This is a genomic window from Mesorhizobium sp. M1C.F.Ca.ET.210.01.1.1, assembly GCF_004791585.1.
GTDB lineage: Bacteria > Pseudomonadota > Alphaproteobacteria > Rhizobiales > Rhizobiaceae > Mesorhizobium.
In genome coordinates, this window is record NZ_SRUU01000039.1 from 1 (window position 1) to 45202 (window position 45202).

41 protein-coding genes and 1 pseudogene are annotated in these 45202 nt (G+C 64.9%); 29 read left to right on the forward strand and 13 right to left on the reverse strand.

Annotated features, from left to right (window positions below; translation table 11 throughout):
• Positions 1–118: pseudogene (locus EN853_RS29160) on the forward strand (IS630 family transposase); the annotation flags it as partial.
• A 75-nt stretch (positions 119–193) separates the two neighbouring features.
• Here the strand turns inward: EN853_RS29160 and EN853_RS29165 are convergent.
• Positions 194–859, reverse strand: a complete 666-nt coding sequence (locus EN853_RS29165) for an HAD-IA family hydrolase (RefSeq protein ID WP_127862540.1) — start codon at positions 857–859, stop codon at positions 194–196.
• Between the two features lie 169 nt (positions 860–1028).
• Between EN853_RS29165 and EN853_RS29170 the strand changes: the two genes are divergently transcribed.
• Both EN853_RS29170 and EN853_RS29175 read left to right on the forward strand, forming a co-directional pair.
• Complete coding sequence (locus EN853_RS29170; protein ID WP_127862539.1) at positions 1029–1898, forward strand: transglutaminase family protein; 870 nt, start codon at positions 1029–1031, stop codon at positions 1896–1898.
• 305 nt (positions 1899–2203) lie between these two features.
• Positions 2204–3622 (forward strand): pilus assembly protein, encoded by a 1419-nt coding sequence (locus EN853_RS29175; protein WP_127862538.1) that lies wholly within the window; start codon positions 2204–2206, stop codon positions 3620–3622.
• Between the two features lie 404 nt (positions 3623–4026).
• On the opposite strand, the gene EN853_RS29180 is transcribed toward EN853_RS29175, so the two are convergent.
• On the reverse strand, positions 4027–4497 hold the full coding sequence (locus EN853_RS29180; protein ID WP_127862537.1) for a MarR family winged helix-turn-helix transcriptional regulator: 471 nt from the start codon (positions 4495–4497) through the stop codon (positions 4027–4029).
• A 98-nt stretch (positions 4498–4595) separates the two neighbouring features.
• On the opposite strand from EN853_RS29180, the gene EN853_RS29185 reads away from it, so the two are divergent.
• Together EN853_RS29185 and EN853_RS29190 are read left to right on the forward strand one after the other, a co-directional pair.
• A complete protein-coding gene (locus tag EN853_RS29185; RefSeq protein WP_127862536.1) occupies positions 4596–4964 on the forward strand; it encodes an antibiotic biosynthesis monooxygenase family protein in 369 nt (122 codons plus the stop codon).
• Positions 4965–5115: 151 nt separating this feature from the next.
• Positions 5116–6384 (forward strand): cyclopropane-fatty-acyl-phospholipid synthase family protein, encoded by a 1269-nt coding sequence (locus EN853_RS29190; RefSeq protein WP_127862535.1) that lies wholly within the window; start codon positions 5116–5118, stop codon positions 6382–6384.
• Between the two features lie 18 nt (positions 6385–6402).
• On the opposite strand, the gene EN853_RS29195 is transcribed toward EN853_RS29190, so the two are convergent.
• Complete coding sequence (locus EN853_RS29195) at positions 6403–7152, reverse strand: MOSC domain-containing protein (protein WP_127862534.1); 750 nt, start codon at positions 7150–7152, stop codon at positions 6403–6405.
• Entirely contained in the window at positions 7149–9107 is a 1959-nt protein-coding gene (acs, locus tag EN853_RS29200; protein ID WP_127862533.1) for an acetate--CoA ligase, read from the reverse strand. Before acs ends, EN853_RS29195 begins: the two co-directional genes overlap by 4 nt.
• A gap of 303 nt (positions 9108–9410) precedes the next feature.
• On the opposite strand from acs, the gene EN853_RS29205 reads away from it, so the two are divergent.
• Complete coding sequence (locus EN853_RS29205) at positions 9411–9683, forward strand: usg protein (RefSeq protein ID WP_127862532.1); 273 nt, start codon at positions 9411–9413, stop codon at positions 9681–9683.
• Positions 9684–9719: 36 nt separating this feature from the next.
• Here EN853_RS29205 and EN853_RS29210 read toward each other — a convergent pair whose 3' ends face one another.
• Both EN853_RS29210 and EN853_RS29215 read right to left on the reverse strand, forming a co-directional pair.
• Entirely contained in the window at positions 9720–10754 is a 1035-nt protein-coding gene (locus tag EN853_RS29210) for an aldo/keto reductase (protein ID WP_127862531.1), read from the reverse strand.
• A 39-nt stretch (positions 10755–10793) separates the two neighbouring features.
• The gene (locus tag EN853_RS29215; protein ID WP_127862530.1) at positions 10794–11981 is read right to left on the reverse strand and encodes an MFS transporter; all 1188 of its coding nucleotides are present in this window, start codon (positions 11979–11981) and stop codon (positions 10794–10796) included.
• Positions 11982–12103: 122 nt separating this feature from the next.
• Here EN853_RS29215 and EN853_RS29220 point away from each other — a divergent pair, with 122 nt between their 5' ends.
• Positions 12104–13009, forward strand: coding sequence for a LysR family transcriptional regulator (locus EN853_RS29220; protein ID WP_127862529.1), 906 nt, complete (start codon positions 12104–12106; stop codon positions 13007–13009).
• A gap of 56 nt (positions 13010–13065) precedes the next feature.
• Here the strand turns inward: EN853_RS29220 and EN853_RS29225 are convergent, their stop codons facing one another.
• Positions 13066–14115, reverse strand: coding sequence for an aldo/keto reductase (locus tag EN853_RS29225; RefSeq protein WP_127862528.1), 1050 nt, complete (start codon positions 14113–14115; stop codon positions 13066–13068).
• A 239-nt stretch (positions 14116–14354) separates the two neighbouring features.
• On the reverse strand, positions 14355–15020 hold the full coding sequence (locus EN853_RS29235) for a YggS family pyridoxal phosphate-dependent enzyme (protein ID WP_127862526.1): 666 nt from the start codon (positions 15018–15020) through the stop codon (positions 14355–14357).
• A 145-nt stretch (positions 15021–15165) separates the two neighbouring features.
• Between EN853_RS29235 and leuS the strand changes: the two genes are divergently transcribed.
• The gene (gene leuS / locus EN853_RS29240) at positions 15166–17793 is read left to right on the forward strand and encodes a leucine--tRNA ligase (RefSeq protein ID WP_127862525.1); all 2628 of its coding nucleotides are present in this window, start codon (positions 15166–15168) and stop codon (positions 17791–17793) included.
• Positions 17780–18358 carry an LPS assembly lipoprotein LptE gene (lptE, locus tag EN853_RS29245; RefSeq protein WP_127862524.1) on the forward strand — a complete coding sequence of 193 codons (579 nt, stop codon included), beginning with the start codon at positions 17780–17782 and terminating at the stop codon, positions 18356–18358. Before leuS ends, lptE begins: the two co-directional genes overlap by 14 nt.
• Before the next feature lie 73 nt (positions 18359–18431).
• Here lptE and fsa read toward each other — a convergent pair whose 3' ends face one another.
• Positions 18432–19088 carry a fructose-6-phosphate aldolase gene (gene fsa / locus EN853_RS29250; RefSeq protein ID WP_127862523.1) on the reverse strand — a complete coding sequence of 219 codons (657 nt, stop codon included), beginning with the start codon at positions 19086–19088 and terminating at the stop codon, positions 18432–18434.
• Positions 19089–19178: 90 nt separating this feature from the next.
• Here fsa and EN853_RS29255 point away from each other — a divergent pair, with 90 nt between their 5' ends.
• The 8 genes from EN853_RS29255 (at position 19179) to EN853_RS29290 (ending at position 28100) form a co-directional block, all read left to right on the forward strand.
• Positions 19179–21362: a primosomal protein N' gene (locus EN853_RS29255; protein ID WP_127862522.1), complete on the forward strand. Its 2184-nt coding sequence runs from the start codon at positions 19179–19181 to the stop codon at positions 21360–21362.
• Positions 21363–21392: 30 nt separating this feature from the next.
• A complete protein-coding gene (locus EN853_RS29260; RefSeq protein WP_127862521.1) occupies positions 21393–22088 on the forward strand; it encodes an aspartate/glutamate racemase family protein in 696 nt (231 codons plus the stop codon).
• Positions 22089–22198: 110 nt separating this feature from the next.
• Positions 22199–22594, forward strand: a complete 396-nt coding sequence (locus EN853_RS29265) for a DUF4345 family protein (RefSeq protein ID WP_127862520.1) — start codon at positions 22199–22201, stop codon at positions 22592–22594.
• Positions 22595–22939: 345 nt separating this feature from the next.
• Complete coding sequence (locus EN853_RS29270; protein WP_127862519.1) at positions 22940–23500, forward strand: F0F1 ATP synthase subunit delta; 561 nt, start codon at positions 22940–22942, stop codon at positions 23498–23500.
• Entirely contained in the window at positions 23500–25029 is a 1530-nt protein-coding gene (gene atpA, locus EN853_RS29275; RefSeq protein ID WP_127862518.1) for a F0F1 ATP synthase subunit alpha, read from the forward strand. Before EN853_RS29270 ends, atpA begins: the two co-directional genes overlap by 1 nt.
• A gap of 29 nt (positions 25030–25058) precedes the next feature.
• The gene (locus tag EN853_RS29280) at positions 25059–25943 is read left to right on the forward strand and encodes a F0F1 ATP synthase subunit gamma (protein WP_127862517.1); all 885 of its coding nucleotides are present in this window, start codon (positions 25059–25061) and stop codon (positions 25941–25943) included.
• A 72-nt stretch (positions 25944–26015) separates the two neighbouring features.
• Entirely contained in the window at positions 26016–27596 is a 1581-nt protein-coding gene (atpD, locus tag EN853_RS29285) for a F0F1 ATP synthase subunit beta (RefSeq protein WP_167524646.1), read from the forward strand.
• 96 nt (positions 27597–27692) lie between these two features.
• Positions 27693–28100, forward strand: a complete 408-nt coding sequence (locus tag EN853_RS29290; RefSeq protein ID WP_127862516.1) for a F0F1 ATP synthase subunit epsilon — start codon at positions 27693–27695, stop codon at positions 28098–28100.
• 273 nt (positions 28101–28373) lie between these two features.
• On the opposite strand, the gene EN853_RS29295 is transcribed toward EN853_RS29290, so the two are convergent.
• Complete coding sequence (locus tag EN853_RS29295; RefSeq protein WP_127862515.1) at positions 28374–29897, reverse strand: mannitol dehydrogenase family protein; 1524 nt, start codon at positions 29895–29897, stop codon at positions 28374–28376.
• Between the two features lie 185 nt (positions 29898–30082).
• On the opposite strand from EN853_RS29295, the gene uxaC reads away from it, so the two are divergent.
• The 10 genes from uxaC (at position 30083) to EN853_RS29345 (ending at position 39185) form a co-directional block, all read left to right on the forward strand.
• Positions 30083–31486, forward strand: coding sequence for a glucuronate isomerase (gene uxaC, locus EN853_RS29300; RefSeq protein WP_127862514.1), 1404 nt, complete (start codon positions 30083–30085; stop codon positions 31484–31486).
• Between the two features lie 33 nt (positions 31487–31519).
• Entirely contained in the window at positions 31520–32497 is a 978-nt protein-coding gene (locus tag EN853_RS29305; protein ID WP_127862513.1) for a TRAP transporter substrate-binding protein, read from the forward strand.
• 70 nt (positions 32498–32567) lie between these two features.
• Positions 32568–33131, forward strand: coding sequence for a TRAP transporter small permease (locus EN853_RS29310; RefSeq protein WP_127862512.1), 564 nt, complete (start codon positions 32568–32570; stop codon positions 33129–33131).
• On the forward strand, positions 33132–34412 hold the full coding sequence (locus EN853_RS29315; protein ID WP_127862511.1) for a TRAP transporter large permease: 1281 nt from the start codon (positions 33132–33134) through the stop codon (positions 34410–34412). It begins immediately after the preceding gene.
• A 25-nt stretch (positions 34413–34437) separates the two neighbouring features.
• Positions 34438–35211 (forward strand): FadR/GntR family transcriptional regulator, encoded by a 774-nt coding sequence (locus tag EN853_RS29320; protein ID WP_127862510.1) that lies wholly within the window; start codon positions 34438–34440, stop codon positions 35209–35211.
• Positions 35212–35230: 19 nt separating this feature from the next.
• Positions 35231–36082 (forward strand): 5-dehydro-4-deoxy-D-glucuronate isomerase, encoded by an 852-nt coding sequence (gene kduI / locus EN853_RS29325; RefSeq protein WP_127862509.1) that lies wholly within the window; start codon positions 35231–35233, stop codon positions 36080–36082.
• Entirely contained in the window at positions 36079–36846 is a 768-nt protein-coding gene (gene kduD / locus EN853_RS29330) for a 2-dehydro-3-deoxy-D-gluconate 5-dehydrogenase KduD (RefSeq protein ID WP_127862508.1), read from the forward strand. Before kduI ends, kduD begins: the two co-directional genes overlap by 4 nt.
• Before the next feature lie 29 nt (positions 36847–36875).
• Positions 36876–37208 (forward strand): cupin domain-containing protein, encoded by a 333-nt coding sequence (locus EN853_RS29335; RefSeq protein ID WP_127862507.1) that lies wholly within the window; start codon positions 36876–36878, stop codon positions 37206–37208.
• Between the two features lie 286 nt (positions 37209–37494).
• Positions 37495–38211, forward strand: coding sequence for a sulfotransferase (locus EN853_RS29340; protein WP_245517225.1), 717 nt, complete (start codon positions 37495–37497; stop codon positions 38209–38211).
• Between the two features lie 38 nt (positions 38212–38249).
• Positions 38250–39185, forward strand: a complete 936-nt coding sequence (locus tag EN853_RS29345; protein ID WP_127862506.1) for a hypothetical protein — start codon at positions 38250–38252, stop codon at positions 39183–39185.
• Between the two features lie 9 nt (positions 39186–39194).
• Here EN853_RS29345 and EN853_RS29350 read toward each other — a convergent pair whose 3' ends face one another.
• Positions 39195–39821: a LysE family translocator gene (locus tag EN853_RS29350; RefSeq protein ID WP_127862505.1), complete on the reverse strand. Its 627-nt coding sequence runs from the start codon at positions 39819–39821 to the stop codon at positions 39195–39197.
• Positions 39822–40001: 180 nt separating this feature from the next.
• Here EN853_RS29350 and recQ point away from each other — a divergent pair, with 180 nt between their 5' ends.
• The gene (gene recQ, locus EN853_RS29355; RefSeq protein ID WP_245517226.1) at positions 40002–41855 is read left to right on the forward strand and encodes a DNA helicase RecQ; all 1854 of its coding nucleotides are present in this window, start codon (positions 40002–40004) and stop codon (positions 41853–41855) included.
• Between the two features lie 123 nt (positions 41856–41978).
• Here recQ and EN853_RS29360 read toward each other — a convergent pair whose 3' ends face one another.
• Together EN853_RS29360 and EN853_RS29365 are read right to left on the reverse strand one after the other, a co-directional pair.
• Positions 41979–42431, reverse strand: coding sequence for a cupin domain-containing protein (locus EN853_RS29360; protein WP_127862504.1), 453 nt, complete (start codon positions 42429–42431; stop codon positions 41979–41981).
• Entirely contained in the window at positions 42428–43057 is a 630-nt protein-coding gene (locus EN853_RS29365) for a TetR/AcrR family transcriptional regulator (protein ID WP_127862503.1), read from the reverse strand. The genes EN853_RS29360 and EN853_RS29365 overlap by 4 nt, the downstream gene beginning before the upstream one ends.
• A gap of 403 nt (positions 43058–43460) precedes the next feature.
• Here EN853_RS29365 and hutH point away from each other — a divergent pair, with 403 nt between their 5' ends.
• On the forward strand, positions 43461–44948 hold the full coding sequence (gene hutH, locus EN853_RS29370; RefSeq protein WP_127862502.1) for a histidine ammonia-lyase: 1488 nt from the start codon (positions 43461–43463) through the stop codon (positions 44946–44948).
• The last annotated feature ends 254 nt before the right edge of the window (positions 44949–45202 follow it).

Here is a 45202-nt window from a genome sequence, read left to right on the forward strand (position 1 = left end):
CCAGAAGCGAACCATCGACGACACCTGGCGACACATCGGACACCTCGTCGCCACCATAGAACCCGACGAATGCTCAAACTACTTCAACAACGCCGGATACGCTTCCGTCAAAACCTGAAGCGCTCTAAGTCCGCTCCGTTCCGGTTCTCGGAATTCACCATCCTCGTCGACCTGACCTGAATCTCAGCATATCCTAGGCCGCGTCGCGCTGCGGCTCGATGACCATCCAGCCGTTGTCGTCGGTGGCGACGCCGAGCGCGTCGTAGGTGGCGATGCTGGCGTGTGGCGTCACGACCGGATGGACATGCGTGGCGCTGATCACCATCACCGAGGCGCCGGAAGCTTCGCCCGCCGCGATGCCGGCCGGGGCATCCTCGAAGACGAGGCAATCGCGCGCCTCGACGCCGAGGCGCTTGGCCGCCAGCAGGAAGCAGTCGGGTGCCGGCTTGCCGCGGGTGACGTCCTCGGCCGAGACCATCATGGCGGGAACCGGAATGCCGGCCGCCGCGATGCGCAGCAGGGCGAGCTCGCGCGGCGCCGAGGTGACGATCGCCCAGCGGTGCGGCGGCAACGACTTCAGAAACGCCACGGCGCCCGGGATCGGCACGATGCCGTCGAGGTCCGCCGCTTCCGCCTTGAGCAGCGCGTCGGCTTCGACCACCGCGTCCAGGCCCGGCAAATTCAATGCGGCGATCGTCTCGATCGCGCGCTTGCCGTGGATCGTCGGTAGGAAGCTTGCGACGTCGAGGCCGTGGCGATTGGCCCATGTCGTCCACACCCTCTCGGCCGCTGCGATCGAATTGAGGACCGTGCCATCCATGTCGAAAAGGAAGGCGGCGAACTTTCTGCCTAAGAACATCGGATATCCTGGGAGTGTTTTTGGGGAGGGGCAAAGCCTGGAAATATGATAGACTGGCCGGCACCGCTTGGGAAGGCGCGAGGCAGGCTTTCGACCTGACGCAGGAACAACAGACCCGTTACAGCGTTGATTGGAAAGTCTTTCCAAGAAATGACGAAGGGGGAACGGGATGCTGATCCGGCTCGGCTACGAAATCGCTATCGAATGCGTCGCGGCGACGCCGATCATCTCGCTCCTCGATATCCACCCCGACCGCCATGCCGATATCAAGCGGCAGACGCGCGTGCTCACCTCGCCTTCCGTGCCGACCCGGACCTATCGCGACCGCCACAACAATATCTGCCGCCGTTTCACGGCGCCGGCCGGCGGTTTCCGCATTCTTTACGATGCGGTGATCGAGGACGGCGGCCAGACCGACGAGGTCAACAGGCTGGCGCGCGAAACACCTGTCGCGGATCTGCCGGATGAGGTGCTGGTGTATCTGCTTGGCAGCCGCTATTGCGAGACGGATCACCTCGGCGGCCGCGCCTGGCAGCTGTTTGGTCATCTGCCGTCGGGCTGGGCCCGCGTGCAGGCGATCGTCGACTATGTCCACAGCAGGCTTTCCTTCGGCTACGGTTATGCTCGCGCCACCCGCACGGCGGCGCAGGCGCATGAGGAGCGCGTCGGCGTCTGCCGCGACTTCGCGCATCTGGCGATCACGCTCTGCCGCTCGATGAACATTCCGGCGCGCTATGTGAACGGCTATCTCGGCGATATCGGCGTGCCGGCCGATCCCGCGCCAATGGACTTCTCGGCCTGGATGGAGGTGTTCCTCGACGGCAAGTGGTACACGTTCGACCCGCGCCACAATTGCCCGCGGATCGGCCGCGTCGTGATCGCGCGCGGCCGCGACGCCACCGACGTGCCGCTGCTGCACAGCTTCGGCCAGCACAAGCTCGCCCTGTTCAAGGTCTGGACCTACGAACAGGAAGGCAACCGCTTCAACCCGCCACATCATGGCGTCAACCGCACGGCAAGCGCGCAGATGCTGGCATAAGCCAGCCGGCTGTCCCACCACGCTTCAGCACCGCTGCTGACCCGCTTCGGCACAGGCCAGGCTGTGCCGAAGCGGGAAGCGCCGCGACCGCTCAGCAGAACATGGTAAGCGCTTCCTGAACGGCATTTCACCAGTCGTCCTTTCGTTTACCCGCCATTCACCTTCCTGTCTGCCGAGGGCAAGCAAAAACAATAAGTTAACCGGTCACTATGCGTCTTTGCACCGCCCGGCGGCCGCGTCCGGCCGAAATCCTGCAATGCCAACCGTCGAGCGGCCTCGATGCCGCAGGCAGCGGAGGCGCAAGGATGCGGCAGTTCAAAGGTCTCGTTCGTGGGATGGACCGGTTTGCCCGGGATCGCGGAGGCAATTTCGCGGTTCTGTTCGGGGCTGCCGCAACGGTCCTGGCGCTGGGGGCTGGATTCGCGGTCAATGTCTCGCAGCTCTACAATGCGAGATCGAGCTTGCAGGGCGTCGTCGACGCCGCGGTGACCTCGACGGCACGCGATCTCACCCTCGGCATCATCAAGGAAGCCGATGCCAATCGATCGGTGCAGGCATTCCTCGACGCCAACAGCACCGCCGGCATCCTTCAAACCGATCAGATCGTGCTCGACAAGCTCACGATCAACAGGACAGCGAAAACCGTGCAGGCGGATGTGCATGCCGATATCGATCTTTATTTCCCGTTTTTCAGCATGGGCGACATGCGGCGTGTGACCTCGTCGACCACCGCTCTCTATTCGGACAAGAAGATCGAGGTGGCGATGATGCTCGACATCACCGGCTCGATGGCCGCCAACAGGCGCGCCAAGACCAACAAGATCGGCGACCTGCAGGCGGCCGCTTCGCAAACGGTCAAGGATCTGCTGGGGCAGAACCGGGACCCCAACGATCCGAGGGTGCGCGTGGCAATCATCCCTTACGCCGAGGCGGTCAATACCGGCGGCCTCGCCGGCACTGTATTCGTCGAAACGCAGGATGGACCAAAGTTACCGCCGCCGATCGACGCGCCGGTAGCGGTTTCCACCACGACGGCACCCGACAAGTGCGCTACCGAACGCAAGGACAAGGAAGGCTACGCCGACTATTCGTCCGATGGCCCCGACACACTTCGCCGGAACAACAAGGGCAAGACCTATCAGGCCAAAGTCAACCGCGACTACCGCATGCGGACATGCCCCGCCGCGGCTCTCGTTCCGCTGACCGCCGATCAGGACAAGCTGCTCACGGCAATCGATCATTTCCAAGCCGCGGGTGTGACTGCCGGCGGCATTGCCGCGCAATGGGGCTATTACATGCTCTCCCCGTCGTGGCGCGCGACGATTGCCGATGCCCGCCTGGGCACCGGCCCTGCCAATTTCGATCCGAAAAAGGTGGCCAAGATCGCCATCCTGATGACGGATGGCCAATTCAACACCGCCTTCGCCCGCGGGCGCGGCGCGGCCGCGTGGCAGGACGAGGGCGAGACTTCGCGCGCCAATGCCGAAGCGATTTGCGACAACATGAAGCGCGACGGCATCGAGGTCTTCACCATCGGCTTCGATCTCAATGATCCATCGATGACCACGACCGAGCGGGATCAGGCCAAGTCCGTGTTGAAGGACTGCTCGAGCGCAGACACCTCCTCGTTGAAGCACTATTACGAGGCCGCCACGGGCGCCGAACTGTCAGATGCTTTCGGCGAGATCACCCGCAACATCGAAAAGCTCACCATCGACCGCTGACCGCGCTTGGGCAGACCGCGAGAAAGGAAAAGGCCGCCGCTTCGTGACGAAGCAGGCGGCCTTCCGTGTTTCCGTCCATGACGCGGCTCATGGCGGCGACGCCTTCGCGTCACCTGCCGCGCGTCTCGCGCCTTAACGGGAAGACTGCTTCCCGGAAGTGCAATCCGCTGAGCTCACGTTATAGGAAACGAAATCACTCGACATCGGATCACCTCCTTTCGGTTTGTTGAACACAACCAGATGATGGGGTGCGCCGCGGCAAAAGACAAGGTGACGTCACGGAATGACCAAACCTCAGGCGGATAATCCCCCACCCGCGATGTTTTTGCGCAACAGGTCGGGATTGCGGTCGAGGGAGCAATGCCTCCCGCCCGGTGTCATGACCTTCAACCTAGCGCGCCACGTCACGCCTGCTCTTCTGCTTCTCCTTCCAGCTTCCGGCGAAGCGCCTTCACGACAGAGTGCGTGGTCTCCAGTTCGCCGACCTCGATCCCCTCCGAGAGCCAGTTCACCCAAGGCGCCTGCAGGCGCATGGCGGCGTCGAATGCCTGTTTCCCGGTGTCGGTCAGCACCACGAGCTGCGCCCGCCGGTGATGTGGGTTGGGCTTGAACGCGACAAGCCCGTCCTCTGCCATATCGTTGGCGATGCGCTGGACGTTCTGGCGGTTGGCGCCCATGTCACGCGCTAGCCACGCGACCGGCTGCGGCCGGTCTGCCGCGACGATGGTGCCGAGCACCTGCCAGCGGGCGCTCGTCAGGCCCAGACCGGCGACGAGCCTGTCGCCCGCGGCAATGATGCGATTGTTGAGCCTGAAAAGGTCAAGGAACAGGTCGGTCAAGGCAACGGCGGCTTTCGTTCGTTCTGGGGCAGGCATTCTGTCACCATGGAATGATATTGACATTATGATGTCAAATTACTAGATATGCATGGAACCAAGTTGACATCATGAAACCATATTGAAAGGAGCTTGTCATGCCACACATGCGCCCGCTGGACCCTGCCTTCCCGATCGAACGCCAGATCGCCATCGACGCGTCCCCTGTCGTGCTCGTCAACGTCTTCACCCTCGACAAGGCCGACGAACAGACCTTCCTGCAGGCCTGGGAGGTTGACGCGCATTTCATGAAGCGCCAGCCGGGTTTCATCTCGACCCAGCTTCACAGGGCCATTGGCGACAGCCCGACCTATCTCAACTACGCCGTCTGGGAATCGACGGCCGATTTCAGGGCCGCGTTCATGCATCCGGAGTTCAGGGCGAAGATCTCGGCCTATCCGTCCTCGGCCGCAGCTTCCCCACACCTGTTTCAGAAGGTTGCGGTGTCCGGCATCTGCGTTGCGTAGCATTGCCGGAATGCCTTGTGCCAAGGAGCTTCCGCCGGCGGCGATCCGGCGGTCAACTCTCTCTCGTTCCCTCGACCTTTGAATTTCGTTGAGCTCCCGACATAATCCGGATGCGGCGTCGTGACAGTTTGCGCCGCACCGGGAGGTGGGAATGGACGCCGCTGACAGAGCTGCGCGGATCGTGCGAACGGTCGTCGAAACGCTGAAGCCGGGCTTTGCGGTCAGGCTGTGGACCGGCGAGCGGATCGGTCCCGCCGGCGGTCCGGCACTCGCCATCAACGATCAGGACATCGTCTGGCAACTGGTTCGCCGGCCGACCTTCTCGACGCTGGTCGAGATGTGGATTTCCAAGACCCTCGATATCGAAGAGGGCACGCTGTTCGATTTCTATGCCCTGCCGTCGCAAGGCAAGCTCAAGACGAGGCTCAGATCCCTGCCCAAGCTGGCGATCCTGCGCGACCTACCGGCGGTGCTTTTCTCGCGGAAACAGATGACGGCGCGCAGCGATCTTTCCGGCCGCAAGCCTTTCGTCAGCGGGTCGAACAAGGAGGCGATCCAGCACCATTACGACATCTCGAACGCCTTCTATCGGCTCTTCCTCGACGAGCGCATGGTCTACAGCTGCGGCTACTTCAAGGACTTCGCCAATGGCATCGACCAGGCGCAGGTCGACAAACTCGACCACATCTGCCGCAAGCTCAGGCTGAAGCAGGGCGAAACGTTGCTCGACATCGGCTGCGGCTGGGGCGCGATGCTCATCCATGCGGCGAAGAACTACGGCGTCGTCGGTCACGGCGTCTCGTTGTCGGAGGCCCAGACGGAGCTTGCCCGCGAGCGCATTCGCGCCGAGGGGCTGCAGGACCGCATCACCATCGAGATAAAGTCCTATGCCGAGCTCTCCGGCACCTTCGACAAGATCTCGTCGATCGGCATGTTCGAGCATCTGGGGCTTGCCAACCACGCTGCCTACTTCTCGGCCGTCAATCGCTTGCTGAAGCCCGGCGGCATCTATCTGCACCATGCCATCACCAGGCGCAGCAAGGGCGACATCAGGAAGACCCTGCGCAAGGGGCCGGAATACAAGGCGCTGATCAAATACATCTTCCCCGGCGGCGAGCTCGATACGATCGGCATGACGCTCGGCAACCTCGAAGCGCATGGCTTCCTCGTCCATGACGTGGAGAACCTGCGCGAGCACTACGCGCGTACCTGCCGCCTGTGGGCGGAGCGTCTCGACGCGCGCTTCGATGAGGCGATCGCCGAGGTAGGCGAGGCGAAGGCGCGGCTCTGGCTGCTCTATCTCACCGGCTGCTCGATCACCTTCGAGCGCGCCTCGGCGCAGATCTTTCAGACCGTCGCCACGAAGCGCGCACGTGGTCCCAGCGGATTGCCGCCGACACGGGTCGATCTCTATCGGTAGAAGCGGGGGGGCGACTGGTCAGACGAAACGCATCGGCGCGCCGATCTCGACACGTGCCGGCCGGTCGACGGTGCAGTAGACGCCGAGATTGTGGGCGTTGTAGCGGACCAGGTTGCGCAGGATGCCGGGATCGTTGTCGAAGCCTTCCTGCGCGATGATGGTGAAGCCGCAGCGGCGGCAAGGCTCCGAGACGGTGAGCAGGAGGTCGCCGACCGCGAGCTTGCGGCCGACCCATTCCGTCTCCGGGAAGGAGCCTTCGACCGGCTCCATGTCGACGACGATGTTGGGGCGGAAGCGGCGCGGATCGGGCGCGCCTTCCGGATGCAGCGCCTTCAGCCGCGCCAGCGAGGCGATGGTCAGCAGGTGGATCGGCGCCTTGCGATAACGGGCGGCCGTCAGCGGGCCGGCATAACCGGGCGCGGCGTTTTCGCGATCGAACGGCCGGATCGAGGCGGTGAAGCCGAGAAAGGCAGACACGGCACGGTCGCATTCGGCGCCGGGGGCGCGCAGCCAGTGGCCGCCGGGGACGGCTACCTCCAGCTCGCGGTCGTTGGTCAGCCGAGTGCGGATACGCGGCACGTTGTGCCATTTGGCGTCGCGGTCGGGTCGCGCAATCTCGTTGTCCGAGGCGTCGACGAGGCCGAACATACGGTCGCCGTCGATGGTTTCGCGGCCGACCGAAAGCGCGTCCTGGCGTTCGCCGGCGAGCGAGCTCGCCGGATAGCGCCAGAGCTGGCTGACGGTGCCAAGTGCCGCCTGCTCCGTCATAAAGCTTTCTTGTTCTGGCGGTTGGCGACAAGGTCGTCGACCACGGCCGGATCCGCGAGCGTCGAGGTGTCGCCCAGCGTGCCGAAATCGTCCTCGGCGATCTTGCGCAGGATGCGCCGCATGATCTTGCCCGAGCGGGTTTTGGGCAGGCCCGGCGCGAACTGGATCTTGTCGGGCGTGGCGATCGCGCCGATCTCCTTGCGGACATGGGCGACGAGCTCCTTGCGCAGGTCTTCGCCCGACGCCGTGCCGGCCATCAGCGTGACGTAGCAGTAGATGCCCTGGCCCTTGATGTCGTGCGGATAGCCGACGACGGCGGCTTCCGAGACCTTGTCGTGGCTGACCAGCGCCGACTCCACTTCGGCCGTGCCCATGCGGTGGCCGGAGACGTTGATGACGTCGTCGACGCGGCCGGTGATCCAGTAGTAGCCGTCCGCGTCGCGACGGCAGCCGTCGCCGGTGAAGTACTTGCCCTTGTAGGTCGAGAAATAGGTCTGCACGAAACGGTCGTGGTCGCCATAGACCGTGCGCATCATGCCGGGCCATGCGTCGATGATGCAGAGATTGCCGTCGGCAGCTCCTTCGAGCACCTTGCCCTCGCTGTCGACCAGCTGCGGCTGGACGCCGAAGAAAGGCCGTGTCGCCGAACCCGCCTTGAGGTCGGTGGCGCCGGGCAGCGGCGTGATCAGGATGCCGCCGGTCTCGGTCTGCCACCAGGTGTCGACGATCGGCAGCTTGCTCTTGCCGACGACGTTGAAATACCACTCCCAGGCCTCCGGATTGATCGGCTCGCCGACCGTGCCCAGCACGCGCAGCGACTTGCGCGAGGTCTTGGTCACGTGGGCGTCGCCGGCGCCCATCAGCGCGCGCAGCGCCGTCGGCGCGGTGTAGAAGATGTTGACCTTGTGCTTGTCGACAACGTCCCAGAAGCGCGACTGAGACGGATAGTTCGGCACGCCCTCGAACATCAGCGTGGTGGCGCCGTTGGCCAAAGGCCCGTAGACGATGTAGCTGTGGCCGGTGACCCAGCCGACATCGGCGGTGCACCAGTAGATGTCGCCGTCATGGTAATCGAAGACGTACTGGTGCGTCATCGAGGCATAGACGAGATAGCCGGCGGTGGTGTGCAGCACGCCTTTCGGCTTGCCGGTCGAGCCGGAGGTGTAGAGGATGAACAGCGGGTCCTCCGCCTTCATCTTCTCCGGCTTGCATTCCGCCTTCACGGAAGCGATTTCGTCGTGGTACCAGACGTCGCGGCCCGGAGCCCAGCCGACCTTGCCCCCGGTGCGGCGAACGACGACGACCTTGTTGACCATCACGAAGTTCTTGGCGGCGATGTCGATCGCCTTGTCCGTGTTTTCCTTCAGCGGAATGGTCTTGCCGCCGCGCAGGCCTTCATCGGCGGTGATGACGAAGGTCGATTCGCAGTCGACGATGCGGCCGGCGAGCGCGTCGGGCGAAAAACCGCCGAAGACGACCGAATGGATGGCGCCGATACGCGTGCAGGCGAGCATCGCGTAGGCCGTCTCCGGGATCATCGGCATGTAGATGGTGACGCGGTCGCCCTTCTTGATGCCGTGCTTCTTCATCACATTGGCGAAGCGGCAGACGTGCTCGTAAAGCTCGTTGTAGGTGATCTTCCTGTCGTCGTAGGGGTTGTCGCCTTCCCAGATGATGGCGGTCTGGTTGCCGCGCTTCTTCAGGTGGCGGTCGACGCAGTTGTAGGAGACGTTGGTCAGCCCGTCCTCGAACCAACGGATCGAGACCTTGCCGTCGAAGGAGGTGTTCTTGACCTTGGTGAAGGGCTTGAACCAGTCGATCCGCTTGCCGTGCTTGCCCCAGAACCTGTCCGGATTTTTCACGCTGTCAGCGTACCATTTGAGATAGGTCTCGTTGTCGATCAGCGCGTTCTTCTTCCACACCGGCTGGACGCGATGGACATGATCCTCGGACATTTCTTCATTTCCTCCCAAACCATTCCGCCGGCTTGGATTGCCCGCGGCATCGCGGCATGGGCCGCGAATTCGCGCGCATTATTAACAGTTCCGCCGTGACGGCAATATTAGACGTTGGATTCGCGCGGCGGGATGACGCAGGGGCATGGCGGAATGCCTGTCAGCACTCGCCGCCTGTCGCTGCTAACTGACTGTTTTGCCGATGGAAAACTAGCCTCGGAGCTGCTAAAATCAATAGACAGTTAAACAACGAGGCGCACAGTTCGCGCTGGGAGGAAAGGAGATCGACCCAAGGGGGCTGCGATGCGCAACCATTCCGAAATGGACCTGATGCTGAGGGGCTATGGGCTGACCACGGCCAAGATTCTCTATCACTTCCCCGACCACCCGCATCTGCTGCAGAGCTATATCTGGCAGGACTACGATATCGCTCCCAAATTTCCGGTGCTGATCCGCTTCATCGAATTCTGGAAGACCAGGCTCGATGGGCCGCTGCATTCGGTCACCTACACGCACCAGACGCTGATCGCGCCGAATGAATGGCGGAAGGTGGACGGCGAGTTCGTCCTGCACTGAACGGCAGCAAGGCTGCCGTTCAGCCGATCGCATCCCTCACACCGCCGGCGGATTGAGCCGGGCAAAGCCTTCCTGTCGCCGATAGGGGAAGTAAGGATAGGGCGCGGTCACCGCGCTTGCTTCGTCGAGTGCCTTCATCTGCTGCGGCGTCAATGCCCAGCCCACGGCGCCGAGGTTCTGGCGCAACTGCTCCTCGTTGCGTGCGCCGATGATCACCGACGACACGGTCGGCCGCTGCAGGAGCCAGTTGATGGCGACCTGCGGCACGGTCTTGCCGGTCTCGGCGGCGACCGCCTCGAGCGCGTCGACGACCTTGTGGAGATGCTCGTCCTCGACCGGCGGGCCGAAATCAGCGGTATCGTGCAGCCGGCTCCTTTCAGGCAGCGGCTGGCCGCGGCGGACCTTGCCGGTCAGCCGGCCCCAGCCGAGCGGGCTCCACACCAGCGCGCCGACGCCCTGGTCGAGGCCAAGCGGCATCAGCTCCCATTCATAGTCGCGTCCGACCAGCGAGTAATAGACCTGGTGCGCGATATAACGCGGGTAGCCATGCTGGTCCGCAAGGCCGAGCGACTTCATCACCTGCCAGCCGGAGAAATTGGAGACGCCGACATAGCGCAGCTTGCCGGAGCGCACGAGGTCATCAAGCGTCGACAGCACCTCCTCGATCGGCGTCGCGGCGTCGAAAGCATGAAGCTGCAACAGGTCGATATAGTCGGTGCCGAGACGCTGCAGCGCCGCGTCGACGGACCTCATCAGCCGCGAGCGCGACGAGCCGTAGTCGGCCGGGCCGTCTCCCATCGGCAGCGCGGTCTTGGTCGAGATCAGCACCGCATCGCGACGACCCTTGATCGCCTCGCCCAGCACTTCCTCCGAAGCGCCGTTCGAATAGACGTCGGCCGTGTCGAAGAGATTGACGCCGGCCTCCAGGCAGATGTCGACCAGCCGGCGGGCTTCCTTGGCGTCGCTGTTGCCCCAGTGGCTGAACAGCGGCCCGGAGCCGCCGAAGGTTCCGGCGCCGAAGGAAAGGGCCGGCACTTTCAGGCCGGAGGCGCCGAGACGTCGGTATTCCATGATTGTTCTCCTTGGGATGTCGAGACGGAATTGAGCCGGTCAGCACTGGGCCGGAGCAGGCTCGCCAAGCGCGCGGTCGCGTTCGAAGCGCAGCGCCAGCAGCACCACGGCAAGCGCCGCGAGCGGTACCAGCGCGGCGACAAGGGTGACGGCGCCGAGGCCCGGGCCATGGTCGATGACGAAGCCGCCGAGCCAGGCGCCGATGGCGTTGCCGAGATTGAAGGCGGCGATGTTGAAGGAGGAGGCGAGGCCCTGGCCGGCGCCCCTGGCCTTCTCCAGCACCCACATCTGCAGCGGCGCGACGGTAGCCAAGGCGGCCGCGCCCAGCAGGCCGACTGCTATGATTGCCGCAATGGGCTGATGCATGGCGGCGGTCATGACGAACAGCACGGCCGACAGCGCAACCAGCGTGCCGATGACCGTCGGCATCAGATGCCGGTCGGCCAGGCGTCCGCCAAGCAGGTTGCCCGCGACCAGCCCGCCGCCGAAGACGAGCAGGATCGGCGACACGGCGGCTTCGGAAAAGCCGCTGATGCGGGTGAGGATCGGCGCCAGGTAGGTGAAGGCGGCAAAGACGCCGACCCAGCTCAGCACCGTCGTCAACAGGCCGAGCAGCACCGACCGGCGGCCCAGCACGGCGAGCGTGCCTTCGGAGCTTTCGTCCTCGTTGCCCCCGCCCGGCTCGTCGCGCGGCACGAGCAGCGCGATCACGGCAAAGGCGACAACGCCGACCAGCGTGACGGCAAGGAAGCTCGAGCGCCAGCCATAGGCCTGGCCGAGCCAGGTGCCGAACGGCACGCCGAGGATGTTGGCGACGGTGAGGCCGGTGAACATCAGTGCGATCGCCGAAGCCTTCCTGTTCGGCGCGACAAGGCTGGTGGCGACGACGGAACCGACGCCGAAGAAGGAGGCATGGGCAAAGGCGGTGAGCACGCGCGCCGCCATCAGGGTCCAGTAGCCGGGCGCCAGCGCACAGGCGAGGTTGCCGACGGTGAAGACCACCATCAAGGCAAGCAGCAAGGTCTTGCGCGGCAGGCGGCCGGTGAGCGCGCCGAGCAGCGGCGCACCGACGACAACGCCCAGCGCATAGCCGGAAATGAGCAGGCCCGCGGCCGAGATCGAGACACCGAGATCGGCGCTGACATCGAGCAGCAGGCCCATGATGACGAATTCGGTGACGCCGATGCCGAAGGCGCCGGCGGTGAGGGCATAAAGTGCAAGAGGCATGGCGGTGGTCCAGTTGGTCGGAAGAGGACGCCCCAGTCCCGCGCCCCGACCGGAAGATCGTGATCCGCCAACCTGTGAACCAGCCTTGCATGAGGCATATTTTCTGTGAAATAGATTCATGAATGGCGAGACCCGAAATCAACCGTTCCGGCGAGATCGAAGTGTTCGTCCGTGTCGTCGAGGCGGGCAGCTTTTCCGCCGCGGCGCGGGCGCTGCGCATGACGCCGTCGGCGGTGAGCAAGCTGATCGCGCGGCTGGAGGCGCGGCTCGGGGCGCGGCTCATCAGCCGCTCGACGCGCAGGCTTCAGCTCACGCCGGAAGGCGCTGCCTTCCACGAAAGCGGCTTGCGCATCCTCGCCGACCTCGACGCCGCCGAGCGTGAAGCGGCGGCGGGCGCGGCGCCGCGCGGCAGGCTGAGGGTCAACAGCTACGTGCCGTTCGGCCAGCACCGGCTGATGGCGCTGTTGCCGCGTTTCCTTGAGCGTTATCCCGAGATCTTCGTCGAAGCCGTGCTGACAGACAGTGTCATCGACCTCCTGGAAGAGCGCGCCGATGTCGCGATCCGCGCCGGGCCGTTGCGCGAGTCGCGGCTGGTGGCGCGCAAGCTCGGCCAGAGCCGGATGGTGCTGGTCGCGTCCCCTGCCTATCTGGAATCACGCGGCACGCCGCGCGCACTCTCCGATCTCGCCCGGCACAACATGCTGGCCTTCGGTTTCGCCAGGCATATCGAAGGCTGGCCCTTCGTCGATGCGGCGGGCAAATCGATCATTCTGCCGATTGTCGGAAACATGTCGCTGACCGACGGCGAAGCGATGCGGCGCACGACGTTGGCCGGTGCCGGCATCGCGCGGCTGGCGCGCTGGCATGTCGAGCCTGACATTGCCGCCGGGCTGCTCGTGCCATTGCTTGAGGAATTCAATCCCGGCGACGAGGAGCCGACGCACGCCGTCTATGTCGGCCAGGGCAAGCACCTGCCGGCGCGGGTGCGGGCCTTCCTCGATTTTCTGGTCGAGACGGTACGGATATAAAAGGCCGCGCATCCGGTAATGCGCGGCCCTTGTACGGCGGCTGATATCGCGAACGATCAGGCCTTCGGCACGAAAGGCGCGGGACGTCGGCCGGCTGCCTGCCGCTCCAGCATCCAGCCCGGATATTCGGCAGGCAGCGCGCTGACTTCGTCCAGCCTGGCAAGATCGTCGCCATCGAGCTTCAGACCCGTCGCGGCAAGGTTCTGCTCGAGCTGGTCCATGCGGCTGGCGCCGATGATGACGCTCATCACGAACGGCTTGGCCAGCACATAGCCCAGCGCCACCGTGGCGACGCTGATATCGTGCTTCCTGGCGATCTCGCGCATGACGGCGACCGCCGCCCAGGCGCGATCCTCGTTGACCGGCGGGAAGTTGAAATTGGCGCGGCGGCCCTCGCCATTGCCCGGCGCGCCCGGACCGTACTTGCCGGAGAGCAGCCCGCCGGCCATCGGCGACCAGACCATGAGACCAAGCTTTTCCTCGTTGAGCAGCGGCACGATCTCGCGCTCGAGATCCCGGCCGGCGATCGAGTAGTAGGACTGCACCGTCTCGAAACGGGCATAGTCCTTGCGCTCGGCGATGCCGAGGGCCTTGGCGATGCGCCAGGCCTGCCAGTTGGAGACGCCGACATAGCGGACCTTGCCGCTGGCGACGAGGTCGTCGAGCGCCCGCAGCGTCTCGTCGATCGGCGTCACCGCATCGGTGCCGTGCAACTGGTAGAGGTCGATGTGATCGAGCTGCAGCCGCTCGAGGCTGGCGTCGACCGAATCCATGATGTGACCGCGCGAGGAACCGCGCTCGTTCGGTCCGCTGCCCATGATGCCGTGGACCTTGGTGGCGATGATGACGTCCGATCGCCTGATGCCGAGATCCTTGAGCGACTGGCCGAGCAGCCGCTCGGACTGGCCGAAGGAATAGACATCAGCGGTGTCGAAGAAATTGACGCCGGCGGCGATCGAGCGGCCGACGATCTCGTTCACCCCTTTCTGGTCGAGACTGGCGATGAGGCCCCATTGAGCGTTCTCGCCGGCGGCGCCGAAGGTCATGGTGCCGAGGCAGAGTTCGGAGACGAACAGGCCGGTGTTGCCAAGCTGGTTGTAGCGCATGGTGGAATTTCCCTGAGCAGGATTGAATGACATGAGGGAAATAGGAACGGGCCGTTTCGTTTCAAGCGCTGGCGCAACGATATCGCTCGGCTGGCCGGCCTATAACGAGATCGTGAAAGGAAAGTCGCGCGGAGACGCTAGATCGTTTCAGCGATTCATAGAATCGCCGAACCGCTCTAACTATTTGTTTTTTGCGCATTCCGGACGGAAAACCGTTACACACTTTTCCTGGAATTGCTCTAGGTGCGACTGCCGAAGATCGCCGAGCCGACCCTGACGCTGGTGGCGCCGAAGGCGATCGCGGTCTCGTAGTCGCCGGACATGCCCATCGAGAGCTTTGCGACCCCGGCCTCGCGGGCAATCTTTTCCAGAAGCGCGAAATGCGGGCCGGGATTCTCGTCGGCCGGCGGGATGCACATCAGGCCCTCGATGGCGAGGCCATGCACCTCGCGGCAACGCTGGACGAAGGCGACGGCCTCTCGCGGCTCGATGCCGGCCTTCTGCGGCTCGGAGCCGGTGTTGACCTGGACATAGAGTCTTGGCGTCCGGCCTTGCCTGGCGATCTCCTTGGCAAGCTCGGCGGCGATCTTCTCGCGGTCGACCGTCTCGATGACGTCGAAAAGCGTCACCGCTTCCCTGGCCTTGTTGGACTGCAGCGGACCGATCAGGTGCAGTTCGATATCGGGAAACGCCTCTTTCAGCGCCGGCCATTTGCCCTGGGCTTCCTGGACACGGTTCTCGCCGAAGACACGCTGGCCCGCCTCGATCACAGGGCCAATATCGTCGGCCGCAAAGGTCTTCGACACCGCGACGAGCGTGACGGCGCCAGGCTCGCGCCCGGCCTCGCGCTCGGCCTTCGCGATCCTCGCCTTGACCGCGAGAAGCTGTTCGACGGCACTCGTCATGCCCATATCCTGCCTATCATTTAGCGCCAACGCCGGATCGCCGCAGTTGACGGGTCCGGCAATCCATGGTGAACACCGCGACGACATTTCCTCGGCTGCCGGCCGTGTCCGGCGCCGCGTACCGCTTTTAAGTGAAAAACATCCGATGGCAACCGAACGATACAATCCGCGCACGTCAGAGCCCAAATGGCAGAAGGCCTGGGCTGAAAAGAAGCTGTTCGAGGCCAGGAACGACGACCCGAAGCCGAAATATTACGTGCTCGAGATGTTCCCCTATCCGTCGGGGAAGATCCATATCGGCCACACCCGCAACTATACGATGGGCGATGTCGTGGCGCGCTACAAGCGCGCCAAGGGGTTCAACGTGCTGCACCCGATGGGCTGGGACGCCTTCGGCATGCCGGCCGAGAACGCGGCGATGCAGAACAAGGTCCATCCCAAGGACTGGACCTATGAGAACATCGCCGTCATGCGCGAGCAGCTCAAGATGATGGGCCTGTCGCTCGACTGGGCGCGCGAGTTCGCGACCTGCGACGTCGACTACTACCACCGCCAGCAGATGCTGTTCCTCGATTTCGTCGAGAAGGGGCTGGTGACGCGCAAATCCTCCAAGGTCAACTGGGACCCGGAGGACATGACGGTGCTCGCCAACGAGCAGGTCATCGACGGCCGCGGCTGGCGCTCGGGCGCGCTGGTCGAGCAGCGCGAGCTGACGCAGTGGTTCTTCAAGATCACCGATTATGCGCAGGATCTCTTGGAGTCGCTCAACCGCCTCGACGAATGGCCTGAAAAGGTCAAGCTGATGCAGCACAACTGGATCGGCCGCTCTGAAGGGCTGCTGGTCCGCTGGCCGCTGGCAGCGCCTGTCGGCGACATGCAGGAGCTGGAGGTCTACACGACCCGGCCGGACACGATCTTCGGCGCTTCGTTCATGGCGGTCGCCGCGGACCACCCGCTGGCCAGGAAGGCCGCCGAGGGTAATGTCGAGCTGGCGAAATTCATCGACGAGGTCCGCCATATGGGCACCTCGGTGGCGGCGCTGGAGACGGCCGAGAAGAAAGGCTTCGACACCGGCATCCGCGTCGTCCATCCGTTCGACGAGAACTGGACGCTGCCGGTCTACGTCGCCAATTTCGTGCTGATGGAATACGGCACCGGCGCCATCTTCGGCTGCCCGTCGGGCGATCAGCGCGACCTCGACTTCGCCAACAAATACGGCCTGCCGGTGATCCCGGTGGTGATGCCGGAAGATGCCGACGCCAAGACCTTCCAGATCATCGAGGAGGCCTATGACGGCGACGGCGTGATGATCAATTCGCGCTTCCTCGACGGCTTGAAGCCGGAGCGGGCGTTCGATGAAGTGGCGAAGCTGCTCGAGCAGAAGACGATCGGCGGCCGGCCGATGGGCGAGCGCAAGGTGAATTTCCGCCTGCGCGACTGGGGCATCTCGCGCCAGCGCTACTGGGGCTGCCCGATCCCGATGATCCATTGCGAAGCCTGCGGCGTCGTGCCGGTGCCGAAGGCCGACCTGCCGGTCCGGCTGCCCGACGACATCGAGTTCGACCGTCCGGGCAACCCGCTCGACCGCCACCCGACGTGGCGGCATGTGCAGTGCCCGCAATGCGGCCGCGACGCGCGGCGCGAGACCGACACGATGGACACCTTCGTCGACTCGTCCTGGTATTTCGCCCGCTTCACCGCGCCCTGGGCCAACGAGCCGACAGAGCCAAAGGCGGCCGACGATTGGCTGGCGGTCGACCAGTATATCGGCGGCATCGAGCACGCGATCCTGCATCTGCTCTATTCGCGCTTCTTCACCCGCGCCATGCGCGAGACCGGCCATCTCAATCTCGCCGAACCGTTCAAGGGCCTTTTCACGCAAGGCATGGTGGTTCACGAGACCTATCGTGTCGGCGGCTCGTCGACCAATGGGCGCTGGCTGTCGCCGGGCGAGGTCAGGATCGAGGATGTCGGCGGCAAGCGTCGCGCCATCGAGATCGCCACCGGCGAGGAGGCGACGATCGGCGCGCTCGAGAAGATGTCGAAGTCGAAGAAGAACACGGTGAGCCCGGAAGAGATCACCGATGGCTACGGCGCTGACACCGCGCGCTGGTTCATGCTGTCGGACTCGCCGCCCGAACGCGACGTCGAATGGACCGACGATGGCGCGGCCGGCGCGCACCGCTTCGTCCAGCGCATCTGGCGCCTGGTGCAGATCGCGGCCGAATCGCTTCCTGGCGTCAAGCCCGAGGCGGCGCGGGAAGGCGAGGCGGGCGCCGTCTCCAAGGCCGCGCACAAGATCCTGAAGGCGATCGGCGAGGATATCGAAAAGCTCGGCTTCAACCGGGCGATCGCGCGCATCTACGAGCTTGCCAACGCGCTGACCGCGCCGCTCAACGACGTCGCCGAAGGCAAGGCCGACGCGGCGCTGAAGAGCGCCTGTCGCGAGGCGGTGGAAATCCTGGTGCATGTGATCGCGCCGGTGATGCCGCATCTGGCGGAGGAATGCTGGCAAGAGCTGGGCGGCACGGAGATGGTCGCCGAACGGCCGTGGCCGGCCTACGACCCGGCTCTGGTCGTTGACAACGAGATCGTGCTGCCGGTGCAGGTCAACGGCAAGAAGCGTGGGGATTTGACAATTGCCCGCGACGCGGATCAAGGTGCCGTCGAAAAAGCGGTGCTGGCCCTCGACTTCGTGCAGAAAGCGCTCGATGGTAAGGCCCCGCGCAAGGTGATCATCGTCCCGCAGAGGATCGTCAATGTCGTTGCCTGATCCGGAAAAGTCACAGGCAGCGCGTTTGCTGCGCCGCGCGGCTCTCTGCGGCGCCGTCGCCTCGCTTGCGCTGGTCTCGGCCTGCACGGTGCGGCCGCTCTATTCCAGCCAGCCGCTCACCGCCGGATCGCAGGTCGGTGCCGCGGCCGAACTCGGCTCGATCTCGATCAAGCCGGTCGGCACGCGCTACGGCCAGCAGGTGCGCAACAATCTGATCTTCGCTTTCGGCCAGGGTTCGGGCGAGCCGGTGTCGCCGGTCTACACGCTCGATCTCGGCGTCACCGAGCTTGTCGAATCGGCGGCCATCGTCCAGGTGCAGACCGAAGAGGACGAGCCGACGGCGGGCACCGTGACGCTGACGGCCAACTATGTTCTCAGGGACACCGCGACCGGTACGGTGATCGCCGTCGGCAAGCGCTCGATCCCGTCGTCCTTCGACCGGCCGCGCCAGGAGTTCGCGGCCTACCGGGCGCAGATCGACGCCGAGAACCGCGCCGCCCGCGAGCTCGCCGACATGCTGCGGCTTTCGATCGCCCAGGACCTCGCCAAGCACAAGAAGGCCTGATCGGCAGAGGCATTGCGTCACCAAAAAGAAAAGGCCGGTTGCCCGGCCTTTTTGCTTTTGACGAGAGACGAAGTCAGCCGATCTTCTGGCCGGTCTTGGCCCAGTCGGCGAGGAAGGCGGCAAGGCCCTTGTCGGTCAGCGGATGGTTGACCAGCGCCTTCAGCGTCGCCGGCGGCGCGGTCACGACGTCGGCGCCGATGAGCGCCGCCTGCTTGACGTGGTTCACGGTGCGCACCGAAGCCGTCAGTATCTCGGTCTTGAAGTCGTAATTGTCGTAGATGGTGCGGATTTCCGAGATCAGCTCCATGCCGTCGGAGCCGGTATCGTCGATGCGGCCGACGAAGGGCGATATGAAGGAGGCGCCGGCCTTGGCGGCAAGCAGCGCCTGGTTGGCCGAGAAGCAGAGCGTGACGTTGACCATGCGCTTCATCTCGGTGCGGATCGTCTTACAGGCCTTCAGCCCGTCCAGCGTCAGCGGCACCTTGATGCAGACGTTCGGCGCGATCTTGGCCAGCACCTCGGCCTCGGCCATCATGTCCTTGTACTCGGTGGCCACCACCTCGGCCGAAACCGGCCCTTCGACGATGTCGCAGATCTGCTTCGTCACCTCGGCGATCCTGCCGCCCGATTTCAGGATCAGCGAGGGGTTGGTGGTTACGCCGTCGAGCAGCCCCAGATCGTTCAGTTCCTTGATCTCCTTGATGTCGGCTGTGTCGACAAAAAATTTCATGGCAGTCTCCTTGGGGATTTCCTGGTGCCGCAGGGGCACGTTGCGGGTCGGCCTTTGCTCTAGACCAAAGTCGGGGCAAGGTCACGCGTGATGATGGAAGATTCGCCCTTTGTCGCAGCAGCACCGGTGCTGGTGCCGATGCCGGCCGAACGGCCCTACACCTATGCCGTGCCGCAGGGCATGCGCGTGGTGCCGGGCTCGATCGTGCGCGTCCCATTGGGTCCCCGCCAGGTCGCGGGCATCGTGTGGGACGGCGTCGTCGAAACCGTCGATCCAAAGAAGCTGCGGCCGATCGAGGAGGTCTTCGATTGCCCGCCGATTGACAAGGCGATGCGCCGTTTCGTCGACTGGATCGCGCAATACACGCTGTCGGCGCCCGGCATGGTGGCGCGCATGCTGCTCCGGGCCCCCGAAGCCTTCGACCCGGAGCCCTGGATCGAAGGGCTGCAGCGCACGCTTGCCGAGCCCGACCGGTTGACGGATGCGCGGCGGCGCGTGCTGGAGACGGCCGAAGGCGGCCTGGCCTGGACGCGCTCCGGCCTCGCCCATGCAGCCGGCGTCTCCTCGACCGTCATCGACGGCTTGAGGGCGCAAGGCGTGTTCGAAACGGTGATGATCCCGCCACGGCCGGTGGTGGCGGCGCCCGACCCCGGCCATGCCGTGCCGGACTTGATGCCGGACCAGAGGGCCGCCGCCGACACGCTTCGCGCCGCGGTCGCCGCCGAGGCCTTCAACGTCACACTGCTCGACGGCGTCACCGGATCGGGCAAAACGGAAGTCTATTTCGAAGCGGTGGCGGCGGCGCTCGACAAGAGCAGGCAGGTGCTGATCCTGCTGCCGGAAATCGCGCTCACCCACGCCTTCCTGGAACGGTTCCAGGACCGTTTCGGCGCCAAGCCCGCGGAATGGCATTCGGACCTGCCGCCGAGGATGCGCGAGCGCGTCTGGCGGCAGGTGGCCGAAGGCGGCGTGCGCGTCGTCGCCGGCGCGCGCTCGGCGCTGTTCCTGCCGTTCAAGGAACTCGGCCTGATCGTCGTCGACGAGGAGCACGACCCGGCCTACAAGCAGGAGGACCGCGTCTTCTACAACGCCCGCGACATGGCGGTGGTGCGCGGCCATATAGGCAGCTTCCCGGTGGTGCTCGCTTCGGCGACGCCTTCTGTCGAGAGCCGCGTCAATGCCAGCCAGGGCCGCTACACCAGAGCGGTGCTTTCGTCGCGCTTCGCCGAGGCGGCGCTTCCCGACCTCAAATCGATCGATATGCGCCGCGCTCCGCCGGCGCGCGGCGGCTTCCTGTCGCCCCTCCTTCTGGAGCAGATGCAGCGTACGCTGGAGAGACGAGAGCAGTCGCTGCTCTTCCTCAACCGGCGCGGCTATGCGCCGCTGACGCTCTGCCGCGTCTGCGGCCATCGCTTCGGCTGTCCGGTGTGCTCGGCCTGGCTGGTCGAGCATCGCTTTCGCGGCCAGCTCGTCTGCCACCATTGCGGGCACAATGAGCGGCGGCCGGAGGCCTGCCCGGAATGCGGTACGCTCGATCATCTTGTCGCCTGCGGGCCAGGCGTCGAACGTATCGCCGAGGAGGTGGTGGGCCATTTCCCGGAGGCGCGCACCATCGTCTTGTCGTCCGACCTTCTCGGCGGCGTGCGCCGGTTGCGGCTCGAGCTCGAGGCCGTCGCCAACGGCGAGGCCGACATCGTCATCGGCACGCAGCTCGTCGCCAAGGGCCACAATTTTCCCGGCATGACGCTGGTCGGCGTGGTTGACGCCGATCTTGGCCTCGCCAACGGCGATCCGCGCGCCGCCGAGCGCACCTTCCAACTGCTCAGCCAGGTGACGGGGCGCGCCGGCCGCACCGGCAAGAAGAGCCTCGGCCTCTTACAGACCTACCAGCCGGACCATCCGGTGATGCGGGCAATCGTCTCCGGCGATTCGGAGGCTTTCTACGAGCGCGAGATCGCCGAGCGCGAAAGGGCGGCGCTGCCGCCCTTCGGCCGGCTCGCCGGCATCATCGTCAGCGCCGCGACGCGGGGCGAGGCCGAAGGCCATGCGCGGGGATTGAGACGGGCGGCACCACAAGCCTCCGATCTCTTCGTGCTCGGTCCGGCCGAGGCGCCGCTGTCGCTGATCGGCGGCCGCCACCGTTTTCGCCTGCTGGTGCAGGGCGAGCGGCGCGCCGACATGCAGGGGTTCATTCGCGCCATGCTGGCCCATGGACCGAAGCTGCGCGGCTCGGTGCGCGTGCAGGTCGACATCGACCCGCAGAGCTTTCTGTGAAAGACCTCGTCAAGGCTGGAGCATCCATATATGAAGACCCTTGGCCTTATCGGCGGCATGAGCTGGGAATCGACGGCGATCTACTACCGCCTGCTCAACGAGATCGTGCGCGAGCGCCTTGGCGGGCTGCATTCGGCAAAGCTCTTGTTGTGGTCGTTCGATTTCGCCGAGATCGCCGAACGCCAGCATGCGGGCGATTGGGAAGGCGCGGGGGCTCTTCTCGTCGAGGCGGCACGCGGATTGGAGGCGGCCGGCGCGCAGGGGCTGGTCATCTGCACCAACACCATGCACAAGCTCGCCGACGAGGTGCAGGCGGCGGTATCGATCCCGCTCATCCACATTGCCGATGCCACGGCGCGCGCTGTCGTCCATGCCGGCGCGAAGCGCCCGGCGCTGCTCGCGACGCGCTTCACCATGGAGCAGGATTTCTACAAGGGGCGGCTCGCCGACAAATACGGTTTGCAGCCGGTGGTGCCCGACCAGGCCGGCCGCGACATGGTGCACCGGGTGATCTATGACGAGCTCTGCCAGGGCATCATCAGCGAACCGTCGAAAGCAGCCTATGTCGAGGAGGTCGCGCGCATGCGGCGCGACGAAAAGATCGACGGCCTCATCATGGGCTGCACCGAGATCACCATGCTGATCGGCCAGGGCGATTTCGACATTCCGGTGTTCGATACCACGCGCATCCATGCCGAGGCCGCCGTCGACTTCGCGCTCTCCTGATCCGGCGCTATCTTGATGCGCCTTTTCTAATGTGCCGCCGCCATCTGGCGCGCGGCTTTTCCTCCGCTAGAATGCCGGCAATTTCAAACAAGAATTTACGAGGGGATCAGATGGACTTTGCGTTTCCGTGGCCCGCGAGCCAGGGCGAGTGGCTGGCATGGTCGAGCGCCGTCATAACCCTGCTCATCGGCCTCGTCCTGTTCCTGGCGCCGAATCTCGCCTTCCGCATCCTGCGCCTGCAGGTCAAGCCGGAGAAGGCGGCGGCGATCGCCGAGGGGCGCGGCCGCATGTCGGGCTTCTATCTCGGCGTCAGCCTAAGCTGCATCCTGCTCGCGCAGCCACTGCTCTACATGGCGCTCGGCTTCTCCTGGCTGTTCACCGCTTTCGGCCGGCTTTTGTCGATGATGTCGGACGGCGCCAACACGCCTTTCAACTGGGCTTCCATCGTGGTCGAATTGGCGCTGGCGGCGCTGCCGCTGGCCTTCGCCTTCGGCTTCGTGCCGTGATGATCAAAGCGCGTCGCGCTGAAACGGATTCAAGCGACGCGCTTTAGGGTCTTGTTTTGATGCATGTCGTTTTCCCAAAACCGCTGCACACTTTTGGGCGACATGCATTAATCCGGCGCTTAGAGTTGGCCTTCGCCGCCTGATGCGACAAAAGTGCCTGAAAACCATGCCGGACGATGCATTGCGGTCTTAAAAGGCCTGTGCTAGACGGCAATCGACTTTCGGCCGGGGATAGCGGAAGCCGCGCCTCCGTGCTTGGAAATTTGTAATAAGGTCAAAGATTTAGCCAGAGTTTTTGCTCGCGCCAACAATCTGCGGCCTGTCAGACAAGAGAAAAGACGGTCCGTGGCCCAATCGTCATCGCCAATCTCAGCTGTCGCAGAACGCTATGCAGGCTCGCTGTTCGAGCTCGCGCTGCAGGAAAATTCCCTCGCCAAGGTCGAGGCCGACCTCAATGATTTCGAAGCGATGCTCAACGGCAGCGCCGATCTCGCCCGGCTGATCAGCAGCCCGGTGTTTTCCGGTGACGATCAGGCCAAGGCGATCGGCGCGATCATCGCCAAGGCCAAGATCACCGGCCTCGTCGGCAACTTCCTGCGTGTCGTCGCCAAGAACCGCCGCCTGTTCGCCGTGCCCGGCATGATCAAGGCGTTCCGCCAGATCGCTGCCGACCATCGCGGCGAGGCGTCCGCCGAAGTCACCTCGGCGCATGCGCTGACGGCCGCGCAACAGACGGAGCTCAAGGCGACGCTGAAGAGCATCGCGGGCAAGGACGTGGCCATCGCCATGACTGTCGATCCGTCGCTGCTCGGCGGCCTGATCGTCAAGATGGGCTCGCGCCAGATCGATACGTCGCTCAAAACCAAACTCAATTCGCTCAAGCTTGCACTGAAAGAGGTCGGCTGATGGACATCCGCGCCGCGGAAATTTCCGCAATTCTGAAAGACCAGATCAAGAATTTCGGCAAGGAGGCCGAGGTCTCCGAAGTCGGCCAGGTTCTGTCCGTCGGTGACGGCATCGCCCGCGTCTACGGCCTCGACAACGTCCAGGCCGGCGAGATGGTCGAGTTTCCGGGCGGCATCCGCGGCATGGCGCTGAACCTCGAAGCCGACAATGTCGGCGTCGTCATCTTCGGTAACGACCGCGACATCAAGGAAGGCGACACCGTCAAGCGGACCGGCGCCATCGTCGACGTTCCGGTCGGCCCCGGCCTGCTCGGCCGCGTCGTCGACGCGCTCGGCAATCCGATCGACGGCAAGGGCCCGATCAAGGCCACCGAGCGTCGCCGCGTCGACGTCAAGGCGCCCGGCATCATTCCGCGCAAGTCGGTGCATGAGCCGATGTCGACCGGCCTCAAGGCCATCGACGCGCTGATCCCGGTCGGCCGCGGCCAGCGCGAGCTGGTCATCGGCGACCGCCAGACCGGCAAGACCGCCATCATCCTCGACACGATGCTGAACCAGAAGTCGGTGCACGACAACGGCCCGGAGAAGGAGAAGCTCTACTGCGTCTACGTCGCCGTCGGCCAGAAGCGCTCGACCGTCGCGCAGTTCGTGAAGGTGCTGGAGGAGCGCGGCGCGCTCGACTACTCCATCATCATCGCCGCCACCGCGTCCGATCCTGCGCCGATGCAGTTCCTGGCGCCGTTCGCCGGCTGCACGATGGGCGAGTATTTCCGCGACAACGGCATGCATGCCCTCATCAGCTACGACGACCTGTCGAAGCAGGCCGTCGCCTATCGCCAGATGTCGCTGCTGCTGCGCCGCCCGCCGGGCCGCGAAGCCTATCCGGGCGACGTGTTCTATCTGCACTCGCGTCTGCTCGAACGCGCCGCCAAGCTCAATGACGACAACGGCAACGGCTCGCTGACCGCGCTGCCGATCATCGAAACGCAGGCCAACGACGTGTCGGCCTACATCCCGACCAACGTGATCTCGATCACCGACGGTCAGATCTTCCTCGAAACCAACCTGTTCTTCCAGGGTATCCGCCCGGCGGTGAACGTCGGCCTGTCGGTGTCGCGCGTCGGCTCCTCGGCGCAGATCAAGGCGATGAAGCAGGTCGCAGGCTCGATCAAGGGCGAGCTCGCGCAGTACCGTGAAATGGCGGCCTTCGCGCAGTTCGGCTCCGATCTGGACGCCGCCACGCAGCGCCTCTTGAACCGCGGCTCACGCCTGACGGAGTTGCTCAAGCAGCCGCAGTTCTCGCCGCTCAAGGTCGAGGAGCAAGTCGCGGTGATCTTCGCCGGCGTCAACGGCTATCTCGACAAGCTGGCGCTCAACCAGGTCGGCAAGTTCGAGCATGGCCTGCTCAGCCACATGCGCTCGGCCGGCAAGGATGTGCTCGACGGCATCCGCGAGGAAAAGGCGCTGTCGGACGACCTGCGCGCCAAACTGAAGGCGGAAATCGACGCCTTCGCCAAGACCTTTGCTTGAACGAAGCCGAACGGGATCGGGTTTGAAGCATGGCTTCGTTAAAAGACCTTCGTAACCGTATCGCCTCGGTCAAGGCGACGCAGAAGATCACCAAGGCGATGCAGATGGTCGCCGCGGCGAAGCTGCGTCGCGCGCAGGAAGCGGCGGAAGCGGCCAGGCCCTATTCCGAGCGGATGGGCGCGGTGCTGGCCAACATCACCCAGGCGATCGGCGGGGGCGGCGATGCCCCGGCGCTGATGACCGGCACCGGCAGGGACGATGTGCATCTGCTCATCGTCTGCACCGCCGAGCGCGGCCTGTGCGGCGGCTTCAACTCGCAGATCGCGCGTCTTGCCCGCGACCACATCCGCCGGCTTCTGGCCGACGGCAAGCAGGTCAAGATCATCTGCGTCGGCAAGAAGGGTTTCGACATCCTGCGCCGCGACTACAGCTCGCTGATCCTCGAGCGTGTCGACCTGCGCGAGGTCAAGACGCTCGGCTTCGCCAACGCCGATGCGATCGCGCGCAAGGTCATCCAGCTCTTCAGCCAGGGCGGTTTCGATATCTGCACGCTGTTCTACTCGCAGTTCAAGTCGGTGATCAGCCAGATCCCGACGGCGCAGCAGATCATCCCGGCGGCCCAGGCTTCCGCCGCCGCCGAGGCTGGCAACGCCGGTGGCGCGGTCTACGAATACGAGCCGGAGCCGGGCGAGATCCTCTCCGACCTCATTCCGCGCAACATCGCGGTGCAGATCTTCCGGGCGCTGCTGGAAAACGCGGCCGGCGAGATGGGCGCGAAGATGAGCGCGATGGACAATGCGACGCGCAATGCCGGCGACATGATCAACAGGCTGTCGATCACCTACAACCGCCAGCGGCAGGCGCAGATCACCAAGGAACTGATCGAAATCATTTCGGGCGCCGAGGCGCTCTAAGCACGCGCCGCGCGGGGCGCTGACCTCGCGGCGGACGGCGTGACCAACGGATAGACGAAAAGGGCAAAGACGATGGCGAAAGCAGCTACCCCGAAGACCGCCGCCAAGGCGGCACCGGCCCCCAAGGCGGCAAAGGCTCCGGCAGCAGCCGCGAAGGCCGCTCCGGCCAAGAAGGTGGCCGCTCCGGCCAAGGCAGCGGCGCCCGCCAAGGCGGCAAGCGTTGCGGCGAAGCGGGTCGGCGCCGCCGGCAAGGTCCGCCAGGTCATCGGCGCCGTCGTCGACGTGCAGTTCGAAGACCATCTGCCGGCCATTCTGAACGCGCTCGAAACCGACAATGTCGGCAACCGCCTGGTGCTCGAGGTCGCCCAGCATCTCGGCGAGAACACCGTGCGCTGCATCGCCATGGACTCGACCGAAGGTCTGGTGCGCGGCCAGGACGTGTTCGACACCGGCGCGCCGATCTCGGTTCCGGTCGGCCCGGGCATGCTCGGCCGCATCATCAATGTCATCGGCGAGCCGGTCGACGAAGCCGGCCCGGTCGACGGCGTCGAGCTGCGCGCCATCCACCAGCCGGCTCCGGCCTATGTCGATCAGTCGACGGAAGCGCAGATCCTGGTCACCGGCATCAAGGTTCTCGACCTGCTCGCGCCTTACGCCCGCGGCGGCAAGATCGGCCTGTTCGGCGGCGCCGGCGTTGGCAAGACCGTGCTGATCCAGGAGCTGATCAACAACGTCGCCAAGGCCCACGGCGGCTTCTCGGTGTTCGCCGGCGTCGGCGAGCGCACCCGCGAAGGCAACGACCTCTATCATGAGTTCATCGAATCGGGCGTCAACAAGAAGGGCGGCGGCCAGGGTTCGAAGGCAGCGCTCGTCTACGGCCAGATGAACGAGCCGCCGGGCGCGCGCGCCCGCGTCGGCCTGACCGGCCTCACCGTCGCCGAATATTTCCGCGACCAGGGCCAGGACGTGCTGTTCTTTGTCGACAACATCTTCCGCTTCACGCAGGCGGGCTCGGAAGTGTCGGCGCTGCTCGGCCGTATTCCTTCCGCGGTGGGCTATCAGCCGACGCTGGCCACCGACATGGGCGCGCTGCAGGAGCGCATCACCACCACGACCAAGGGCTCGATCACCTCGGTGCAGGCCATCTACGTGCCGGCCGACGACCTGACCGACCCGGCGCCGGCGACTTCGTTCGCCCACCTCGACGCCACCACCGTGCTCAACCGCGCGATCTCGGAAAAGGGCATCTACCCGGCCGTCGATCCGCTGGATTCCACCTCGCGCATGCTCGACCCGATGGTCGTCGGCGAGGAGCACTACCAGGTGGCGCGCCAGGTGCAGTCGATCCTGCAGCGCTACAAGTCGCTCCAGGACATCATCGCGATCCTGGGCATGGACGAGCTCTCGGAAGAGGACAAGCAGACCGTTGCGCGCGCCCGCAAGATCGAGCGCTTCCTGTCGCAGCCGTTCTTCGTCGCCGAAGTGTTCACGGGCTCGCCGGGCAAGCTGGTCGATCTCGCCGACACCATCAAGGGCTTCAAGGGCCTCTGCGCCGGCGACTACGATCACCTGCCGGAAGCTGCCTTCTACATGGTCGGCGGCATCGACGAGGCGGTCGAGAAGGCGCAGCGCCTGGCGGCTGAAGCGGCGTAAAGAAGAATAGCGAATAGGGAGTAGCGAATAGGGATCAGTGGGCCAGCCGAGTTTTTCACTACTCGCTACTCGCTATTCCCTACTCGCTAGATTGGCATGGCTGAAGCTTTCAAGTTCGAACTTGTCTCGCCGGAGCGGCTGCTCGTTTCCGAGCAGGTCGATTCCGTCGTCATCCCGGGCGCCGAAGGCGAGATGACGGTGCTGGCGCAGCACGCGCCGGTCATGACCATGATCAAGCCCGGCGTCGTCACGGTGAAGACCGCGGCCGGCAAGGAAGAGCGCTATGTGGTGTTCGGCGGCTTCGCCGACATCCTGCCGTCCGGCTGCACGCTGTTGGCCGAATCGGCGACGCATGTGAACGACATCGACCGCGCCGATATTGCCCGCCGCATCCAGGAGGCCAGGGAAGACGCCGCCGACGCCAAGGACGACGAGAGCCGCGCCAGGGCCGAGCAGTTCCTCAGCCAGCTGACCACGCTGGAAGGCGCGCTGCTGCCCGCCTGACAGCGGTTCTGACAATGGGTTGAAAGAGCGGGGCTTGCCCCGCTTTTTTGTTTGCCCCGTTTTCTTGTTTGGGGGACAGTCCGCACGTGCGTCTGTTCTGGAACTCGAACGGGCTCGACTATTCCTCGCGCCAGCTCGTGAACGGGTCCGCAGGCGAATAGAGCAATTCCAGGAAAAGTGTGTGGCGGCTTTCCGTCCGGAATTGCGTAAAAACAAAATAGTTAGAGCAGGTCGGCGTTTCCGTGAAACGATGAACTGCTATGCGCGCGAGTGTTATCGGCCGTCTATGCCGAGCGCGGCGAATGCCAGCAACGGCCCTTCGCGCCGCAGGTGGACGAGATGCACGGCTACGAGCTCGATCAACGTCTGGCGTTCGGCGTGGTCCTTGGCGAGGCCGGCCAGCTCAAACACCGCCGTCACTGTTTCGTTCGCCGGCAGTTGCTGGTCCAAGAGCGTGGTCAACGCCGCGTCGAGCGGGTCGGTGAAATGGCCCTCCGGCAAGGTCTTTCCCCGTGCCGCGCAGGCGGCGATCCAGGCGGCCACCACTAGCGTCAGATGGACCAGCTCGGTGCCGGCTTCCAGGCACTCAAGGGCCGACGCGATGATGCGCTGCGGCAGCTTCTGGCTGCCGTCATTGGCGATCTGCGCCGTGCGGTGGGCGAGCGCCGTGTTCGAAAACCGCTCGGCGAGTTCTGCCGTATAGGCGGCGGTATCGAGTCCTGCGCCCTCCGGCAGGGTCGGGATGGCCTCGGCCCACAACGCGTCGACGAATTGCCGGATCGCCGGATCGGCGAATGCGCGGTCGACGGTAGGGTGGCCGCTGAGCAGGCCGAGATAGGCGATGCCCGAATGGGCGCCGTTGAGCAGTCTCAGCTTCATATCCTCGAAGGGGCCGACATCCTCGACCATGGTGACGCCGAATTTCTCCCAGGCTGGCCGTCCGGCCGGGAAACGATCCTCGATCACCCATTGGCGGAACGGCTCGGTCATGACCGGCCAGGCATCCTCGAGGCCGAGTTCGCCGGCGACGCGCGCGCGGTCGGCATCGGTGGTCGCCGGCACGATGCGGTCGACCATACTCGACGGGAAGGCCACCTCGTCGGCTATGTGATGCGCAAGGTCGGCATCGACCTGGCGGTCGAGCCCGGCATCGACCTGGCGGTCGAGCCGAAAATCGCGCAGCTTCGCGAATTCGACCAGCAGCCGGTGCAGCGTCGCGCCGTTGGCCGGAAGATTGTCGCAACAGAGCACGGTGAAGGGGGTCGTGCCGGCAGCGCGGCGGCGCGCGAGCGCCTCGGCGAGAAAGCCATGCGCCGTCTTTGGCGATCCGGGATTCGCCAGATCGTGCACAATATCGGGATGGGCTTTGTCCAGTGTGCCGTCGGCAGCCCTCAGATAGGCTTTTTCGGTGATGGTCAGCGTGACGATGCGGATGCGCGGATCGGTGAGCGCGGCGAGCACCGCGCCGGGGTCTTCCGGCGCGACCAGCAATGACAGGATCGAGCCGACGACCTCAAGCTGCTCGCCGGCGCTGTCCCTCATCGCCAGCGTGTAGAGCCCGTCCTGCGGCGCCAGCGCATCGCGCGTGTCGGGATTGCGCAGCGAGACGCCGACGATGCCCCAGTTCGCCTCGCCATCCGCCAGGCAGGCGTCGACATAGGCCGCCTGGTGAGCGCGGTGGAAAGCGCCGACGCCGAGATGGACGATGCCGGGCGTCACAGCGCCGCGATCGTAGCGCGGTATCGCAATTTCCTCCGGCAGTTTCGCGATCGTGGCGTTCGAAAGACGGCTGTTCATTGGCGTTTGAGGTCTCCGATCGGCGCGTCGAGCCCGGGCAGGAATGGGACGGCTGCGGCGTAGCATCCGTTGCTGCCTCGTACAATGGCAGCGGTCTATGCAAAAGTCATCATACAACTTAATGATTTTTGTATGTTGACATTATCTCCGACCGATCTACCAATGTGCCAGCCTGGGAGGAGAAAGTGGCTGCACTGACCGATCCGGACCTGCTGTTCGCGCCGGAAACGCGAACGCTGGCCCGCGCCCTGTATGCCGGGGTGAAGGACCTGCCGATCGTCAGTCCGCACGGCCATACCGACCCGCGCTGGTATGCGCTCAACGAGCCGTTTCCCAATCCGGCGCAATTGCTGATCGTGCCGGACCATTACATTTTCCGCATGCTGTTCAGCCAGGGCGTGCGGCTGGAGGAACTCGGTGTGCCGACGCCCGACGGCGCCCCGGTCGAGACCGACGGCAGAACGATCTGGCGACGCTTCGCCGAGCACTATTACCTGTTCCGCGGCACGCCGACCCGGCTCTGGCTCGACCACGTGTTCGAGCACCTGTTCGGCATCGGCGAGCCGCTCGACACAAGAACCGCCGACCGGCATTACGACACCATCGCGGCGCTGCTCAGCCAAGACGACTATCGGCCGCGGGCCTTGTTCGAGCGCTTCAACATCGAGGTGATCGCGACCACCGAAGGGGCGCTCGACGATCTCAAATGGCACCGCATGATCCGCGACAGTGGCTGGAAGGGGCGCGTGGTCACCGCCTACCGGCCGGACGCCGTGGTCGATCCCGACTTCGAGGGTTTCCCGGCCAATCTCGACCGGCTCGGCGAGATCACCGGCTGCGACACCGGCACCTGGACCGGCTATCTCGAAGCGCACCGGCAACGCCGCGCATTTTTCAAGGCGTTCGGCGCAACCTCGTCAGACCATGGCCATCCGACGGCCGAGACCGCCAACCTTTCCGATGGAGCGACCGAGAAGCTTTTCAACCGCATCCGCCATGGTTCGGAAGACGAGCGGGAGCGAAGACTGTTCCGCGCCCAGATGCTGACCGAAATGGCCAAGATGAGCCGCGACGACGGCCTGGTGCTGCAGATCCATCCTGGATCGTCGCGCAATCATTCGCCGGCTATTTTCCGCAAATTCGGCCGCGACAAGGGTTTCGACATCCCGACCAGGACCGACTATGTGACGGCGCTGAAGCCGCTGCTCGACTGCGTCGGGCTGGAGCGCGACCTCACCGTCATCCTCTTCACGCTCGATGAGACGAGCTATGCGCGCGAGCTGGCGCCGCTCGCCGGCGTCTATCCGGCGCTGAAACTTGGGCCGGCCTGGTGGTTCCACGACAGTCCGGAAGGCATGCGCCGCTTCCGCGAGATGACCACCGAGACGGCCGGCTTCTACAACACCGTCGGTTTCAACGACGACACGCGCGCCTTTCCGTCGATCCCGGCGCGCCACGATATCGCCCGCCGCGTCGACTGCGCCTTCCTGGCGCGGCTCGTGGCCGAGCACCGGTTGCGCGAGGAGGAGGCGCATGAGCTGGCACGCGAGCTTGCCTACACGCTTGCCAAGAAGGCGTACCGGCTCTGAGCCGGTCGCCTGGGTTTCAAAAGGGAGGAAATCATGTTGCATTTTTCGAAATTGACGGCAGCCGCGTTGGCCCTCGGCTCGCTGCTCGTCGGCATCGCCAACGCCGAGACCGTGCTGCGCTCGGCAGACACCCATCCGGACGGCTATCCGACCGTCGAGGCGGTCAAATATATGGGCGAGCTGATCAAGCAGCGGACCAACGGCCGCTATTCGATCGAGGTCTATCACTCGGCGCAGCTCGGCGAGGAGAAGGACACGATCGAGCAGACGCAGACCGGCGTCATCGATTTGAACCGCGTCTCGATGGGACCGTTCAACGGCATCGTGCCGGAGACGCAGGTGCCGTCGCTGCCCTATATGTTCCGCTCCGTCGAGCAGATGCGCCATGTCATGGACGGACCAGTCGGCGACGAGATCCTGAAGGCCTTCGAGGCGCATGATCTCGTCGGCCTCGCCTTCTACGATTCCGGCGCGCGCTCCTTCTACAACACCAAGAAGGACATCACCTCGATCGCCGACCTCAAGGGCATGAAGTTCCGCGTCATCCAGTCGGACGTGTTCGTCGACATGGTCAACGCGCTCGGCGCCAATGCCACGCCGATGGCCTATGGCGAGGTCTATTCGGCACTGGAAACCGGCGTCATCGACGGCGCCGAGAACAACTGGCCGAGCTTCGAATCCGCCAAGCACTACGAGGTGGCAAAACATTACACGATCGACCAGCACCAGATCGTGCCGGAAGTGCTGGTGATGGCGAAGGCAAGCTGGGACAAGCTTTCGCCGGAAGACCAGGCGATCGTGCGCCAGGCCGCCAAGGACAGCGTCGTCAAGATGCGCGAGCTGTGGGACGCGCAAGAGAAGAAATCGCGCGACATCGTCGAGAAGGCCGGCGTCAAGGTCAGCGAGATAGACAAGCAGCCGCTGATCGACGCGATGAAGCCGGTCTACGACAAATATCTTTCGACGCCGGAGCTGAAGGACCTCGCCGCGCGCATCCAGGCGACCAAATGAAAGCTGCCCGCGGGGCGGGCTATCTGCCCGCCCCGTCACGTTCTTACAGGCTGAAGATCGGGAGGATCGGATGGCGACAACGACAAAGGCAGGCGAAGCGGCGCCGCGCTTCAGCATCATCCTGTCGCGGGTTTGCGACGGCGCGCTCTATCTCGCCGGCTTCGGCCTTGTCTTGATGACCGCTCTGGTCGCGTATCAGGTGTTCTTCCGCTTCGTTCTCAACAACTCGCCGAGCTGGACCGAGACCAGCGCCATCATGCTGATGAACTGGTTCATCTTCCTCGGCGCCGCGGTCGGGGTGCGCGAGAACTACCATATGGGCTTCGATGTGCTGGTCTATATCCTGCCGAAGGGCAGCAAGGGGTTCTTGCGCACGCTCTCCGACCTGATCGCGCTCGCCTTCGGCGTCGGCATGGTCTGGTACGGCTGCAAGCTGGTCGGGCTCACCTGGCACACCATCATCCCGGCGCTCGAGTTGCCGGGCGGCTTCGACTATCTGCCGCTGGTCACCGGCGGGGTGCTGATCTGCCTGTTCTCGGCCGAACGCATCGCGCTGCGCTGGTCGGGTGTCGACGTCGACAAGGATCTCAATCTCGAGGACGTGCCCGAGATGCCGGCGGTGCAGGAGGCCTAGATGGAGCTGTGGATCCTGTTCGGCGTCTTCACTCTGTTGATGCTGGCCGGCACGCCGATCGCCTTCTGCCTGGGTGCGGCGTCCTTCGCCACGGCGCTCTATCTCGGCCTGCCGCCGCTGGTCGTGTTCCAGCAGCTGAAGTCGGGCATGAGCGTGTTCTCGCTGATGGCGATCCCGTTCTTCATCTATGCCGGCGACCTCATGGTGCGTGGCGGCATCGCGCAGCGCATCGTTTCCTTTGCCGGCTCGCTGGTCGGCCATGTCAGGGGCGGACTCGGCCAGGTCAACATCATCGCCGGCACGCTGTTCGGCGGCATCTCCGGCTCGGCGGTCGCCGAAGCGGCGGCCGTCGGCGGCCTGATGATCCCGCAGATGAAGGCGCGCGGCTACGGCGCCGACTATGCCGTCAACGTCACCTCGATGGCGGCGCTGATCGCGCTGCTTTTGCCACCGTCGCAGAACATGATCATCTATTCCATCGCCGGCGGCGGCAAGATCTCGATCGCCGACCTGTTCACCGCCGGCATCCTGCCGGGATTGCTGTTCGCCGCTTCGCTGATGGTGACGGCCTATCTCGTCGCCCGCAAGCGCGGCTATCCGGTCGAGACTTTTCCGGGCTTCGCGCGCGTCGGGCAACTGGCGCTGATCGCCATTCCCGGCCTGCTCCTGGTAGGCATCATCTTCGGCGGTGTGCGCTCCGGCATCTTCACGGCGACCGAGAGCTCCTGCATCGCCATCCTCTATGCCTTGCTGGTGACTGTCTTCGTCTACCGATCGATGCGCTGGAACGATTTCGTCCATGCCACGCTGGGGGCGGTGCGCACGACCTCCATGGTGCTTCTGATCATCGGCATGGCGGCGTCGTTCAGCTGGCTGATGGCCTATCTCAAGGTGCCGGTGCTGCTGATCGCCGGCATGAACGCCATCTCCACCGATCCGCTGGTCGTGCTTCTGCTGCTCAACGTCTTGATGCTGCTTCTCGGCACCTTCATGGACATGGGGCCGATGATCATCATCTGCACGCCGATCTTCCTGCCGCTGGTGCAGCATTACGGCGTCGATCCGGTGCATTTCGGTGTCATCACCATCCTCAACCTCGGCATCGGGCTCAACACGCCGCCGGTCGGCACGGTGCAGTTCGTTGCCTGCGCCGTCGGCAAGATCACGGTCTGGGAAGCGATGCGCTCGATCTGGCCGTTCTACGGCGCGGGTATCGTGGTTCTGGGGCTGGTGACGTATATTCCCGCCATCTCGCTGTGGCTGCCGAGCGTCTTCAAATAGGGCGCGTTCAATAGGGGAGTGCGACGTGGCCGATACCACAACGGACCTCAGGGTCGAACGGAAACCGAAGCTGTCGGAAACGGTGGTCGCAGCGATCCGCAAACAGCTGCTCGCGGGCGAGGTTCCGCCCGGCCACAAGCTGCCGACCGAGGGCCAGCTGACGGAAACCTTCGGCGTCAGCCGCACCGTCATCCGCGAGGCGCTGGCCAAGCTGGCCGCCGACGGCCTTGTCGAGCCCAGGCAAGGCGCCGGCGTGTTCGTCACCGAGCACATCTCCACCACGCTCGGCGTTTTAGCCGCCGACATGGGAGCCAAGGACTCCATCGCGCTCAACGTGCTCGAGGTGCGGCTGGCGATCGAGATCGAATCGGCAGGGCTTGCCGCAATCCGCCGCAACGCGGCGCAGGAAGCGGCGATCCAGGAGGCCTTTTTCGAGTTCGAGCGGCTCCTGCTCGACAGCCAGCCGACCGGTCCGGCCGACCTCGCCTTCCACCGCGCGATCGCCAGCGCCACCAACAACCCGTTCTATGTCGAGATGCTCGACGTGCTCGGCCGCCGCGCCATTCCCTGCGACGTCACCTCGCCCTGGTCGACGGAGCTCGTACAGTCCGACGACTACCAGCGCGGCCTGCAGCGCGAGCATCTGGTGATCCTCAACGCCATCTCGGCGGGCGATGCGAACGCCGCGCGCGAGGCGATGCGGGCGCATCTCACCGCCAGCCAGCAGCGCTATCGCGAGCGCCTGCAGGCACGGCAGGCCTATTACGCGAAGTCGGTGGCGGCCGCATCGGCCGGATGACAGTCGAGCAGGAGTAGAGATGGATCAGAAACACGCCGAATTCTCCTCGCGCTTCGCCATCGACCCGACCGCGGCCGCGGCAATGGGAACCGACGAGCTGCGCCACAATTTCCACGTCGAAGGGCTGTTCCAGCCCGACCGCGTCAACCTGACCTATACGCACTACGACCGCATGGTCGTCGGCGGGGCCATGCCGGTCGATACCGTCCTGCCCCTGGAAGCAATCAAGCCGACCGGCACAAAGGCGTTCCTCGACCGTCGCGAGCTTATCGTCGTCAACATCGGCGGCGCGGGAACCGTGAAAGCGGATGGCCTGCCCTATGAGATGGCGGCGCGCGACATGGTCTATCTCGGCATGGGCACAGAGGAGGTGTCGTTCGCTTCGGTCGATCGGGATCAGCCGGCAAAGTTCTATCTGGTAAGCGCGCCGGCGCATCAGACCTATCCCAGCCAGTTGATGCGCATCGGCGACGCCAGGCGGCTCGACCTCGGCAGCCAGGCGACCAGCAACGAGCGCTCGATCTTCCAGTTCATCCATGCCGATGGCGCAAAAACCTGCCAGCTCGTCGTCGGCATGACGCAACTGGCACCGGGATCGGTGTGGAACACCATGCCCTGCCATGTGCACGATCGGCGCATGGAGGCCTATCTCTATTTTGACCTGGCCGAGGGCGCGCGCGTCTTCCATTTCATGGGCGAGCCGGATGAGACGCGCCACATCGTCATGCGCAACGAGGAGGCGGTGCTGTCGCCGGGCTGGTCGATCCATTCGGGCGCCGGCACGTCGAACTACGCCTTCATCTGGGCCATGGCCGGCGACAATGTCGACTATACCGATGTCGACCAGGTGACGATGGATCAACTCAGGTGAGCGATCTTTCCCCCTTCAGCCTCGCCGGCAAGCGAATCCTGGTCACCGGCGCCAACACCGGCATCGGCCAGGGCATCGCCGTGTCGATCGCGCGCGCCGGCGGCACTGTGATCGGCGTCGGCCGCTCGGCCATGGATGACACGGCGCAGAAGGTCGCAGCCGCAGGTGGTCGCTTCGAGGCGGTGGCCGCCGATCTCGGCGATCCGGCCAAGGCAGCGGCCATGCTCGACCGAGTCTGGGACGAGAGCGGGCCCGTTGACGGCCTGGTCAACAATGCCGGCATCATCCGCCGCGCCGACGCGGTCGAGCTGACCGAGGCCGACTGGGACGAGGTTATCGACATCAACCTGAAGACGGTCTTTCGGCTCTGCCAGAGTTTTGCCAGGCGGGTGCTGGCCGAACCGGGGCGGCGCGGCAAGATCGTCAACATCGCCTCGGTGCTGAGCTTCCAGGGCGGCATCCGCGTCGCCTCCTACACCGCCTCGAAGCATGGCGTGCTCGGCCTCACCCGGCTGCTCGCCTGCGAATGGGCGCCGAAAGACATCAATGTCAACGGCATCGCGCCTGGCTATATCGAGAGCAACAACACCGAGGCCCTGCGCGCCGATCCCGACCGCAGCGCCGCCATCCTAGGGCGTATTCCGGCTGGGCGCTGGGGCCGACCCGACGACATCGGCGACGCGGCCGTGTTCCTGCTCGCGCCAGCGTCGGACTACATGCATGGCGCGGTGATACCGGTGGACGGCGGCTGGCTGGCGCGGTGACCATTTCGATTTCTGAACGGAAGCCTGCAATGACCGACATTTTCGCTCATGCCGACGAAAGAACCTGGACGCCGACGCCGGACGGCAACAGGCGGCGCGTGCTGGTGCATACGGATGAACTGATGATGGTCGAGTTCGCCTTCGACAAGGGCGGCGTTGGCGCGCTGCACTCGCATCCGCATGTCCAGGCAAGCTACATCGCCGAGGGCCGCTTCGAAGTCACCGTCGACGGCCGATCGGAGATCCTGGAAGCGGGAGGCAGCTTCATCGTGCCGTCCAACCTCGTGCACGGAGTCAAGGCGCTGGAAGCAGGGCGGCTGGTCGACAGCTTTGCTCCCCATCGCGCCGACTTCCTCGTCTGAGAAGCTGTCTTCGAAAGGAAAACCCGCGCCGTGAGGCGCGGGTTTGTTGCCTGGGCGCCCGTGGCGCCGCCGCGGTACTCTGAACATGGCCGCAGGACACAACGGTGCCGCAACATGGTGAAGATAGGTTTAACGAAGACGACTGGAACTTTGCCGGCATATCGGCCAAAGAGACAGCGGCCCGGAGACGATCGTTCGACCTCGGATGCCGGCGACGGCAGCAGACGAACATGGCCGGCGGGAAAGAAAGTCAGGTATGGACGTTGTACGAAAGTCAGAAGCGCTGTTGCGCCAGGCCACCAGACGACCGATCAGAGAGATCCGGCGACTGGCGCTGGATGTGAAGCGACTGTGGCGGGTTTGGGTAAAATCGGACACGGCGCACTACAACAAGATATTCATCGCCGGCTGCGCGCGCAGCGGAACGACGCTTACGCAGCGCCTGATGGGATGTTTCGAGGACACTTTCGTCCATCGGGCCGAAGCGAAAGATACCCAGTTGGATATGCTGGACCGCCCTGAAGCCAACCTTGTCGTCAAGCGCACCGAGCGAGGCCATGTGCACCTGGCGAAACTGCCGAGCGCCGTCGGCCTGATCTATTGCGTTCGCCACCCATTCGACGTGCTCACAAGCTCGCATCCGGAGAGCAGGGGAGAGCGCCGGTTCCACGTCACGCCGGAGCGCTGGCTCGCGGAATACAGCGCTTTGCTGCGGCTGAGGAAGGCGCAGCCCGGCCGTGTGATCACTTACGTCCGCTATGAAGACATGATCGCCCAATCGGATGCCGTGCAGGAACGGATCGCCAGGGCATTCGGCCTCAAGCCGCGCATCCGCTTCAGCGAGGATCCAAGCAATCCGATCCGTCCTACTTCCTTGAAGAAATGGGAGCGGAACGAAGAGTTCCGAACCTATCTGCATACGCTGCCGCCGACATTTCTCGCTCGCCTCAAGGAGTTCTGCGACGAGTTCGGCTACGATATGCCAGACTGGGTCCGCGGATGATGCCGGCGGTTGGCCTTTCAGCCAGACGACATGGACCATTGATCACGCCCGACATGCTGCTTGGCGATGACGGCGCCAACATAAACGGCCCCTCGCTGGTCAGGATGCCCGATTGGGCGAAGGGCCGGCTCGGGGCCTACCATCTCTATTTTGCGCATCACAACGGCACCTACATCCGGCTTGCCTATTCCGATGCGATAGAGGGTCCGTGGCGGATCCATCCAGGTGGCGCGCTTTCGCTCGTTGAGTGTCCGTTCCTCAAGGGGCACATTGCGTCTCCCGACGTGCATGTCGATGCGCAGAACCAGCGGATCGTGATGTATTTCCATGGCCCGGTCTTGAACGGCCAGGGGCAGACGACCTTCGCGGCCACGTCCGACGACGGTCTGCGTTTCAGGCCCAATCCCGAACCGCTTGGACCATTTTACGCGCGGATCTTTCGGCATGGCGGCTGGTGGTATGGGCTCTTCGGCACGGCCAACATCGAGCTTCGCCGGTCGAGCGACGGTCTTTCCGGTTTCGAGGAGGGACCGGTCGTGCTGCCCGGCTCACGGTGGATCCGGCCCAGGCATGTCGCGGTGCAGAAAAGCGGTGGTGCGCTGATCGTCTATTACACACGCAAGGGCGACGCACCCGAGCGTGTGCTTTGCGGCAGCATCGATCTTTCAGGCGATTGGTTGCGCTGGACAGTACGCGGCAGGACCGAACTGCTGAGGCCCGGCACCGATTTCGAGGGCGCCGGCCTGCCCGTTGGCCGCAGCCGGAGGGGCGCGGCAAAGGGCCGGGAGAATGCACTGCGCGATCCGGCCATTTTCGAGGAAGACGGGCGGACCTGGCTGCTTTATGCCGTCGCCGGCGAAAGTGGCATAGCGCTGGCCGAACTCTGCCCGGCGGAACAAAGGACCACGGGCTTGCGGAAATTGATCGCGGCGCTGTGGAGCCGGGCCGGAGGCAACGCCGCTTTGCTGGCGTAAGGCGCTCGCTCAGCGCTGCTGCAGCGCGAGCCGCACGCCGAGCGCGCAATAGATGCCGCCGACCACCTTGCCCTGCCATTTCAGCACGGCCGGGTTGCGCCGCAGCAAGGAACCGAGACTTCCGGCCGAGACGGCGAAGACCACCGTGCTGAAAAGGCCGAGAAGCACGAAGATCACGCCAAGGATCGTCAGCTGAAGCACGACCGATCCGTTTTCCGGGCGCACGAACTGCGGCAGGAAGGCGAGGAAGAACAGCGCCGTCTTCGGGTTCAGCACCTCGGTCAATATGGCCTGCCGGAACGCCTTGCCCGCCGGTACTGGCAAGGCGCTGCCTGCGAGATCGGCCGGCGCCTTCTCAAGGATGGCGCGGACTCCGAGGTAGACGAGATAGGCCGCGCCGAGATATTTGATGATGCCGAACAGCATCGCCGAGGTGGCAATGATGGCGGAGATGCCGAAGATCGCCATGACGGTGTGGAAGATGTCGCCGGCCGCGACGCCGGCACCGGTGGCGATGCCGACCTTGGTTCCCGAGCTTGTCGCCCGCGCCACGGTAAGCAGCGTGGCAGGCCCTGGAATGAAGACGAAGCCAAACACGATCGCGACATAGGTCGCCAATGTGGCCAGGTCGATCATAGCCGGGGTTCCTCCACTGCAGCGGGGACAGGTAGCCATCCTTTGCGCGGAAAGGCAATGCGATGGCGTTGCGCCAGCGACGCCGGCAGGCAAAACGGCGGACAAGCGCGTGTTGCCATGGCGTTCGCGCAATCCGCGCCTTAAGAACATGGCCTCAGCCGAATCCGGGAATCACTCTCAATGCAAACTTCGATGGCGGGGCGGATCGCGGGCATTGCGGCGGCGGGACACGATCCGAAGCGGCGTGTCCTGAGGGACGTGTTCGGCTTCGACGATTTTCGTCCCGGCCAGGCCGACGTGATGGAGGCGCTGCTCTGCGGACGCCATGTGCTGGCCGTCATGCCGACCGGCGCCGGCAAGTCGCTCTGCTACCAGGTTCCGGCGCTGGTGCTCGGCGGGCTCAGCATCGTCGTCTCGCCGCTGGTGGCGCTGATGCAGGATCAGGTCGCGGCGCTGCGGCTTGCGGGCGTCGCCGCCGACACGATCAATTCCTCGCTCGACCGCGACGCCAATGTCGCGGCATGGCGCCGCGTCGCGTCGGGCCAGACGCGTCTGCTCTATCTGGCGCCGGAGCGGCTGATGACCGAGCGCATGCTCGACGCGCTCGTCAGGCTCGACATCCGCCTGATCGCCGTCGACGAGGCGCATTGCATCTCGCAATGGGGGCCTGCCTTCCGGCGCGAATATGAAGACCTTGCGCGCCTGCGCGACATCTTTCCGAAAGTGCCGATCATCGCGCTGACAGCGACCGCGGACGAGACGACGCGCACCGACATTTCGGCGCGGCTGTTCGCCGATCGCGCCGAGACGCTGGTGCTGGGCTTCGACAGGCCCAACATCAGCCTTGCAATCGAGCCGAAGCAGGACAGCAAGCGCCAGCTGCTGCGCTTCGTCGAGCGCCATCCGGGGCGCAGCGGCATCGTCTATTGCCTGTCGCGCCGGAAGACGGAGGAGATGGCGGCCTTCCTCGAGCAAAACGGCGTCACCGCGCTCGCCTATCATGCCGGCATGAGCAAGGAGGCGCGCGAGGCCAATCAGAACGCCTTCATGACGCTGTCGGGTGTGGTCATGGTGGCCACGATCGCCTTCGGCATGGGCATCGACAAGCCGGACGTCGCCTATGTCTTCCACACCGACCTGCCGGCGAGCCTCGAGGCCTACTACCAGGAGATCGGCCGCGCCGGCCGCGACGGCAGGTCTGCCGAGGCGCATATGCTCTATGGTCTCGGCGACATCCGCACGCGCCGCCTGTTCATCGACGACGAGGATGCCTCGCCGGAGCACAAGAGGCGCTCGCACGGCCGGCTGGACACGCTGATCGGCTATTGCGAGACGGCGCAGTGCCGCCGCCAGGTGCTGCTCGGCTATTTCGGCGAAAGCGCTTCGCCCTGCGGCAATTGCGACAACTGCCTCAACCAGGCGCCGCGCGCGGACGGCAGCGCCGAGGCGCGCATCATCCTTTCCGCCATCGCGCAAACCGGCGAGCGGTTCGGCGCGGCCCATGTCATCGACGTCCTGCTCGGCCACGAAACCGAGAAGGTGCTGGCAAGAGGTCATGAGAGGCTCGCCAGCTTCGGCACCGGCGCGGCGCATAAGCGACCCGCCTGGCTGTCGCTGATCCGCCAGCTGGTGGCGGGCGGGTTCCTGATGCCGGACCCGGACGGCTATGGCGGTCTCGCCATTTCCGAAACCGGCCGCGCGCTCGGCCGCGGCGAGATCTCATTCGAATATCGCGTCGAGACGCGGCACCGCTCGCTGCGCGCCAAGGCGCGCTCCGCGCAGGCCGCCGGCGGCACGGAAGACCTGGACGCAGCGCTGCTCGCGACACTCAAGGCGCTGCGGCTGCGCCTGGCCAAGGAACGCCAGGTGCCGGCCTATGTCGTCTTCTCCGACCGCACGCTGATCGACATGGCCGAGCGCCGCCCGCGCGATCTCGATGCCTTCGCCGAAGTGAACGGCGTCGGCGAGGCCAAGCTCAGGGAATTCGGCGCGATTTTCGTGAGCGCGATCACGGCGCATCAGGCGGGCGCCTAGCCCCTTTTGGAGCCGCGGCGGAGGGCGGGCAGCCCCCGCACGTGAGGCGCGTGTCGCCGCCAGCAAGGAACCCTCCCCGCGCGGCATCCCGCTGTATCGTTCAGCGCCGTCGTCGGCGGCCGTTCAGGCCGCCATCGGCAGCGCCTCGATACCGTGGCGCTGCATGGCGGCGCCGATGCGGGCAAAGTCGGGCTGCGCCTGCGGCTCGACGGTGCCGATGTCGCGGAAGAAGGCGATCATCGACGGCTCGACGAGCACCAGCATCCGCACCGGGCGGCCGCTGTCGTTGGAGTAATTGTGCGGCGCCCTCGGGCCGATGCGCACCGATGTGCCGGGACCCGCGACGGTCACTTCGGGCGGGCCGCCCGCGCCAAAGTGACGGACGGTGAGCGCGCCTTCCAGCACATAGAACAGTTCGGGCGAAGCGTGGCTGTGCGGCGGAGTGCCGGAGCCTGGCGGAACCTCGACCTCGATGAGTTCAAGGCCGGAATCGGCGATGCCGCCGAGCAGGCGGATGCGGTCGGCGACGACCCAGAGCGTCTGGGCGGCCTCGGGAGTGGTGACGTTGAAGTTCATAGCTTGTCTCTTTGGTTTGTAGCTTCCGCCGGTGAATGACCCAAGGTGACCGCGGACAGGATCACCTCGAGTGCCCAGGATGCGGTCTCGCCGGCCTGGGCGCCAGTGAGACCGCCATAGTCCTTCAGGATCTCCCATGCGGAGGCCGAGAAGAGCAGATGAGCCAGCGCCTCGACCTTCTCGGCTTCGGCGGGCTGAAGAGAGGAGATGGCGGGAGCCAGCGCGCGCCTGAAATTGGCGCGGCGGCCCGCCACCGTGCCCATGCGCATCTCGCGGCCGGTCCGCGAGTGGAGCGACGAGCGGATCGCTGCGTCATACATGTCGAACCGCGGGAAGGCCTGCCGGGGGCCATCGACGATGTCCATGGGGATCCTCGGCGTCGTCGACGCTCCTATCCGGGCGTTCAGCCAGGGCCAGAAGGCAGCCAGCAGGTCGTCCTTTGTGGCGAAGTGGCGGAACACGGTGCGACGCTGCACCCCGGCCTTCTGCGCGATCGCCTCCATGCTGATCTCGTCCTCGGCGCTGGCCGAACTCATGAGCTCAAACAGGGCGCAAAGGATCGCCTCATGCGTTTCACGCGCTTTCTCTTCGCGCATAGGGCTGTTGTAGCTGCGGACGTCCGGCACGTTGGTGTTCCTAATTGGTGACACTGTATGTGTCATGAAAATCGGCGGCTGTCAATTGGCGTCACCATTGGTGTCATCAATCGAGATCAAGGGCGTCGCCTTGGCCGCCGCGCGACTTGATGCGCTCACTGGGTACATGGCGTCGGCGACGCCAAGCCCAGGGAGTTCGGCGAGATTCTCTTGAGCGCGAGCGCGGCGCATCGCGCGGCCAAGGTCAGGGGCTGCGGTCACCGGACACCGATCGGGACGAGCCAAGTTGCGCCAATATTTTCACCTTTGTTCCGCCGCCACGGCGAAATTTCGACAAAAGGCGTGCTCGAGAAGCTGTAGGTACGACGCTGCCGGGGACACGGAAACCCAGCGCACGTTTTTCGGCGGCTATCAGCCCGGGTGGAATCCACGAATGACAATAATCATCGACAATGCCGCAAGCTGGCGCGACATCGCACGCGTGGGCGACGGGGAAAATCTGGCCTTGGCGCCGGCCGCCTGGGATCGCATCGCGCATGCGAACCGCATTGTCGCAAGCGTCGTCGAAAAGGGCATTCGCGCCTATGGCGTGAACACCGGGGTCGGGGCGCTGGCAAGCCAGGTGGTGGCGCCGGCGTTGCAGGAGAAGCTGTCGCGCAACATCATTTTCAGCCACGCCTGCGGCGTCGGCGAACTGGTGCCCGAGCGCAGTATCCGAGCCGTCATTGCCGTGCAGGTGGCAAATTTCGCGCATGGCCATTCGGGCGTGCGGCCCCAGGTCGTCCGCAATCTGCTCACCTTGCTCGAGCGGGGCTGCGTCCCGGATGTACCGTCCCGCGGATCGGCCGGATATCTCACGCACAATGCCCATATCGCGCTGGTGCTGATCGGCGAAGGCAGGGCAAGGGTCGCCGGCCGCCGAATGAGCGGCCGCGAGGCGCTGGCCGAGATCGGCCTGGAGCCGCTGGTGCTGGGCGCCAAGGAAGGCTTGAGCCTCGTCAACGGCACGGCATGCGCTACCGGCCTGACGAGCATCGCGCTGGTTCGCGCCGAGCGCCTGCTGTCTTGGGCCGATGCCGCGGCCGCGCTGACGCTGGAAGCCGCCGGCGGGCAGATGGCGGCATTCGACGAAACCGTGCTGGCCATGCGGCCGTCGCCCGGCATCGAGGCGGTCGGTGCATCGCTGCGGCATCTGCTCGACGGCAGCGGACTGATCGCTGCGGCGCGTGGCAGCCGCACGCAGGATGCGCTCAGCCTTCGCGCGGTGCCGCATGTCCATGGCGCGGCGCGGGAGGTGCTGGATCGATCCGCGCAACTGGTCGACCGCGAACTGGCTTCGGTGACCGACAATCCCGTCGTGGCCGGCACGCCCGATGAGCCGCAGGTGTTTTCGCAAGCGCATCCGGTCGCGCCCATGCTCGGGCAGACCGCCGACGGCTTGACGATTGCGCTCGCGCAGGTGGCGGCCATGAGCGAACGTCGCATCGATCGCCTGGTCAATCCGCTGGTCAACAATCTGCCGGCATTCCTCGCCGCCGAAGGCGGCTGCAACTCGGGCTTCATGATCGCCCAGTACACCGCGGCTTCGCTCAGCAACGTCAATCGGCGCCTCGCCGCGCCGGCGGCGACCGATGGCGGCGTCACATCCGGTCTGCAGGAGGATTTCCTGGCTCATCCGACTGTGGCGGCCAACAAGCTTCTGGCCGTCATCGACAACGCCGAATACATATTGGCGATCGAACTCATGGCGGCCGCGCAGGCGCATGACTTTCTCGCCGGCAAGGCGGCGCGCGCGCCGGGCACCGATGCCATCTACCGCGCTGTCCGCCACCGCATCGCGCACTACAGCGACGACCGGCCGCTGTCCTGGGACATGGAAATGCTGCGCGATTTCATCCGCGAGGTGGATGTGGCGCGGTAAGTGGCAGGATGGCGGAAGACTTCGAACTCGCACTTATGCGCTAAAGCTTCCAGCGCATTCCGCTTCGCGCGAAGGCCAATCCAACCTTCTCCTTCTAGAGCGGTTCAGCTTTTGACAGAATCGAAGAGGGATTGAACGAAGCCGCTGACGCGGCATTTGGCGGGTCGGTTTGCGGTTGAGGCTTCTGTTTTGAAGGATTGCGGCTGTTGAAGCGCAATCTTGGAACAGGAGCACTGAGATGGCCGAGTTGAGCC

What these genes read in the sequence shown, in the direction of transcription:
- EN853_RS29165 (WP_127862540.1), bottom strand. Translation starts at nt 859, where the DNA reads ATGTTCTTAGGCAGAAAGTTCGCCGCCTTCCTTTTCGACATGGATGGC.
- EN853_RS29170 (WP_127862539.1), top strand. Translation starts at nt 1,029, where the DNA reads ATGCTGATCCGGCTCGGCTACGAAATCGCTATCGAATGCGTCGCGGCG.
- EN853_RS29175 (WP_127862538.1), top strand. Translation starts at nt 2,204, where the DNA reads ATGCGGCAGTTCAAAGGTCTCGTTCGTGGGATGGACCGGTTTGCCCGG.
- EN853_RS29180 (WP_127862537.1), bottom strand. Translation starts at nt 4,497, where the DNA reads ATGCCTGCCCCAGAACGAACGAAAGCCGCCGTTGCCTTGACCGACCTG.
- EN853_RS29185 (WP_127862536.1), top strand. Translation starts at nt 4,596, where the DNA reads ATGCCACACATGCGCCCGCTGGACCCTGCCTTCCCGATCGAACGCCAG.
- EN853_RS29190 (WP_127862535.1), top strand. Translation starts at nt 5,116, where the DNA reads ATGGACGCCGCTGACAGAGCTGCGCGGATCGTGCGAACGGTCGTCGAA.
- EN853_RS29195 (WP_127862534.1), bottom strand. Translation starts at nt 7,152, where the DNA reads ATGACGGAGCAGGCGGCACTTGGCACCGTCAGCCAGCTCTGGCGCTAT.
- acs (WP_127862533.1), bottom strand. Translation starts at nt 9,107, where the DNA reads ATGTCCGAGGATCATGTCCATCGCGTCCAGCCGGTGTGGAAGAAGAAC.
- EN853_RS29205 (WP_127862532.1), top strand. Translation starts at nt 9,411, where the DNA reads ATGCGCAACCATTCCGAAATGGACCTGATGCTGAGGGGCTATGGGCTG.
- EN853_RS29210 (WP_127862531.1), bottom strand. Translation starts at nt 10,754, where the DNA reads ATGGAATACCGACGTCTCGGCGCCTCCGGCCTGAAAGTGCCGGCCCTT.
- EN853_RS29215 (WP_127862530.1), bottom strand. Translation starts at nt 11,981, where the DNA reads ATGCCTCTTGCACTTTATGCCCTCACCGCCGGCGCCTTCGGCATCGGC.
- EN853_RS29220 (WP_127862529.1), top strand. Translation starts at nt 12,104, where the DNA reads ATGGCGAGACCCGAAATCAACCGTTCCGGCGAGATCGAAGTGTTCGTC.
- EN853_RS29225 (WP_127862528.1), bottom strand. Translation starts at nt 14,115, where the DNA reads ATGCGCTACAACCAGCTTGGCAACACCGGCCTGTTCGTCTCCGAACTC.
- EN853_RS29235 (WP_127862526.1), bottom strand. Translation starts at nt 15,020, where the DNA reads ATGACGAGTGCCGTCGAACAGCTTCTCGCGGTCAAGGCGAGGATCGCG.
- leuS (WP_127862525.1), top strand. Translation starts at nt 15,166, where the DNA reads ATGGCAACCGAACGATACAATCCGCGCACGTCAGAGCCCAAATGGCAG.
- lptE (WP_127862524.1), top strand. Translation starts at nt 17,780, where the DNA reads ATGTCGTTGCCTGATCCGGAAAAGTCACAGGCAGCGCGTTTGCTGCGC.
- fsa (WP_127862523.1), bottom strand. Translation starts at nt 19,088, where the DNA reads ATGAAATTTTTTGTCGACACAGCCGACATCAAGGAGATCAAGGAACTG.
- EN853_RS29255 (WP_127862522.1), top strand. Translation starts at nt 19,179, where the DNA reads ATGATGGAAGATTCGCCCTTTGTCGCAGCAGCACCGGTGCTGGTGCCG.
- EN853_RS29260 (WP_127862521.1), top strand. Translation starts at nt 21,393, where the DNA reads ATGAAGACCCTTGGCCTTATCGGCGGCATGAGCTGGGAATCGACGGCG.
- EN853_RS29265 (WP_127862520.1), top strand. Translation starts at nt 22,199, where the DNA reads ATGGACTTTGCGTTTCCGTGGCCCGCGAGCCAGGGCGAGTGGCTGGCA.
- atpA (WP_127862518.1), top strand. Translation starts at nt 23,500, where the DNA reads ATGGACATCCGCGCCGCGGAAATTTCCGCAATTCTGAAAGACCAGATC.
- EN853_RS29280 (WP_127862517.1), top strand. Translation starts at nt 25,059, where the DNA reads ATGGCTTCGTTAAAAGACCTTCGTAACCGTATCGCCTCGGTCAAGGCG.
- atpD (WP_167524646.1), top strand. Translation starts at nt 26,016, where the DNA reads ATGGCGAAAGCAGCTACCCCGAAGACCGCCGCCAAGGCGGCACCGGCC.
- EN853_RS29290 (WP_127862516.1), top strand. Translation starts at nt 27,693, where the DNA reads ATGGCTGAAGCTTTCAAGTTCGAACTTGTCTCGCCGGAGCGGCTGCTC.
- EN853_RS29295 (WP_127862515.1), bottom strand. Translation starts at nt 29,897, where the DNA reads ATGAACAGCCGTCTTTCGAACGCCACGATCGCGAAACTGCCGGAGGAA.
- EN853_RS29305 (WP_127862513.1), top strand. Translation starts at nt 31,520, where the DNA reads ATGTTGCATTTTTCGAAATTGACGGCAGCCGCGTTGGCCCTCGGCTCG.
- EN853_RS29310 (WP_127862512.1), top strand. Translation starts at nt 32,568, where the DNA reads ATGGCGACAACGACAAAGGCAGGCGAAGCGGCGCCGCGCTTCAGCATC.
- EN853_RS29315 (WP_127862511.1), top strand. Translation starts at nt 33,132, where the DNA reads ATGGAGCTGTGGATCCTGTTCGGCGTCTTCACTCTGTTGATGCTGGCC.
- kduI (WP_127862509.1), top strand. Translation starts at nt 35,231, where the DNA reads ATGGATCAGAAACACGCCGAATTCTCCTCGCGCTTCGCCATCGACCCG.
- EN853_RS29335 (WP_127862507.1), top strand. Translation starts at nt 36,876, where the DNA reads ATGACCGACATTTTCGCTCATGCCGACGAAAGAACCTGGACGCCGACG.
- EN853_RS29350 (WP_127862505.1), bottom strand. Translation starts at nt 39,821, where the DNA reads ATGATCGACCTGGCCACATTGGCGACCTATGTCGCGATCGTGTTTGGC.
- recQ (WP_245517226.1), top strand. Translation starts at nt 40,002, where the DNA reads ATGCAAACTTCGATGGCGGGGCGGATCGCGGGCATTGCGGCGGCGGGA.
- EN853_RS29360 (WP_127862504.1), bottom strand. Translation starts at nt 42,431, where the DNA reads ATGAACTTCAACGTCACCACTCCCGAGGCCGCCCAGACGCTCTGGGTC.
- hutH (WP_127862502.1), top strand. Translation starts at nt 43,461, where the DNA reads ATGACAATAATCATCGACAATGCCGCAAGCTGGCGCGACATCGCACGC.